The organism is Delftia sp. WY8 (assembly GCF_018437695.1).
GTDB lineage: Bacteria > Pseudomonadota > Gammaproteobacteria > Burkholderiales > Burkholderiaceae_C > Comamonas > Comamonas tsuruhatensis.
On sequence record NZ_CP049795.1, the window covers coordinates 2271831 to 2327382 of the forward strand.

Consider the following 55552-nt stretch of genomic DNA (forward strand, 5'->3'; position numbering starts at 1 on the left):
CCCGCCCTGGTCGCCCCGTCGGCCACGGACAAGGCGCTGCTCCAGGCAATCGACAGCGTGCAGGTGATGGCCGCATCCGTCGCCGATCTGTCCGCCGCAGTGCTGTCGCTCAGTGGCCAGCGCCAGCAGCGAAACCCGCAACATGCGCCCTCTTCCCCTCAGCCGGTGCTGCTGTGAAGAACGCACTTCAATCAGTGGTGCGCGCCATTTATCGCCGGCCACCAGACCGGGGCAAAGTTGCCTCAGAAAAAGGCGAAGCCCGACCAGCGCCAACCGGTCAGGCTTCTGTGAGAACCAGCAGCGCCAACCGCTGGAACTCGATGAAAAACCCCGCAGCTACCAACCGTGAGGACATTTCACATGTCGAATGATGCCACGTTAGCACCCGCTCGCAAAACCGCGACCACGCGAGCGACTCAAAAGCCGGCGCCAGCACGCCACTCGGATGTTGCCGCTACTGAGGCCGATGCCCTGGCCAAAAAGGCTGCCGCATCGCTGTTCTACATGGTGCTGAACACCACGTACTGCGGCGCCGTCGAGCGCTATCGGTGCCCGCATATGGACCGAGCCAGCGTGCTCCTTGGGCACCTGGAGCAGCCCGACGTCTATGAAGTGGACGACGAAGAAGGCCTGGACACCAGCAGCATGACGAGCATGCTCGGCTACATCAACAACGGTCTGGAGACCGCCCGGGAGCAGTTCAACCCCGACGCATGCACCTCGGCTGGAGAAGCCGCCTTCGTCTCGATGCTGATCGACCACGCAGAGGACTTTTCTGGGCGGCTGTGCGTGGCATACGCAAAAGCCAAGCATGACCTCGGTGAGTTGCGCGCCATGACGACCTATGCGGGCGCCAAGCCATTCCGCGACCGCCCGACTCCGCCCATTCGCAGGGAGCCAGAAGTGGCGCAGGAGGTGGGCGTCACGTTCTCGCGTGCGCAGCTGGCTGCTGTGCTGGAAGTCGTCGCGGGCAATATGGCCACGCTTGGCAGCATCCTTGCCATGGCCTTGACGAGCGATGGGGAGTGGGAGCGGAGCAACCTGATCAGCGCAGCTCAGTCCATCACCACAAGCATCGGCAGCGTGGCAGACCATGCAGTGGGCGACTCTGTGATCGGAGACATTGGCCGCTGGCACGGTGGCCCCAAATTCCACGACCTGGGAGCCGAAGCATGAACGCCGTTGCCGAAAAGCCCCAGGCCCGCCGCAAGGCCGGCGCGGTCGCATCCTCGTCCGCAGCAACACCTGCAGCCCATCAGTCCGCACCCACCTTCGAGGAATGCTGCGCGCTGTTCCGGATGGCCTCCCAAGCCCTGCATGAAGCGAGCAGGACAGATGAGCCCCATGAGTTCAGCGGCGAATCCGACCGCCTGCTCAGGATCGGGGCAGACATAGCGCTACAGGCCTCCAAGGCGAACAAGGAGGAGCACGAATCTGCAACCTATGACGTTGCGGCGTGCATCAATGCCGCGCGTCTTGTTCCGGGCGACACGGAATCAGCGGCTCGCACGGCATTCATAGCCACGGCAGCGGCCGCGCTCAGCCAGGTGACGGGAGACACACCTGAGCAGATCGTATTCACCGATTTGAAGCGACCAAAAAAGCGAGGGAGGCACAGCGTTACGCCGACGGAAAAGGAGATCGAGGACACGCATTTCGATGCGATGTGCTGGATGGGATGCGCAAAAGCTGTGCTGGAGTTTTATGCACAGCATGCGAACAGCGACCTGGTGTCCGGCCTCAGCGATTTGGTCGCCATGTACTACCAAAAATCCGAAGCAGAAGGCGATGCGATGGGGCCTGGCACAAGAGGCGACCTGATCGCTGGTCCGCTGCCTGATATGTCTGCCCGAATTGGCGCTGCACTTGAGGTTGTCTACAAAGCAAACGACGACGACATCATGCTGCACTCGGCCACCTACCTGCTGGAGCGCGCGATGCTTATAGCAGGCGGGGAACTGCTGGAGGCCTCGCGAGATGGCGATGCCTGAGCAAACCGAAGTCTTCCCCGGCGTGCTGCGCCATGTGGAGTACCGAATGGCCGTCTACGTGGGCCAGGCCCAGGCCCTGATCGCTGCCGGCCTGGTCATGCGCCAGCAGCTGCCGGGCCAGGCCGGCAACGGCAGAGGCATGTGCACCTACGACGCCGACGGCAGCAAGGTGCACCGCGGCTGCTCGCGTAGCGCCAGCGCCGGCCGCAAGTACATCGTGGCCAAGCGCTGCGCCGAGGGCCTGCAGATTGAGGTCCGCCTGGTGCTGAGCCCCGAGCGCCGGGAGGCCATCGAAGCCCAGCGCGCGAACACCTCGACCTGCTGGCCCTTCCCCGTGGTCGTCGGCCACATTCCCAACATCCCCACGCGCCCAGCACTGCTGCGCGCCCGATAGGAACACCATGACCAATACCGAAAAACAGACCGAGGCACAGCGTCTGGCCGACTGCCTGGAGCTCGACATCCGTCTGGAGTGGATGGAAATCGACCACAACACAGCCGCAGCCGCCGAGCTGCGCCGCCTGGACGCAGAGAACAAGGCCCTGCGCGCCTATGCGGAGCGGTATCGCTGGCTGCGGGAGCAAAACTGGCACGACTCCAGTCTGTGTGTGGTTCGCCGGCCAAGGCAGGCTATCAAGCCGGGATACGACTGCCCCAGTGGCGAGCGTCTGGACGAGTTCTGCGACGCGGGTCGCGCAGCCCAGGCGGCAGCCAAGGCAGGAGACGCAGCATGACCAACTCCGTGCGCAAGATGCTCGAATCGAAAGAGGCAAAGCGGGCAGATGCTGTGCATGTCCGGTACGAGAGCCTGCATGTCGAGCCAGGCTTCAACCTGCGCCAGCAAGACGACGAGCTCGAAGCGAGCATCGAGGCCCTGACCCTTCACATCATCAATGCCGGGAAGTATCCGCCCCTCGAAGTCCGGCCGCGCGATGATGGCGGCATGTGGATTGTGGACGGCCATCGCCGGCATGCGGCCATCGGCCGCGCCCTGGACCGTGGCGCCCCGCTGCGCAGCGAAAAGGATGGCGAGGCCTGGATCCATGTTGTGCTCTTCGAGGGCAACGAAGAGGACCGCATCGCCCGCATCATCACCAGCGCCGCCAACAAGCCGCTGACGCCGGCCGAGATCGCCGAGGGATACAAGCGCCTGAAGGCCTTCGGGTGGACGCCGGCCCAGATTGCAAAGAAGGTGGGCAAGTCCGCCCAGCATGTGCAGGACCTGCTGGCCCTGGGAAACGCGCCGAGCCCGGTGCGCGCCATGGTGAAGGCTGGCCAGGTGTCGGCCACCCGGGCCGCCAAAGCCGCACGCAAGCACGGCGACAAGGCCACGGCCGTGCTGGGCGAGCAGCTGCAGCAGGCCCAGGCTCAGGGCAAGAAGCGGATCACGGCGGCCACCACGGACAAGCCGAAGCCCAGCGCCAGCGAGTTGCAGCAGGAGCGAGCCCGCCTGGACTGGGTGATCGAGCATCGCGGAATCGTCTTCCACCTTGGCGGCGAGTATTGCGTCACCTTCCCATTCGATCCTGACGCAGGCACCACGCCCTACCGTGATAGCCCCCGCGAGGCTATTGACACAGCAATGGCGCTTCAGAAAGGACGCGGCCAATGACATACCGCCCCAACCCCGAGAGCCTGGCCGCGCGCGTGATGGGCTACCTCGCGCTGCATCCCGGCGCCAGCCTGACGCTGGCCGAAGTGGCCGCAAAGTTCGTGGAACCCGAGGACGGGCGCAACATCCACACCCAGCTCATGATCGCGTGCGATCACGACATGCTGATCTACGACCCCGAGCACGACACCTACAGCAAGGGGCCCGTGGACCTGCCATCCGCTTTCGAGAAGACGGCCGACGACGAGCAGGCCTCGCTGCTCGTGAAGGCACTGGACGAGCAAGCCGCACCCGAATCGCCCAAGCCGGCGCCGAAGCGCAAGGCAGCCAGCGCGCCAGCCAAGCCTCGTCGCCAGGAGGCGGGAGAGCCCGGGAGCCTGGAGCGCATGGCCCGGCAGGCGGGCGTGTGGGTGCCGCCGTCGGGCTTCAAAAAGGAGACCGCCCTGCAGCGCCTGCAGGCCTTTGCGACGCTCATCGAACGCTCAGTGCTGGAGCGCCTGCAGGCTGAGCAACAACCCGCAGGAGGGCCAGCAGCATGACCAGGTGGGTGACCCTTGAAAGGGCTTCGGATCTCACGGGGCTGCCCGTGAGCTACTTCCATGAGCGGACGGGCGCCTCGGGCAAGTGGCCCGAGGGCCGGGTCTGGAAATGGTTCGAGGGACGCAAGATGATCGAAACGCAGGCCCTGGATGAGTTCATAGACGAACGCCCCAGTATGCCCAGCCAGCGAGGACGGCGCAAGCGTGCCGAAGACACATGCCCGGTGTGATCGTTCGCGACAAGTACCTGCAGATCGACCTCCGCGCCCACGGCTTCGGCCGTGAGCGCTTGGAGCTGCAGCCCACGCCAGCAAACGTCCGGCATGCCGAGCGCATGCGGGCCGAGATCCTGGGGAAGATCGAGCGCGGCACGTTCGTGCTGGCCGATTACTTCCCAGACAGCCCGCGCGCCCGCGCTGATGTGCCGAGCATGACGGTGGGTCAGTTGTTCGGGGAATGGCTGGATGTGAAGAAGCCAGAGCTGCAGCACAGCACCATCCACAGCTATCAGCAAACCATCGATAGCTATCACTTCGACGCCGTTCGCAAAGATCTGGTTGGGGACTTCAACTTCCGCGCGCTCAAGCGCCTGTTGGCCAGGCTGCCCGCGAACCCTAAGACGTTCAACAACGTGGCGAGCGTGCTGCGCCAGGTGCTGGAGTACGGGTACAAGGCCAAGATCCTGGCCGAGCCTCTGCATGAATCCATTGACATGCGCCGGCGCCAAAAGCCCGAGCCGGACCCCTTCACGCTTGATGAGGTCGAGGTGCTGCTGGGCAAGATGAAGGCAGATGCCGCCAGGAACTACTTCGAGTTCGCGTTCTTCAGCGGTCTTCGCCCGTCCGAACTGATCGCCCTCACCTGGTCAAAGGTGGATTTGCGATCAGACACTGTGATGGTCGATTCAGCGCTGACGCGCGGGCGAGTGAAGGGCACGAAGACGAGCGAGGTCCGGAAGGTAGAGCTGCCTGGCCGCGCCCGCGATGCGCTGGAGCGCCAGCGGAAGGTTTCGCAGTTGGCTGGCGGACGGGTGTTTCTCACCGTGGCAGGCGGAGATCTGGAGAACACCGATATGCCCTTGGATTCATGGTGGAAGCCCGCGATGAAGGTATCCGGAATCCGTCACAGGGACGCGCGCCAGACGCGCCACACCTACGCGACCATGATGCTGATGGCGGGCGTGACGCCGGCCTATGCAGCCCGGCAGATGGGCCACGGCATCGAGATGTTCTTGCGCACCTACTCGAAGTGGATCGACGGCGCGGACAAGGGCGCGGAGCAGCGAAAGCTGGACTCGTTCATCAGCGCCAGCAAGCCGAAAGCTGGGACACAGACTGGGACATGACCTGCGAGATAGCCAAAGTTCCACTTAATTCCTCAGAGGGAATACTGTATGCACATACAGCCAAATTAAGCAGAACTTTGGCTTTAATGGGTTCGATTCCTGTCGGAGGGACCATCAGATGGTTTTTGCATTAATCATTTGCGCGCACTGTAAATGGTCTGGTGACATACCGGGGACATGAACAGTGCAGAAACGACAAGAGCCCCTCGACACCGGATAGGGTGTTGAGGGGCTTTTTTGCATCGCACACCGTCATAGATCGCGATTCGCCCCGCTCCCGTTCGGGGCGATCGTCCAGAGCCAGTCCTATGTACGGAACCGATAGCACAGGCTGACGAGCTGCTGCAGCCTCGGCGCACCCATCAAGCACGCGGACTGAGTCGCTTGCGGTTTGGCATGAATTGGATGGAGCCTTTGCCCGACTGCCGCAGCATGGAGACTCAATGGCCGCAGGACCCTGCACCTGCAGCAAAAACACAACAACTGGGGGACTCTCTCCTACCCCAGCACCCTCTGATGACGCGCCTGGTAACGCGATCTGCTCAGACTTGCTCAGATTCAGAATGTTTCTTTTTGTTCTAATTTGTAGCAAAAGTCTCACTATGAGACCAAGGCCCAAACCTCCGGTCTAAGCAAGTCTTCTTTCCAGCCTCCCCAATCCTCAAGGCGTGCATTGCAAGCTTTCAGGGGTTTTCCTCAAAGGTGTCCACACATGATTCAGCGCCGTTCTTTGCAGCACGTCCTCGCCGCCGCTTCGCTCTCACTCATTGCCTGTGCCGTAAGCGCCGCCGATTACGCCTATATTCCCAATTCAAACAGCAGAACAATTTCGGTCATCAATACCGCGACTGGCGAACTTTCCACCACATTAAGTCCAGCAAGCATGGACGCAACGTTAAATGATTACATCTACACTCTTGCATTGCGACCAGGCGCCAGCAATGAGTCATGGTTCGGGCAATATCTATCAAACAACAAACTAGGCGTCATTGACACGACAAACAACACACTGAAGACAGTAATCAATGGTACTGGAGGCTCTGTAGCCATAACTTTTTCTTTAAATGGCGCAATAGCTTATGTCAGTGACCACTCCGGTCAAAAGCTGCATGTCATTGACGCCACCACAAAACAGATAACGAACAGCCTAAGTACCGGATGCCGGACCATCGCCTCTGCACTAAGCGCTGATGGCGCATCGCTTTACGTACGGTGCGATTCTGGGGTAATCCAAAAACTGGACACAGCAACTAACACGTTGTCCACGTTCCCAAATACCACCACTAATGGTTATGGGTTAGCTTATGACCCCACAGGCAGCGGAAAGCTTTACGCTTCCAGCAATTCAGCCCCAATTGTTTATCTGCTTAACTTATCGGATAATTCGGTTACTCAGATACCAATAACTGGACTTCAAGGAGCCGCTAGTAAAGTCGCAGTACGCAAAAATGGCAGCAAGCTGTATGTCGGAGGAGGAAATAATGTACTCCACATTGTTGACACTGCTAACACCTCAACGCAAACCTCGATCACACTGAACGGTCCAGCATCTACCATTACAGGGCTTGGTATCTCGGCAAACGATGCGGCGTTGTATGCCATTACATCGAATGGCACAGTCCATGTCATTGATGTCGCCACCGATACGGAAACCAAGACGATATCTGCCGCAGCCGGCGCCTATTCTTCCTGGATCTGGGGTGACTTCCTCGGCAATGTCGTCGCCAGTGCCACGCCGGGTGGACCCTCGGTGGCATCGATTGCCCCGCAGGGCACACCATCAGCCAGCGCCACAAGCATCAATTTCGCAGTGACCTTCAGCGAAGCGGTCAACGGAGTGGATGGCACCGATTTCGCGCTGACCACTACAGGCACCGCCACCGGCACGATGGGCACGCCATCCAGTGCCGACAACGGCATCACATGGACTGTACCCGTCACTGCCATCAGCGGCACGGGCAGCCTGCGCCTGGACCTCAACAGCAGCGGCACCGGCATCGAGAGCACCGCAGCAGCCAAGCCCATTGCAGGGGGCTTCGCGACAGGAACCGTGCACAACGTTGATGTACAGGTGCCAGTCGCTGGCGCTTGTGGCACGGCGGCGGGCCAAGCCACGGCACTGGCCCCTGCAGCGGGCCTGTGCAGCGCGGGCACGGCTACGGCGATCTCCAGCGCCAGTGGCAAATACACCTGGCAGTGCCAGGGCTTGAACGGCGGCAGCGCCAACAGCTGCGAAGCCCCCTGGTCCACCGCTGGAGGCAGCAAGGCAATGGTCGCACTGCAGACAGCCAACGGTTGGCAGGTGAGCAACGCCAGCTTCAGCACCACGCCACCCGCGACCGCTCCGCAAGGCGTGACTTTCCCCTCTGGACTGCTCTCGCTGAATCTCAGCAGCGGCAACCTGGGCAGCGATGCAACCGTCACCCTGAACTTCAGCACACCGGTGCCTGCAGGCGCGGTATACATGAAGTACGGCCCCAGCCCTGATGGTTTCAACTGCCAAGGCGCAGCATGTGCTCAACCACACTGGTACCAACTGCCTGCCAACCGTGCTGTGCTGGCATCGGACCGGCTGAGCGCCACGTTGACGCTGACCGACGGCGGGCTCGGCGACAACGACGGCATAGCCAACCAATCCATCCAGGATCCGGGAGGCTTTGCAGTGCTGGCAGCACCCGCCAGCACTGCGGCGATTCCCACCCTGTCTGAATGGGGCATCATCGCGCTGTCGTCCCTTCTGGCCATGTTCGGCATCGCAAGAATGCGCCGCCGCCAGGGCTGAAAACAAAAGCCACCTTCGGGTGGCTTTTTTCATTTCACCGGCCGCGAAGCAAACAACCGGGCTTACCGCTCTCTGCCGTCCCTCAATGCATTTCCTTGATAGCTCCATGGCAAGAACCCAGAACCCGGCTCCAACACAAAAAATCGTCACCGTCAGCTGACTCAATGCCTACCATGGGTCAATACTGGAAATCCTCAATTCAATCCCATTGAGATGATCGCAGTGTGAATGCGATCTCAATATCAATTGAAATGCCCTACCCGACACAATAAAACAAAACAATTCCTTGCAAAATAAAATCCGCCTTCATACACTCCAGTCTCCAACTTTCATGGAGGAGAACGCAATGACTGGAATTCGTCGTGATGTCAATCAAGGTGGAACTGTCTGGAATGAAACGCTGATCTGGTATTCCAAAGCCGTGGGGCACCTTTACTCTCTTCCCATTACGGACAGGACCAGCTGGAGATATCTTGCCGCCATTCATGGCATCAACAAGAGCGGCTGGATCAGTGCCGGCGTGCTTTCGGCCAAGGACCCCTTGCCACCCACCTCCGAAACCGAGGAGATGTGGGACCAATGCCAGCATGGCACCTGGTACTTTCTTCCCTGGCATCGCGGCTATCTCGCCGCATTCGAAGCCATTGTGGCGAAGACCGTCAAGGAGCTTGGCGGCCCTGCGGACTGGGCGCTTCCCTATTGGAACTACCTGAATTCCAGCAATCAGGCCGCACGCAACATACCCCAGGCTTTCCTGGAAGAGAAATTGCCGGATGGTTCTCCCAATTTCCTGGCCAAGGCCAGGCGCAATGGGTCAAAGCGCCTGGGACCAACGCCTGACATTCCCCGTGATATCACGCTGGGTTGCCAGGACTACCACCGCTTCACCAGCGCTCCCGGCACCTTGGAATACGGCGGTGGCATCACCGCCTTTTCCCATGACGGCAGCGACACTGGCGCCATTGAGTCCAATCCGCACAATCTGGTTCACATCATGGTCGGCGGACTGCAGGAGCCCTATGGATTCATGTCAGACCCCGACTATGCCGCCCTGGACCCGATTTTCTGGGTGCACCATTGCAATGTGGACCGGCTTTGGGCAGCCTGGCTGACCCAGCCCGGCAACATCCAGGACAACAGCGCCGCCTGGAGCAACGGCCCTGCCGGCCGCGGCTTCGTCATGCCGGACACCGAAGGAAAGCTGGCCTCCTATGATCCGGGTGAAACCCTGCCGGGCGGTGCGCTGGCCCCTGACTATGACAATCTGACCAGCGGCACGGGCGCCACCACGCTCACGGCCAGCACGGCAGGCCTCACACCGCAGGAGATCGACATGCCCGCAGAATTCTCGACGGTCCCGCCGCCCGCGCCGCGTGTACTGGGCTCCAATGCGGAGCGGGTCATCGTGGGCCGCACGCCGCGGCTGACCACCGTATCGATCGCGGACCCCGGTGCCGCAAAGGTCGAGTTGCTACAGGCAGGCGCCGCGCTGCCGCGGCCACAGCGCTACTTTCTTCACCTGGAAGGCATTCGCGGCAATGCGCCCAGCGGCGTGCTGACGGTCTCCATCGGCTCGCCCGGGGCGGCGGCACGGCATGCAGACACCGTCGCCCTGTTCGGATTGGCCAAGGCCTCGGCCAGCGACGGACCGCATGGAGGCAACGGACTGGGCGCCACCATCGACATCACCGATGCCACGCAGGCCATCCTGGACGCAGGCGGCAGTCTGGACCAGTTGAACGTGGCCATCGAACAGCCCGAAGCCGACCCCGGGCGCGAAATCACCGTGGACCGCGTGAGCGTGGTCGCACAGGACGCCACCCGCTAAGGCCCGCGTATGGACGCGCTGCTGAGAGACCTGCGGACCGCTCCCGCGCCAGCACTGATGGCCGTGTCGGGGGCAGGCTTCATCAGCCTGGCCATCAGCCCGCCTGCCACGCCCGGCCTGTCACTGTGCGGCTCGCTGTCCTCGGTCACGCTGGCCGACCTGTCGCCGCTGGTGCTGGACGGGCACACGCTCGGCATCCTCGGTGTGGCATGGCTGGCCATGGTCCTGGCCATGATGCCGCTGCTGGCACTGCGGCAGGTGCGCCACGCCATGCGATCGAGCGTGGCCCGCCGGCGCCTGCTGGCGGCGGGCCTGCTGCTTGCGGGCTATGCGCTGGTGTGGATGGCAGCCGGCCTGGTCATGGTGCCGCTTGCCGCCCTCTTGCACGCAGCCGCGCATCCCGCGCTCATTCTTGCCTGCATTGCCGTGGCGGTCCTGTGGAGTTCATCGCCCGCAGGAACGCGCGCCCACAATGCCTGCCACAGGCTGTACCCCGTGGCCGCCAGCGGCCCCACGGCCAACCGGGACAGCCTGCAGCACGGACTGCGAACCGGCGTGGCATGCGCCACGGCATGCTGGCCGTGGATGCTGGCGCCCTTCGCCTTTCCCGCGGCCTGGCACCTGCCGGCCATGGCTGTTGCAGCGGTTTTACTCTTTGTGGAGCGCACAGGCCCATCGCTGCGGCCCGCCTGGCGCCTGCCCTATGTCCTGCGGCGCCTTCTGCACGGCAAGCCGCGCACGTCGCTGGGCCGGGCGACAAGACACTGAACCTTGTGGAGGGTGAGCCTCACCCCCGCCCGGCCAGCTCCGCCACCCCTCGCACCAGCGCACGCCCAGCGTCCGTCGCCTTGCCGTAATGCGCCAGCAGTGCCTGTACATCGGCGTCGGGCGCATGGGAGCGCAGGGACAGCAGCACGTAGCCGATATCGACGCCGGCAAGGTGCAATTGCTGCAGTGCCGTGGCGTCGGGAACGAGGGCGCCGGACTCGAATTGCTGCAGGACCTGTTTGGCTTGGCCGGCCTTGCGGGCGAGTTCGGCTTCGCTAAGGTTCAGGCGCTGGCGCTCCTGCTGCAGGCGGGCCGCGAGGGTGGGTTCGGGGCGCTCGTGCTGGATGGCGTTCGGGTCAAACAAACGTTGACCTGTCAGCAGGTAGGCGACGTCCACTCCCTGCTCGGCGACAGCCATGAGGTAACCCGCATCAGGCTTTCTGACGCCCTTCTCATAGTTGAGTTGGGACATCTTTGACACTCCCGCGATAGCGCCAAACGCCTCTTGGCTCAGGCCCAGCCTATTTCTTTCCTCCGTCAGGCGCGCAGAGAAATCAAACATTTTTTATATAAACTGTTGACGATCAAATTTTCGTTTGATAGCCTATGGGGCGTTGTCACTACAAGCGCCAAATACTACCTGACCCCTCAGGCGGCTCCTTTGCTGCGCCTGTACGTTGCTCGAAGGAGGTCCATGAAGCATGCCGGCGCAAAACCATCGCGCAAGAAACTCGCCAAGGCGGACCGCGCGCTGTTCCTGCAGGCCGCTGAAGCACTCACGCAGGCCGCGATGACCGACGAGAAGCACCGGCACAGCGGGGAGTCCGACCGCCTGCTGCGCATCGCCAGCGATGTGGCACGCCACGCGGCGCAGCCCGGCTCGACGTGCGATCTGCATAACACGGCGTTTGACGTGGCCGCCTGCATCAATTCGGCGCGGCTGGTGCCCGGCGATGCGGAGTCAGGCCCACGCACCCGCCTGCTGGCAGTAGCGGCCCAGGCGCTGGCTCAGATATCAGAGACGCCGGTGGACGGGATCGTGTTTCCGCGCACCACGCTGTACGAATTGCAAGCGAGGCTGGACACCGGTGCAACGCCATCGCAGTGGCGCGAACTGGCCCGCGAGGCCAACTACGAGGTCCAGCAGTTGGCGCAGGTGCTGATGCAAATGGGCGACTACCAGAACACGGAGACCCATGTCGTGGCGCACGGCATGGCAGCACGCATCTCGCAGTTGTCGGAGATCGTTTACGTGGCGGCCGCCCTGCATGGCGAGCACCGTGATGAATGGGGTTCACAGACCTTTCGTGACGTGCGCGATGTCTTTGAAGGCGGCATGGGCCGCCTGGGATGAGCGGGGCGCGGCTCAGCTCTGGACGACGACGTTCTCCAGCCTCAGCACGGCTTCGCGCACCTCGCCCAGGCGCGTGTCCTGCGCCTGCGAGGCCTGGATGATGGTGTCCATGATGTCGCTGGCATTCACGGCAGCCGCGCGCATCTGCTTCATCATGTCGCCGGATTCATTCACACGCTCGAAGCCCAGCTGCACGCTGGCCGCAGACGCGCCGATGACGGATTTGACCTCCCTGGCCGCCTCGGCGCAGCGCTGGGCCAGGCTGCGCACTTCGCCGGCCACGACACCGAACCCGCGCCCCTGCTCGCCCGCACGCGCGGCTTCGACGGCGGCGTTGAGCGCCAGCAGATTGGTCTGGAAGGCAATGCCATCGATCAGGCCCACCATCTCGCCGATGCGCCGGGAGTTGCTGGAGATGCTGGACATGGCGTCGACCGCGCTGTCCAGGGCCACGTCGCCGCGCTGGGCAATGCGCGTCACGTCCCGCGCCTGGGCATGCGCGTCATGCGCCTGGGCCGCGCTGTCGCGCACCAATTGCTGCAGTTGCTCGAAAGCCGATTGCACCAGGCGCGTGGCCTCGTAGCGCTGCGTGATGTCGGTGGCGTACTTCACCACCTTGAAGGGCTGGCCGGACTGGTTGAGCACGGGGCTGTAGTTGGCCTCGATCCAGACATCGTTGCCCAGGCGCCCTATGCGCCGGAACTGGCCCCGGTAGTGCTTGCCCTGCGGCAGGTGCGCCCAGAAGGCCGCGTACTCGGCCGAGCTGCGCTCCTGCGGGGCCACGAACATGCTGTGGTGCCGGCCGACCAGCTCGTCTTCGGATGCATAGCCCATGGCCTGCAGAAAATTGCGGTTGCAGCGCAGGATGCTGCCGTCCAGACCGAACTCGATCACGGCCTGGGCCCTGCCTACCGCCGCCAGCTGGCTGCTGGCTTCGGCATCGCGCAGCACTTCGGCCGAGATATCCATGGCGTACTTGACGACCCGCAGCACCTGTCCACGGCTGTCGAGCACGGGGCTGTAGTTGGCCTGCAGCCAGACCTCCCGTCCCTGGCGGTCGATGCGCCGGCACCGGCCCACAAAGGCCTGCCCGCGCGCAAGCCGTGCCCAGAAGTCCCGATAGTCCCTGGCCTGCGCATCCGCCGGGTCCAGGAAGATGCGGTGGTGCTGCCCGCGCAGCTCGTCCAGCTCATAGCCCATGAGGTCCAGAAACTGCGCGTTGGCGAAGAGGATGTGGCCCTGGGGATCGAGCTCGAGGACGGCCTGGGTGCTGTACAAGGCCTTCAGTTGGGAGCTTGGGGAATCGGAACGCAGGCCGAGCCTGGACAGGATGGAGCGGATGCCGCGCATGGAAGCCCTTGTTATTCAGCGCTGAATGGGTGATTGGCGCCCGACAATGGGCTGGTCTGGCAACGATTGTATCTGTTTGCTATTTTCTGCACTCTTCGCATTGACGTGCACTTTCTGTCAGAAGATGCCTACAGAAATAAAAAAATTGGCCTTCAATTCACAATTGTTTGCATTTTCTCAAGGCATCCAATTCCCTTTTCCCACCCAAGTCTTTCAAGCAGCAAGAAACACATGTAACTAATTGATATAGAGTTCACAGCATTCCGTCGCCTGGCGGTGTCCTCTGTCTTGTGTGCTTGAAAAATGTCTTGTGGCGTTCGGGTGATCGATTTGACTTCCAGCCTGGGCGGCCGCGCCCTGGCCAAGCTGGGCGTGGCCTACGCCCCCGGTAAGCCGCGGGTTGCCGTGAGGCTGGCGGACTCGGAAAGCGCCCCTGTCATCGACTGGGGCGGACCTCCGGGGAGGGATGAGCCGCTGTGCGAGCCCTCGGCGCCGGGCGCCCTGGTACTACTGATCGGACCCGGCGCCGTGCATCAGGCCAGGGAATTGTTTCAGAGAGCATTGAATGAGGCCGTGCGTTGCGTACGCATTTTTATGATGCCAAGCGCCATCATGGAAGAAATAGCGCTCAAGCAAATGCGGATGCCGCACCATGAATCCATTCAGCTTTACCGATTACCCGACAGCAGTTCAGAAACACTTTGGTTTGTTCTGATCGAAGAGCTGCAAAAGCTCTCAGCCCGATTTTCATCCGGTGACAACACCGATTCCAGAAAAAGAGAAGTTTCAATGTCAAGCAATCTGTCCCAATCCATGCAATCCATTATTTCCATCGAAGGCGCCATGGCGGCGGCCCTTGTGGACCATCACAGCGGGATGTGCCTGGCCCAGGCGGGCAGCGGCGTGGATCTGGAGCTTGCTGCGGCAGGCAATACCCAGGTGGTGCGGGCCAAGCTCAAGACCATGGAGTCGCTGGGACTGCGCAAGGGCATTGAAGATATTCTGATCACCCTGGGCGACCAATACCATTTGATCCGCCTCATCCCCAACAGCCCCGGGCTGTTTCTCTACCTGGTGCTGGACAAGGCCCGTGGCAACCTCGCCTTGGCCCGCTACAAGCTGACGGATATCGAGCGGTCGCTGAAGGTGTGATCCTGGGACTGCGGGGTTTGGGCCGAGGCATGGCCGGCCCGGCCATCCGGCTGCCCACTCGGCTACCATCGGTGCCCCCATCCCCATGCAGTTTCCCTGGAAGGCCCTCATGCTGCTGTACGCCGATTCGCAATTCACCTCTCCCTATGCCCTGTCCGTGTTCGTGTCGCTGAAGGTCAAGGGGATTGACTTCGAGCTGCGCACGCTGGACCTTTCGGTGGGACAGAACACCGGGGCGGACTATGTGGCGGCATCGCTCACGGCACGGGTGCCCACGCTGGTGGACGGCGATTTCAGCCTGTCGGAGTCTTCGGCGATTTGCGAGTACCTGCAGGACCGCTTTGGCGGCGCACCGCTCTACCCCCAGGATGCGCAGGCGCGCGCCCGTGTGCGCCAGGTCCAGGCCTGGCTGCGCAGCGATCTGATGGCCTTGCGCTCGGAGCGCAGCACCGAGGTGGTGTTCTACCGCCCCACGCCCACGCCGCTGTCGGATGCGGGCCAGGCGGCGGCGCGCAAGCTGTTTTCGGTGGCCGGAGCCTTCATCCGCTCGGAGGGCGACCACATCGCCGGCCCGTGGTCGATTGCCGATGTGGACCTGGCGCTGATGCTCAACCGCCTGGTGCTCAACGGCGACGCCGTGCCTGCGCTGCTGGCCGCCTATGCGCGCCGGCAGTGGCAGCACCCCGCCGTCCAGCAGTGGCTGGCCCTGCCGCGCCCGCCGCTGGCAGGCTGAGCCCCCCGGGATATTGGCAAGCCATGGACAGTCTTCTCTACATGGGCGTGCGGATCACGCCAGCATCACTGCCCAGCGATGTCACGCCCGGCGCCTGGCTGCCCCGCGCCACGCTGCTGGAGGTGGCCAGCGGCAAGGCCCTGGGAGCAGTCACCGAAGACCAGGGCTGCGACACGCGGCAGGAGGCCGATGCCCGTGCGCTGCGGCTGGGCAAGCGCCATGTGATGAAGGTACTGCACCAGGGATAAAGCGCCGGGGCGAAGGCCGCAGGCCCGCCCCTGTCAATCCATTTTCACGGCCACCAGCTTCCATCCCATCAGGCCTTCGCGCCTGAAGACGAAGCCGCCCGGCTCGCCGCGCGGGTGCACGAAGACCTTGGACCAGCCCTGGTACTCCACGGAGTAGTCCTTGCGCGGCGGCCCGCCCTGGGTGTCCACGCCCACGCCTGCGGCGGCCACGTCCGCGGGTTTGCCGGGCTTGCCTTTTTCCAGCATGAGCATGACGCCGTCGGGCGAGACCAGCGCCTCGGTGAACTGGCTGACCAGGCCCTGGGCCAGTTGCTGGCCAAAGCCGGCCAGGGGGTTGGAGGCGCTGTCGCCCGAGCCGCCCATCTGGGATTGCAGCCTGGCCATCATCTGGCCCTTGATGCTTTCGCGCAGCGCAGGGAAGTCCACGTAGCCGGACAGGGCCTGGGCGTCGCGGCGCTCCACGGCCTTGCCGATCTGGTGCAGGGCGATATAGGGCGATGCATAGAGCAGTCCGGCCGCAGCCACGCAGAGGGCGGCCAGCGCACCGGCCAGTGTTTTGGGTTTCATAGATCTCTTTCGTGAAAGCGTGCCAGCGGCCACGCGCAAACGCGGATTCTAGGCGGGCCCGTCCGGCGCGCGGCGCCGGCCAGGGACGGTCAAGAGAACAGGCCGTCTCTTCCTGCCGCAGCAATGGGCAGAGAACCCCTATCAGGCCAGGGCGAATACCTGAAAAGCTGGTATTGCCTGCCCCATCCGATTCATACTATAGTTTGTAACAAATAGTTTACAAACCAATACAACATGGATCGCCATTGGCCACGCAGGCCATCGGCAAGCCAGCATCGCCGTTTCCGGATGTCTGTGAGCCTTTGTGCAGACCGGGCATTTACCGTGAATGAAATCTCATTTTCACGACCGAGTTCTTTTTGCGAGAGATGTGAGCCATCACGGGGCGGCCTGACAACGCGAGTACCCACCAACCATCCGCAATGCATGCAAAGGACGCAGTATGAATAATTTCAAGTTATCGACTCGCCTGACCGCCTTGATTGGTTTTCTCTCACTGCTCATGATCGTGATCGGCGCTTTCGGGCTTTATGGAATCAGCGAGTCCAACCGCCGATTCAAGGTGGTCTATGAAGAGCGCCTGGTCGCACTGGGCGATCTGCTGGAAGTGCAGCGCCTGCTGCTGCGCAACCGCAATGCGGTCTCGGGCGCCATTGCCGTGCACCTGCCCGAATACACGCAGCAAAAGCAGCAGGAGATACAGACCAACATCAACGACGTGAACAAGGCCTGGGCCTCGTTCCGCCAGACCCGGATGACAGAGGAAGAGGCGCAGCTGGCCGACCGCTTCGAGGCCGTGCGCGCGCTGTTCCTGCAGGGCTTTCTGAAGCCGGCCCAGCAGGCACTGCTGTCCGGTGACCTGGAGCTGGCCCGGCAGCTGCTGATCGACAAGGACGAGGCGCTGTACGCGCCGCTGCGTGATGTGATCGTGCAGCTGACCGCGCTGCAGACCCGCGTCGCCAAGGAGGAATACGAGGCCGCGCAATCGCTGTACCAGGTGATTTTTGCGGTGGCCGTGGGCTCCATCATCGGGGGCGTGCTGCTGGGAGTGCTGCTGGGCTGGTCCATCATCCGCAACATGGCGCGGTCGCTGCGACAGGCCATCCATACGGCCGATGCCGTGGCGGCAGGCGATTTGACGCGGCACATCGATGTGCGCGGCAAGGACGAGGTGTCCATGCTGCTGCGCGCGCTGCAGACCATGCAGGAGGGGCTGCGCGGCGTGGTGCGCCAGGTGCACCAGGGATCGGTCAGCGTGGCGGCGGCCAGCGGGCAGATCGCGCAGGCCAACCAGGACCTGTCCTCGCGCACCGAAAGCCAGGCCAGCGCGCTGCAGCAGACGGCAGCCTCCATGGAGCAGCTCAGCTCCACCGTGCGCCAGAACGCCGACAACGCGCAGATGGCCAACCAGCTGGCCCTGGGCGCCTCCACCGTGGCCGAGCAGGGCGGCGAAGTCGTGCGGCAGGTGGTCGATACCATGCGCGGCATCAGCGAATCGAGCCGGCAGATCGCCGACATCATCAACGTGATCGATGGCATTGCCTTCCAGACCAACATCCTGGCGTTGAACGCGGCCGTGGAAGCGGCACGCGCCGGCGAACAGGGCCGAGGCTTTGCCGTGGTGGCCACCGAGGTGCGCGGCCTGGCCAGCCGCAGCGCCGAGGCCGCCAAGCAGATCAAGCAGCTCATCACCGACAGCACCAGCCGCGTGCACAACGGCAGCGCGCTGGCCGACCAGGCCGGCACGACCATGGCCGAGGTGGTGGACGCCATACGCCGCGTGACGGATCTGATGGGCGAGATCAGCGCCGCCAGTTCCGAGCAAAGCTCGGGCGTGGCCCAGATCGGCCAGGCGGTCACGCAGATGGACCAGGCCACCCAGCAGAACTCGGCACTGGTGGAGGAGATGGCCGCCGCGGCCTCCAGCCTGCGCGGCCAGGCCGGCGATCTGGTGCGCACGGTGGGCGCCTTCAAGCTGGAGGCGGCAAGCGGCCATCAGCATGCCGCCGTGGAGCTGCAGCGCAGGCAGCCCATGCTGGCAGCAGGCTGAGACGGAAAGAAACAAGAGCGAAGAGCGCGCGCGAGAAGCCGCCAGACAGGCCAGAGCAAGGCAGCAACAGGCCCTGGCCGCCGGGCCAGTGCCTGCGGCTGGCTCAATGCAGCGCGGTGCCCCTGGCGCCGCGGCTGCGTGCCATCTTGACGCGGTACATGGCCGCATCGGCCTTTTGCAGCGCGTCGTCGGCGTCAATGGAGTCCGGCCGCAGGCAGACCACGCCCACGCTGGCGCCGCCGTAGTCCAGCGTCTTGCCATCGGGCAGCTCGACCTTCATGACCGAGGCCTCCGACAGGCGCTGCTGCAGGTCGCGCGATACGGCGTCGGCCTCGCTGCCGAACAGCGGGCCCACGCCGATGAAGACGAACTCGTCACCGCCGAAGCGCGCCAGCATGTCGGCGCTGCGCAGATGGGAGGACAGGCGCTCTCCCATGGCGCGCAGCAGTGCGTCGCCGGCCTCGTGGCCGTGCTCGTCGTTCACGTTCTTGAAGCGGTCCAGGTCGATGAAGCCCACCACCACGCATTCCTGGCTGCGTGCGCAGCGTGCAATGAGCCGGCCCAGTTCGTCGGTGAGGCAGCGCCGGTTGGGCAGACCGGTCAGCGGGTCCAGCAAGGCCAGTGCCGCCAGCTCCTGGTTGGCCTTGCTCAGGCTGGTGATGAGCTGCTCGCGCTCCACGCGCTCGGCGATGAGGTTGGCGAACAGGCGCAGCAGGCCCTGGGCCTCGGTGCTCAACGCCTGGGAGGTCTTGCTGGCCGCGCACAGCGTGCCGTAGAGCTGGCCGTCGGAAAAGCGTACCGGGGCGCTGGCGTAGGTGCGAATGCCCAGTTCACGCGCGGCCTCGGAGTCGCCCCAGCAGGCACCGACATCGGGCGTGTACATGCGGCCTTCGTCCAGGGCGCGCTTGCACAGCGTGTCGCCCCAGGGGACGACCAGGCCTTCGGGAATCTGCATCTCGCTCGCGTTGCGCGCGTACAGCACGCGCTGCTGGCCCTGTTCTTCGTTGATGGTGGTGAGATAGGTGGACTCCAGATGCGTACTCTCTTCGAGCATTTGCAGCAGGGGCCGCGTCAACTCTTCCAGAGAATGCGCCTGGGTCACGGACTGGGACAGGCGCTGGACAAGGGACTCCATGAAATACCTCTCGAAATGACGACGGAAGCAGACTGCCCGCGCGCCTGATGAGGGAATGGGAAGGCAGGCGGGCCGGCACCAATTTGGGGATTGTGACCCGGCCAGACGCAGGCGGGAAGCATCCCGGCCGCGCTGCAGGCCGACAAGCCTGCGCGCCACGCGCCGCTGTCAGCAGCCCGACACAGGCGGCCATATCACCTGCACGCGCAGGCCGCCCAGCGTGGGCGAGCGGTCGAGCAGCAGGCGTGCTCCATGCCGCTGGGCAATGGTCTGCACGATGGCCAGGCCCAGTCCGCTGCCCTGCGCCTGCTGGCCCGCAGAAGCCGCTGAAGGCCCGCGCACAAAGCGCCGCAGCACCAGTTCGCGCTCGCTTTCGGCAATGCCGGGGCCCGAGTCCTCGACCACCAGCGCGCGGCCCTGGGCATCGCTGCGCCAGCCCACATCGACGCGGCCGCCTTGCGGCACGTACTTGATGGCGTTGTCCAGCAGGTTGCGCACCAGCATCTGCAATGCCTGTGCGTCGCCCGCCACGGCAAAGGACTGCCGCAGATGCGGGGACTCGCTCAGGCCCATGTCCAGGCCGTGCTGCTGGGCCGCCACGGCCTGGTCCGCCAGGGCCTGCTCCACCACCTCGCGCAGGTCCACGTCCGCAGGTGCGGCCGTGGCAGCGCCGTGCGGCCCCTGCATGCCTTGCGGGCCTGGGGCCGTGCCTTGTACCGTGCCTTGGGCTTCCTGCCGCGCCAATGTCAACAATTGTTCGACGAGCCGTGTGGCCCGGTCTATGCCGGCCGAAAGACGCTGCACGGCCTCGTCATGCGCGGCCGCATCGGGCGCGCGCTGCAAGGCCACCAGTTGCAGCTTGAGCGCGGCCAGCGGAGAGCGCAGCTCGTGCGCGGCGTCCGCCACGAAGTGCTGCTGCGCCTCGAAGGCCTGGCCCACGCGCTGCAGCAGCGCGTTGAGCTCGGCCACCAGGGGCCGCACCTCGTCGGGCAGGCCCTCGGCCGGCACGGGGGCCAGGTCCTGCGGGCGGCGCGCGGCCAGCTCGCGGCGCACGCGCTGCACGGGCGCCAGCGAACTGCGCACCACCCACCACACGGCCAGCGCCAGCACGGGCGCCAGCAAGGCGATGGGCAGCAGGCTTTGCCAGGCGGCATCGCGCGCCAGCGTGCGGCGCACGCGCATGTCCTGCGCCACCTGGATCACCTGCGAGCGCGTCTGCAGCGAGAACACGCGGTAGACGGTGCCGCGCGCGGGCACATCGGCAAAGCCCAGCACGGCCATCTGCGGCAATGCCGCACCCAGCGCGGACTCGAAAATGCGCAGGCCCTCGTTGGTCCAGACCTGGACGATGAATTCGTGGTTCTCATCCTCGGGCGGCGTGCCCTGGGGCCTGCCGCGCGCATCCACCGGCAGGCCGGCGCGCAGCGCAAAGGCGGTCTGCTGCATCTGGTAGTCGAACAGGGTGTCGGTCTGCAGCAGCGCGTTGCGGTAGGCCAGCAGGCCCTGCAGCAGCGCCGTGAGCACGATGGCCGCGCCCAGGAACATGAGCAGCCGCGTGCCCAGTGCGCCGGGCAGGCGGCCGCGCAGCCGGGCGATGACAGAGGAAGCCGGCGCCGTCATGGCTTGGGCACCATGTAACCCACGCCGCGCACATTGAGGATCAGCCCCGCGCCCAGCTTCTTGCGCAGGCCGTGGATGTAGACCTCGATGGCGTTGCTGCTGACCTCGTCGCCCCAGCCGTAGAGCTTGTCCTCGATCTGCTGGCGCGACAGCGTGCTGCCCGGGCGCGCCAGCAGCGTCTCCAGCACCGCCCATTCGCGGCCCGAGAGCACCACGTCGCGCCCCTCGACACTGGCCTCGCGCGTGGCGGGATTGAGCCGCACGCCTTCGCGCTCGTACAGCGGATCCATTGCGCCCGACGCCCGGCGCGCCAGCGCACGCAGCCGCGCGAGCAGCTCGTCCAGGTCATAGGGTTTGACCACGTAGTCGTCGGCCCCCGCATCCAGCCCGGCAATGCGGTCGCGCACGGCATCGCGCGCCGTGGCCACCAGCACCGGCGTGCGGTCGCGGCGCCCGCGCAGGCGGCGCAGCACCTGCAAACCGTCCTGCCCCGGCAGGCCCAGGTCCAGCAGCACCATGTCATAGCCATGGCCGCCACCCGGGCCGGGGCACAGGGCCGCATCGGCCTGCAGGCCGTCACGGACCCAGTCCACCGCATGGCCCTCGCCGCGCAGCAGGGTCTGCACGGCCTCGCCGATCATGGCGTCATCTTCGACAAGCAGTAAGCGCATGGCAGAAGAATAGCTCCCTGCAAGGCTGGCTCAGTTCTGAGGCACATGCCGCCCGAAACTGGCGCGCTCAAACGTCAGGGACAGCGAGCAAGGGCCTAAGCCGGCCGCGCCGCCCCGCCGCGAGGCTGTCGTCCCCCTCCTTCGCGAAGCGATTAGAGAGGGGGAAGGCGCGCAGCGACTCAGGGGGTGAGCGGCGGTCACACCGCCGCTTCAATCTTCGGCATGGCCATGCGGGCCTTGGTCAGCGCCATGCCCAGGTTGGCCGTGCGCCGGCAGACGAAGACGGCCACGTAGTCGGGCATGAGCTTGCCGCGCAGGAAGACGTGGATGAGGTTGTCGCTGTTGACGATGAGTTCCTGGAAGTAGTGGTGGCCGTCGTCCTTGAGGCCGCGCGACTTCTTAAACAGGCTCTCGATCATCGAGACGTTGGGGCCGTTGAACAGGTCGGCCGTGGCAGCGGCCACGAGATCGATGACTTCGCGCGGATGCGAGTCCACCGTGCGGATGGCCAGCAGCATGCCGGAGGCGGCATCCACATAGCCGATGGCCAGACATTCGGGCACCGAACCGGCCACCTCGCTCAAAACGTTATCCAGGCTCATTGCAGCTTTCCTTTTTTGTGAATGGATGTGATCGGTCAGCCCATCTTCAGCAGCAGTGCCACTTCGTACGCATACAGCAGGTCCTCCTGGGCCTGGGACTGCACGTACTGGGCATCGATGAGGCGCACGCGGCGCAGCGCCTCGTCGGCGGTGAGGCCCTCGCGCACCAGCCATGCGGCCAGCACCGTGCCCGTGCGGCCCAGGCCGGCCAGGCAGTGCACGGCCAGCACCTCGCCCGCGCGCAGCATGGCCGACATGCGCGCCAGCAGCATCTGGATCTGGGCCACCGACGGTGATTCGTGGTCCCGCACCGGCAGGTGCAGGTTGCGCAGGCCATGGCGCTGCAGCGGCTCCTGCGGCAGGTCGTTTTCGGTCAGCGTGATCAGCACGGTGACGCCGCAGCCGCGCAGGGCCTTCAGGTCGAAGTCCATGGACTGCACCACGCCCGGTTGCGGCGCGCCCGCCAGCCGGCCCGGCACCAGCCAGGCAAAGCCGCTGGGGCCACGGCTGGCCGGCACGGCCTGCGGGTCGGCCACCAGCGGCTGCCAGTCCACCAGCACGGAGGGATTGACGGCGCGCGGCCGGGCTGCGGCAGCGGGTGCCGGTGCGGGCGCTGGTGCTGGTACCGGCGCAGGCACGGGCTCAGGTGCAGGCATGGGCTCGGATGCAGGCTCGGCGGCCACTGCGTCCGACAGGAATTCGGAGATCGCGGCCACGGCCGCTGCAGGCAGCGGAGGAGGCAGGGGCACGCCCTCCTCCAGGTCTTCGGCCCGCGCATCGGGCGAGGCCACGGCACAGCTGCCGGTGCGCAGGAACTGCTGGCCCGCCAGCGACAGCGGCGCACGCTGGAAGGCTTCCATGGATTGCGCCTCGGCAATGCGGCCGCCGGCCAGCAGCAGCATGTCCTGCGCCACGGCCTGTGCGTGCTGCTGGTGGTGCGTGCTCATCAGCACGGCCGTGCGCTGGGCCACCTGGCGCAGCAGCTCCAGCAGCACGAAGGCCTCGTAGCCCTCAAGCTCTGCCGTGGGCTCGTCCACCATCAGCAGGGCCGGCTCGGCCAGCGCCTCGCGCAGGATGGCCACGGCACGCTGCTGCACGGGGGACAGCTGCAGCGCCGGCTGGTCGAACATCAGCGCAAGCTCGGGAAAGCCGAAGGCCTGCACCTGCGCGCGGCACCAGTCGCGCAGCGCATGCGGCACCAGCTTGAGGCGGGGCCGGGCCAGCTCGACGATGGCGTCGAAGGTGCTGGCCATCATCAGCCGGGCCTGCTGCTGCACCAGGCGCGGCGCCTGCATGGCGCCGGTCCATTCCTGGCCCGCGTAGCGCACGCTGCCCCAGCGGCGAAAGCGCGGATTGGCGGCATTGAGATCGGCCAGCGTGCGCAGCAGCGTGGACTTGCCCGAGCCGCTGGGGCCCAGCAGGGCCGTGATGCCGTGGGTGGGCAGCGTGAAGTCCACCTCAGCCAGGATGACGCGCGCGCCGAACGATGCGCCCAAACCCGCCGCCTGCAAGCTGTAGTCCTGCTTCAAAGCATGCCCTTCCTGTTTTGCCATGGGCCCTTGCGGGCGCTTCTTCCTGAAACCAGAACGGTGCACGCCCGCCTGGATGGGCCGGCAGTCTAAGCGTATTCGCTCTATCTCAAATCGTCACAATTTGAAACACCGCTAACGCAAAAGGACGCGAATTCACAGAATACAACCATCACATTGCCGCACGAATGCAGGAATCGCCAGCCACTGGCCGGTTGAATTCCCCATGCAATAAGCCCCGGCACATTCGTGCCGGGGCTGTGCGATCAATTCAGTGTGCAGGTGCTTTTCAGTCCCTTACCTCCTTTCGCTTACCCGAGACGTACGGGAACAAATATCCTGTTGCCATCGCGCCAAATCAGCACGGCCACGGTCTTGCCGGCCTTGGCCATGGCGGCGCGCACGGCCTCGATATCTCCGGCAGGCGAGCCATTGATGGACAGCAGCACATCGCCCTGCGTGATGCCGGCCTCGGCCGCCGGGCCTGCGGCGTCGGCAACGACCAGGCCGTCCTTCACGCCGATCTGCTGCTTTTCCTCGGGCTGCAGCGGGCGCAGGGCCAGGCCCAGCTTGCCCTTGCCGGCGTCGGGCTTGTCCTTGGCCACCTTGGCGGCCTTGTCGCTGGCATCGCCCAGCACGGCGCTGAGCGTGCGGGCCTCGCCGTTGCGCCATATCTCCAGCGTGACCTTCTGGCCCGGCAGCGCCTGGCCCACAAAGGCCGGCAGATCACCCGAGCCCACGATGGGCTGGCCATCGATCTTGCGCACCACGTCGCCGGGCTCCAGTCCCGCCTTGGCGGCAGGGCCGTTCTTATCCACGCTGGACACCAGGGCGCCTTCGGGACGGTCGAGCTTGAAGGAATCGGCAAAGGCCTGGTTCACCTCCTGCACGGCCACGCCCAGCCGCGCATGCTGCACCTTGCCCGTGGCCACGATCTGCTGCTGCACGCGCGTGGCCACCTCGATGGGAATGGCGAAGGACACGCCCTGGTAGCCGCCCGAACGCGAGTAGATCTGGCTGTTGATGCCCACCACCTCGCCGCGCGCATTGAACAGCGGGCCGCCCGAGTTGCCGGGGTTGATGGCCACGTCCGTCTGCAGGAAAGGCACGAAGCTGTCGTCCGGCAGGGTGCGGCCCTTGGCGCTGACCACACCGGCCGTCACGCTGCTCTCGAAGCCGAAGGGCGAGCCGATGGCCAGCACCCAGTCGCCCACGCGCAGATCGGCCGTCTTGCCCAGCGACACCGTGGGCAGGTTCTTCGCCTCGATGCGCAGCACGGCCACGTCGGTCTTGGGATCGGCGCCCAGCACCTTGGCGCTGAACTCGCGCCGGTCGGTCAGCTTGACGGTCACTTCCTTGGCGCCGCGCACCACGTGGGCGTTGGTCAGGATCAGGCCGTCGCTGGAGACGATGAAGCCCGAGCCTTCGCCGCGCGTGGGCACGTCGCGCTGGGGCTGGCCCTGGCCCATGCCCGGCATGCCGGGCACGCCGAAGCGGCGGAAGAATTCAAAGAACGGATCGTTGGGGTCCATGCCCGGCACGCCCTGCTGCCCCTGGCGCGCTGCGGCCTCGTCGCCGTCCTCGCCCATGGCACGCGAGCTGCCGACCACGCTGATGTTGACCACGGCCGCGCCATTGCGCGCCGTGATGTCGGCAAAGTTGGGCGCCGCCACGGCGCCGGCGGGAGAAGCAGGAGAAGCGGCAGAAGCAGGCTGTGCCGCAGGCGCAAACAGCGACGTGGCGGCACGCGCATCGCCATGCACCACACCAACCAGACCGGCGCCCGTGGCGCCCAGGGCGCCGATGGCACCTGCGGCCACCAGGGCCAGCACCAGACGACGGGGAGTCGACAGAATCTTGTTCATGGCAGACCTTTCCTCAAAAGCAGCGTTCCTTGCTGCGTTGGGGAGAAGTCTGAAGGGGCAGACTTAGGCGAGGCTTAGAAGCCTCGCCGTGCATCTCAGATCAGCGCCAGCACCTTCTCCGGCGGGCGGCACAGCGCCGCGCCCTTGGGCGTGACGACGATGGGGCGGTTGAGCAGCACCGGGTGCTCGGCCACGGCGGCGATCAACTGCGCATCGCTGGCCAATGCATCGCCCAGGCCCAGCTCGGCGAAGACGGCTTCCTTGCTGCGCAGCAGCTCGCGCACGGGCATGCCCAGCTGCCGGACCAGGGCCTGCAGTTGCTCAGCGTCCAGGGGCTGGGCGATGTAGTCGACGATGGTCGGCTCTATGCCGTTGTCGCGCAGCAGGGCCAGCGCGCCGCGCGAGTTGCTGCAGCGGTTGTTGTGGTAGATGGTGATGTCGGTGCGGGGGGCGGTGGTGTTCATGGGCCGCAGTGTAGGCCCATGAAAATGCGCCTCAGGCCACGGCTTCCTCGGGATGGGCATCGACCTCGCGGCCGGGCAGCAGCAGGTTCAGCCCCACCGCGACCAGGGCGCCGACGGTAATGCCCGAACCGAAGACTTCGCGCACGAAGGTAGGCATGCGGGCCAGCAGGTCCGGGCGCACCGTGACCGCCAGGCCGCAGCTCAGCGAGACCGCGATGATCAGGCTGGCGCGCCGCGAGTGCTCGGCGCCGCTGAGCATGCGGATGCCGGCAGAAATGATCATGGCAAACATCATCAGCCCCGCGCCGCCGAGCACGGGCTGCGGAATCGTCACCACCAGTGCGCCCAGCACAGGAAAGAGGCCGGCCAGCAGCAGCATGACGCCCGTCAGCATGACCACATGGCGGCTGGCCACGCCGGTCAGCGAGACCACGCCCACGTTCTGGGCGAAGGTGGACAGCGGAGGGCTGGACATCACGGCCGCGAAGGCCGAGCCCACGCCGTCGCACAGCATGCCGCTGGACAGGCGCTTGCCGTCGATGCGCGTCTGCGTGGCCGCGCCCAGGGCCATGAAGGTGCCCGTGGTCTCGACGATGGTCACCAGAAAAGCGATGGACATGGCGACGATGCCGGCCACCGGGAACGTCATGCCGAAGGTCAGCGGCTGCGGGATGGCGAAGACCGCGGCCTCGCTCACCTGGGTGAAGTCGATCAGGCCCAGCGCCAGGCACAGCACATAGCCGCAGGCGATGCCCAGCACCACGGCCGAGGCAGAGACGATGCCCCTGCCCCACTGCACGAAGCCGATCACCAGCACCAGCACGAAGCCGGCGATGGCCAGGTGGCCGATCGCGCCGTAGTCGCTGCGGCCCATGCCGCCCGCAGCCCAGTCCACGGCGACGGGGGTCAGCGACAGGCCGATCATGGTCACGACCACGCTGGTCACGGTGTGCGGGAAGAAGCGGCGGATCACGGGCATGAAGTAGCTGCCCACGATCATCACCAGCGACCCTACCAGCGAGGAGCCCAGGATGCCGGCCACGCCATGCTCCAGCCCCACGCTGATGCCCGCGCCCACGAAGGCGAAGCTGGTGCCCATGACGCAGGGCAGCCGTATGCCCAAGGGCCCCACCCCCCTGCACTGGACGATGGTGACCACGCCCGAGCCCAGCAGCGCTGCATTCACCAGCGCCACGATCTGGTCGGCCGGCAGCTTGAGCGCCCCGCCGAAGACCAGGGGCACGGCGATGATGCCGCCCAGCGCCGCCAGCAGGTGCTGCAGCGACAGAAGCACCGTGGTGATGAGCATTGGCGGACGGTCTTCCACCTTGTAAAGCAGTTGTTCCATTGTCTTGTCTCCTTGTGTCCTGGCCGTTGGCCTCTTCAGAGGCGCTTGTATGTATGTCGGGGCAGTGGTGCCGGAAAAGGGTGGGGTCCTGAAAGTGCTGTCCGGGTCTTCGAGCCTCCTGGAGATGCTTCGGGGGAATGGCGCAGCGCGGCAGGTCGGCACCCGCGATGGCCTGGGTGCCGGCCTGCCGCGCTGCAGGGAGAAATTAGCGGCCTGCTGCGCGCTCGAACAGCGTGCGGGCCAGCTCGCGGTGGCGGGTCAGCACGCGCGGCAGGTCGGCGGTGAGCAGCAGCCCGTCGCGGACCACGACACGGCCGTTGATGACGCTGGTGGACACGTCGGTGGGCGTGCAGAACACCAGCGCGGCCACGGGGTCATGGCCTGCGCCCGCGTAGCCCACGCCCGCCATGTCGAAGGCCACGAAGTCGGCCGACATGCCCGGCGCCAGCGCGCCGATGTCGTCGCGCCCCAGCACGCGCGCGCCGCCCAGCGTGGCGATCTCCAGCGCCTCGCGCGCGCCCATGGCGGCAGGGCCGTGGCCCACGCGCTGCAGCAGCAGGGCCTGGCGCGCCTCGCCCAGCATGTGGGCGCCGTCGTTGGAGGCGCTGCCGTCCACGCCCAGGCCCACGGGCACGCCCGCATCGCGCATGGTGCGCACGGGTGCGATGCCCGAGGCCAGGCGCATGTTGGAGCACGGGCAATGCGCCACGCCCGTGCCCGTGCGCGCGAACAGCGCAATGCCCTCGGCATCGAGCTTGACGCAGTGGGCATGCCAGACATCGGGGCCGACCCAGCCCAGGCTTTCGGCGTACTGCGCGGGGGTGAGGCCGAATTTCTCGCGCGAGAAGGCGACGTCGTTGTCGTTCTCGGCCAGGTGGGTGTGCAGCGACACGCCGTGCGCACGCGCCAGCACGGCGGACTCGCGCATCAGCTCGCGCGTCACCGAGAACGGCGAGCATGGCGCCAGCACCACGCGCAGCATGGAGTGGCGTGCGCTGTCGTGGTACTGCTGGATCAGGCGCAGGCTGTCGCGCAGGATGGCTTCCTCTTCCTCCACCACCGCGTCGGGCGGCAGGCCGCCCTTGCTGCGGCCCAGGCTCATGGAGCCGCGCGCCGCATGAAAGCGCATGCCCATCTGCTGCGCCGCGGCGATGGAGTCGTCCAGCCGAGCGCCATTCGGATACAGGTACAGGTGGTCGCTGGTGGTGGTGCAGCCCGACAGCATCAGCTCGGCCATGGCGGTCTGGGTGGAGACGTGGATCATCTCCGGCGTGAGGTGCGACCACAGCATGTACAGGTTGGTGAGCCACGAGAACAGCTCCGCATCCTGCGCGGCAGGCACGGCGCGCGTGAGGCTCTGGTACATGTGGTGGTGCGTGTTGACCAGGCCCGGCATCACCACGCGGCCGCGCATGTCCAGCACCTGAGCCGTGCCGTCGTCCACCATGCGGCGGTACTGCGGCGGCAGATCGGCCGTGGCGCCCACCCATTGCACGGCCGGGCCGTCGGCCACCAGGGCGCCGTCGCGGATCTCGCGGCGCTGCGCATCCATGGTGACGAGTACATCGGCGTTCAGTGCGATCAAGGTCATGGCGTTCTCTTCTTCGAAATGGAAAAGCCGCCAGTCTAGGAAGGACACGCCATTGCCGATAGCGCTGAATTCCGCCCGATGTGTCCACAAAAAGTGGACAAGTGCCTAAGACTCACCGCCCCCCGGCAAACAGCCTTGCCAGCGCCTGGCCGATGGACTGGGCCATCAGCTCGCCCGCCGCGCTCAACTGCCCCCTGGCCCGGCCGGTCAGCACCAGCGTCTGCCGCCGCAGATGCGCATCGCGCAAAGGCACGAAGACCAGGGCATTGCGGCTGCGCTCCTCCATCACGTCCAGCGGGTTGAGCAGGGCAATGCCCTCGCCCAGCATGACCAGGCGCTGGATCAGCGCCATGGAGGTGGATTCGGCCACGGGCGTGACCTCGATGGCGTTGCGCGCAAAGGCTTCGTCCAGCAGGCTGCGGATGGACAGCGGCGGCGCGGGCAGGATGAGCGGATGGCCTATGCACTCGCTGAGCAGCACGGACGATTGGCGTGCCAGCGCATGCCGGGGCGGCACGATGGCGCCGATCTGCCATTCGCTGGTGGCCAGCGCGCGCAGCGCGGGGCGTTCGGACAGGTCGTAGGCCAGGCCAAGGTCGGCGTCGCCGCCTTCCACGGCGGCCGCGATGTCGCTCAGGGGCAGGTCGATGATGCGCACCACGATGCCCGGGTGGCGCTGGCGGAATTCATGCACCAGCGAGGGCAGCAGCGAGCCGGCCAGCCCCGTGGTCGCGGCCACGGTGATCTCGCCGCTGCGCGCGCCCTGCAGTTCGGCAATGCGCTCGCGCAGCGCCGCATGCTCGCGCAGCGTGGCGCGCACATGGGCCAGCACCATCTCGCCCGTCGGGGTGAGGCGCAGGCGCTTGTGGATGCGCTCGAACAGGGGCGTGCCCAGCTCGGCCTCCAGGTCGAGGATCTGGCGGTTGACGGCCGTGGGGGCCACGTGCAGATGTTCGGCCGCCTTGCGGATGGAACCGCGGCGGACCACTTCGTCGAGATAGCGCAGGACTCTGGCATGCATGGCGCGAGCGTAGCCGGGTTTGCCGGGCCGCGCTTGGCAGTGCCCGACGGCGCAGGCTCAGCGGGCCGTGCCCGGGCGCTCGGCGCGCAGCGTGCAGCTGAGCATGATCACGGGGATCAGGCCCACCAGCACCAGGGCCAGCGACGGCAGGGCGGCCTCGCCCAGGCGTTCGTCGCGCGCGAGCTGGTAGGCCACGACGGCCAGGGTGTCGCTGTTGAAGGGGCGCAGCACCATGGTGGCGGGCAGCTCCTTCATCACATCGACGAAGACCAGCAGCGCCGCCGCTGCCGTGGAGCGCCTGAGCAGCGGCCAGTGCACGCGCGACAGCACGCCCCAGGCGCCCGTGCCCAGCATGCGGGCCGAGTCGTCCAGGCTGGGCGCGATGCGCGCATAGCCGCTTTGCATGGACTGCAGGGCCACGGCGCAAAAGCGCACCAGGTAGGCCCAGACAATGCCCACGGCGGTGGCCGTGACCAGGCCGGCAAAGCCCCATTCGGGCCGCACCTGCTGCACCCAGCCCACGGGCAGCAGCAGGCCGACGACGACCACGGCGCCCGGCACCGCATAGCCCAGGCTGGCCAGTTGCACCACGCCGCGCGTGACGGCCGACTCCTTGTGGCGGCGCACGGCAAACGCCAGGGCCACGGCGATGATGACGGCCAGCACCGAGGTGATGGCGCCCAGGCGCACGCTGTTGAGCGCCCAGTCGAGGAAGCGGTCCCAGGGCAGCACCGACCAGTCGGCCGCCAGCGGGCGCAGCATGAAGAACACGGGCGCCACAAAGCCCATGAGCACGGGCAGCAGGCACACCAGCCAGGCCAGCGCGCAGCGCCAGCCGCGCAGGCGCAGCGGCTGCGCCTCGGCCGAGCCGGCACGGCCCGCGCCGCCGGTGACGAAGCGCATGCGCCGCTGCGCGCGCAGCTCCAGCTGCAGCAGCAGCACCACCAGCACCAGCAGGAAGGTGGCCAGCTGCGCAGCGGCAATGCGGTTGTCCATGGACAGCCAGGCCTTGTAGATGCCCGTGGTGAAGGTCTGTATGCCGAAATAGCTGACCACGCCGAAGTCGGCCAGCGTCTCCATCACCACCAGGGCCACGCCAGCGGCCACGGCCGGGCGCGCCAGCGGCAGCGCCACCGACCAGATGCGCCGCGACAGCGGCGCACCCATCAGGCGCGCGGCCTCCATCAGGTGCGCGGCGCGTTCGCCCAGCGCGGTGCGCGCCAGCAGGTAGACATACGGGTAGAGCGAGAAGATGAAGACCCAGACCGCGCCGCCGAGGCTGCGCACCTCGGGCAGGAGCCGGCCTTCCAGGCCATAGGTGTCGCGCAGCCAGGTCTGCAGCGGGCCGCTGAACTGCAGGAAGTCGGTATAGGCATAGGCCGTGACATAGGCCGGCATGGCCAGCGGCAGCAGCAGCAGCCATTCCAGTTGGCGCCGGCCGCGGAAGTCGAACAGCGTCACGGCCGCCGCCGTGCCCGTGCCCACGATGGCCGCGCCCAGCGCCACCAGCAGGCCCAGCCAGACCGTGGTCCACAGATAGCCGGGCAGCACGGTGGCGGCCATCTCGCGCAGGATGGAGCCGGCCAGGGCATCGCCCTGCCCCAGAGGCAGCCAGGAGCCGAGCACGGCCAGCACGGGCAGCATCAGCACCAGGGCCAGCAGGAGCAGGGGAAGGGAGCGGAGTACGGACGACAGACGGCGCAAAGCGGAGGTCTCGGCTAGAGGATGAGGGGGAGGATCTGGCTGCCGGGCTATGGAACGGGCCGGGATCCGCGGCAGCCACCGGCCTGTGGGCCGAGGTGCCGCCGAGACCGGACGTGCCTGCGGGCTGCTGGAGTCGGCGGGCTCCGGGCATGCCCCTGGCCCGCCAATGCAAATGCGAATTCTATTCATTTGCGCGGTTCTACAATCGCCGCATGTTTTTGACCGTCTCCCAACTCGAGGTGCGCTACCCGGGCCGCGACAGGCCTGCCGTGCAGGGCGTCACGCTGAATCTGGCCGCTGGCGACATCGGCGTGCTCATCGGCCCCTCGGGCTGCGGCAAGACCACGCTGCTGCGTGCCGTGGCGGGCCTGGAGCCCGTGAGCGGCGGCGAGATCCGCATCGACGGCCAGCTCGTGGGCAGCGCGGATTTCTCGCTCCCTCCCGAGCAGCGGCGCATAGGCATGGTGTTCCAGGACTATGCGCTGTTCCCCCATCTGAACGTGGGCCGCAACGTGGCCTTCGGCATCCACCATCTGCCCAAGGCGCGCCAGGCCGAGCGCGTGGCCGAGGTGCTGGAGCTGGTGGGCCTGGCCGGCAGTGCAGGAAGGTTTCCGCACGAGCTGTCAGGCGGCCAGCAACAGCGCGTGGCGCTGGCCCGCGCGCTGGCGCCCAGCCCGCAGCTGATGCTGCTGGACGAGCCGTTTTCCAACCTCGACGTGGACCTGCGCGAGCGCCTGGCGCATGAGGTGCGCGGCATCCTCAAGGCCGCAGGCGCCACGGCCCTGTTCGTCACGCACGACCAGCTGGAGGCATTTGCCATCGGCGACATGATCGGCGTGGTCCACCAGGGGCAGCTGCAGCAGTGGGACGACGCCTATTCGCTGTACCACCGGCCAGCCACGCGCTTCGTGGCGGACTTCATCGGCCACGGCGTCTTCGTGCCGGCCACGCTGGCGCCCAGCGGTGCCGGCGGCGTGGTGGCGCGCACGGCGCTGGGCGATCTGGTCGATCCGGCCACCTGCCCGCTGCCTGCGCAGTTTGCGGACGGCGAGTGCGATGTGCTGCTGCGCGCCGACGATGTGGTGCACGACGATGCCTCGCCCGTGCAGGCGCGCATCCTGCGCAAGGCGTTTCGCGGCTCGGAGTTCCTCTACACGCTGGAGCTGGCCAGCGGCCACAGCGTGCTGGCCCATGTGCCCAGCCACCACGACCATGCGGTGGGCGAGTGGGTGGGCATACGGCTGGACATGAATCACGTGGTCGCCTTCCCGCGCGAGAGACAGGGCACTGCGCAGACCGCAGCGGCCTGAGCAGGCGGCCGCCGCCGCGCCGTCCAGGCCTTTGTCATCCGACGGTCATGGGTGAAACCCAGAATCTGCCACATCTTGTGACAATTCAAGGCCACCCATGTTTGCTCTGGACCCCTCCTCCACGCAGCACGCTGCATCTGCTCCGACACCGGTTCCGGCGCTTGCCCCTGCGCCCGCCGCGCCACGCCTGCTGGCCCGCGCAGGCCAGCTCAGCCAGCCCACGGCGCCGATTCCCCCCGACACCAGCAACGAGGACGTGCACCGGCTGTTCAGCGAGCAGCCCCTGCTCGAAACCCTGGCCGTGGTGGCCGACGACCGGCCGCTGGGCCTGATCAACCGCCAGCGCTTCATGGAGCAGTACGCGCGGCCCTTTGCGCGCGACGTGTTCGGCCGCCGCAGCTGCCTGGTATTCACCGACACCGCGCCCATGGTGGTGGCGGCCGGCCTGCCCATCGACCAGCTGGTGCAGCAGGCGCTGGCCAGCGGCAGCCGCGTGCTCAAGGACGGCTTCATCACCGTCGAGGAAGGCCGCTATGCAGGCATAGGCACGGGCCACGCGCTGATGGCCGCCATGTCCGACATCGAGGCCGACAAGACGCGCCAGCTCATGGCCAGCATCGACTACGCCAGCCTGATCCAGCGCTCGCACCTGGTCGAGTCCGACCGCGTGCTGGCCAGCCAGCTGGCCGACCACGGCCTGCTGTGGGAGCCGCGCGACGTGGTGGGCGGCGATGCGTATTTCTTCCGTGCCACACCGCAGGGCCTGCTGGGCTGCATGTTCGACTGCACGGGCCACGGCGTGCCGGGCGCCTTCATGACGCTGATTGCGCTGTCCTTCCTCGAACAGGCCGTGGCGCCTGCAGGTCTCGGCACTGGCACTGGCACTGGCACTGGCACCGGCACCAGCACCGGCGCCGCCATCGACCCCGGCGCCCTGCTGGGCCAGATGAACCGCTACATCAAGCGCGTGCTGCAGCAGCGCACCCGCGACGCCCAGCCGGCCTGGGGCGCACCAGCGGCCCCCGCCGACGGCCTGCCGGCGGAGAAGACCTCCAGCGACGGCCTGGACGCCGCGCTGTTCCTGCAGTCGCCCTGCGGCACGCAACTGCGCTTTGCATCGGCCCGGCTGGACCTGCTGGTGGCGCCGCCCGGCGTGCAGGAGGCGGCCCAGGTCCAGATCCATGCCGGCGACAAGCTGGGCATAGGCTATGCGACCACGCCCGACGACGCGGCCTGGAGCACGCAGGTGCTGGAGGTCGCGCCCGGCTCGCTGCTGATGGTGGCCACCGATGGCGTCATCGACCAATTGGGCGGCCCGCGCCAGATCGCCCATGGCAGAAAGCGCCTGGCGCGCTTCCTGCACGAGCAGCAGGACCGCCCCGCCGCCCAGGCCTGCGCCGAGTTCCGGCAGGCCTTCGCCCAGTGGCAGGGCACGCAGCGCCGGCGCGACGATGTGTCTCTGCTGGTCTGGCGCAACCAGGCCCTGCAGCCCGCCACCTGCGTGCAAGGCCAGCCATGAGCCCGGCCGAATTCGCTCAGCTGCGCGCCCAGGCCGAGCACAACGGCCTGCTGCTGTACTACGCGGGCACCTTCAACCCCAATGTGATCCAGGCGGCGGCCGACACGCTCAAGAGCCGCCTGGCCAACGAGGACGGATCGAGCAGCGCCAAGCGCAAGCTGTTTTCCACCTTCATCGAGATGGCGCAGAACGTGCTGCACTACGCAGCGCCCCTGCCTGCGGCCGACACCGGCCCCCGCCAGGCGCTCAGCGCGCCCGTGCCACAGGGCGCCATCGGCGTGGGCCGCATCGATGCGCTGGCCTGCGCCCAGGAGGCGGGCGCCGAGCCGGCGCCGGCCCGCTTCTGGATCGCCTGCAGCAATGCCGTGCGCAGCGAGCATGTGCCGCGCCTGGCCGCCAAGCTGGATGCCGTGCGCGCCATGAGCCACCCCGAGATCAAGGCCGCCTACAAGGCCCAACTGCACAACACGGACCACGGCACCAGCGACGACATCAGCCGGGGCGCGGGCCTGGGCTGGCTGACCATTGCGCGCGATGCCTCGGCACCGCTGCAGTACCACATCGCCACGGGAGAGGACGCCGCCGAGACCGCGCCCCATGCCGTATTCCACGTCAAGGCGCTGATCTGAACGCCGGGCGTCCTTCAACGAACCGACCTGCCGCCATGCAAGCATTGAAATCCGAACGCACCTCCGTCACGCCCGAAGTGGTCTTCTCGCCGGCCGAGCAGCTTCTGCGCATCGAAGGCGAGTGCTATCCCGAAAACCCCCTGCCCTTCTTCAACCCCATCCTGTCCATGCTGGGCCGGTATTTCGAGGCCAGCCAGCCTCCTCGCTTCGTGGCCGAGATGAAGCTGCAGTACATCAACAGCGCCTCCACCATGGGCCTGCGCTCGCTGTTCGCGCTGCTGGACCAGGCCGGGCAAAAGGGCACGGACATCCGCGTGGTCTGGGCCTTTGACGAGGAGGACGACGCCATCGAGGAACTGGGCGCCGACCTGGTGGAGGACTTCGCCAACCTGGTGCTGGAGCGACAGCCCTACAGCAACTGAGGGCAGGCCTGCTCCGCCCTGGCCTTCAGGCCAGCGGCTTGCCCATGAGCACCGTGGTCAGGCCGCAGTCCCATTCCTCGTCGGGATAGGTGTCCAGCGTGGCATATCCCTGCGCCGTGTAAAAGCCCAGGGCCTGGGTGTTGAAGCTGTCGGTCTCCAGCCGCACCTGGGCGTGGCCGTCGGCGCGCATGGCCTGCTCCGCGTGGGCCAGCAGCGCACGGCCCACGCCGCGCCCCTGCCAGGCCGGCAGCACATGCAGGGCGCCGATGAAGTCATCCACGCGGTCCACGAAGCCGGCCACCACGCCATCGCACTCGGCCACCCAGAACAGGTGGCCGCGCGACTGCACGTACTGCGCGGTGCGGCCCGAGGCGCGGAACCGTGCATCCTTGTCCGCCGTCAGTTGCGGCTTCCAGGTGCTGTCGTAGGTGGCCCAGAGCACGGCGTTCAGGGCGGGAAGGTCATCAGGCCGCGAGGGCCGAAGCGAGAAGGTGTCTGTCATGTCGCTGGCAAGGTTCAGGCCTGGCGCAGCCGGTCCACCTCGGCATGCAGGTCCTGGGCCCAGACGCGGCGGTCGCGGCCATCGGCCGTCTGCGGCTGGCCATAGTGGACGGCGGCGACCAGATCGTCGGCACACAGCGTGCGCCAGATGGAGCCCAGCAGGGTTTCATCGCCCTCGTAGCTGGGCGCGTGGCTGATCTGCCCGGTGGCGCCGTCGATGAAGCGCAGGCCCACGGGCAGCACGGGCGCACCGATCTGCACGGCCGCCTGCAGCAAATTGGCATGGAAGGGCAGCAGCTTGCGGCCGTCGCCCGTCGTACCTTCGGGGAAGATAGCCAGGATCTCGCGGCGCTGCAGGGATTCCTCCATGCTCTGCACCATGCGCCGGGCATCGCGGCGCGAGGTGCGCTCGATGTACAGCGTGCCCGCCGCCGTGGCCAGCGTGCCGATCAGCGGCCAGCCCTTGACGTCGGACTTGGAGATGAAGCGGCAATGCCGCGCCGCATGCAGCACGGGAATGTCGAGCCAGGAAATATGGTTGCTGACCATGAGCATGGGGCCCTGGCTCGGCGGCTCGCCCTGGATCTCCAGGCGCACGCCCGCATGGGCCAGCAACTGCAGGGCCCAGGCCTGCACATGGGCGTGCTGGCGCTCCTCGGGCAGCTGCGGAAAGCGCAGGGCCACGATCCACAGCCCCTTGCACACATGGCCGAACAGGCGCGCTGCGCGCAGCGTGGCGCGCCCTCCCCTGCGCAGACGGCTCATGTTCAGCGGCGTTCGTAAGCGATATGGCCGTCGACCAGCGTGCAGCGCACGCGGGCCGGCAGTTCGTAGCCGCCGAAGGGCGTGCTCTTGCCCTGGCTGGCCAGCTCCTGGGGCTTCACGGTCCAGGCCGCCTGCGGATCGACGATGCACAGGTCGGCCACGCCGCCCTCGGCCAGCCGGCCCAGCTGCCCCTGCAGCTCGCCCAGAGACGAGCCCAGCACCTGCACGGGCGATGCCGTGATGGCGGCCAGGGCACGGTTCAAAGGCACGCCACCGTCCTGCGACCACTTGACGGCCAGCGACAGCAGCAGCTCAACGCCCGTGGCGCCGGGCTCGGCCTCGGCAAAGGGCAGGACCTTGGCATCCTCATCGACGGGCGTGTGGTCGGAGACCAGGGCGTCGATGGTGCCATCGGCCAGCGCGGCAGACAGCGCATCGCGGTCGCGCTGCTGGCGCAGCGGCGGCGTGACGCGGGCGCTGCTGTCGAAGTAGCCGATATCGGTATCGGTCAGGTGCAGCGAGTTGATGGACACGTCGGCCGTGACCTGCAGGCCTTCGGCCTTGGCACGGCGCACCAGTTCCACGCCTGCGGCGCTGGACAGGCGGCACAGGTGCACGCGCGCCTGGGTGCCGCGCATCAGCTCGAAGATGGTGTGCAGGGCAATCGTCTCGGCCGCCACGGGCACGCCGGACAGGCCCATGCGCGTGGCCAGCGGGCCGCTGGCGGCCACGCCCTTGCCCAGGTACAGCTCCTGCGGGCGCAGCCACACGGTGTAGCCGTAGGTGGCCGCATACGCCAGGGCGCGCTGCAGGGTCTGGGTGCTGGTCATGGGCACCTCGGCCTGGCCGAAGCCGATGCAGCCGGACTCGGTCAGCTCGGCCATTTCGGTCAGCACCTCGCCCTTGAGGCCCAGCGTCAGCGCGCCCAGTGGGAACAGGCGCGACTGGTGCAGCTTCTCGGCGCGGAACTTGAGCATCTCCACCAGGCCCTGCTCGTCGAGCACGGGATCGGTGTCGGGCGGGCAGACCAGGCTGGTCACGCCACCGGCCACCGATGCAGCCATCTCGGACTGCAGCATGCCTTCGTGCTCGTGGCCGGGCTCGCGCAGGCGCACGGCCAGATCGACCAGGCCCGGCAGCACCCAGCAGCCGGCGGCATCGATCTCGCGTTCTGCGGCAAATCCCTCGGGCGCCTTGCCGATGGCCAGCACCTTGCCGCCATCGATGGCCACGTCGGCCTGCTGGTCCAGGCCCCGTGCCGGGTCCATCACTCGGCCGTTGCGGATGAGTATCTTCATGGTTTGCTACCCCGTAGACCGCAGGCGGCGCATGGGCTGCGGCCTGCGGCGATCAAAAACATTTGCATTCACAAAAAGCGCCTGGACTCAGTCCAGGACACCGGGCATGGAAAAAGCATGGCCCATCTCAGGGACGCCGAGCAAAGGCCGCCCTGCAGCGAGGGCGTCGCCGGCTGCCCGTACGCCCCCCTCCCGCGTAGCGAGAGAGGGGGAAGCGACGCAGTCGCTCAGGGGGTGCTTCATTTCAAGCCTCGTTGCCGGCGACGATGGACATGACGGCCATGCGGACCGCGATGCCGAAGGACACCTGCGACAGGATCACGGCCTGCGGGCCATCGACCACTTCGGAGTCGATCTCCACGCCGCGGTTGATGGGTCCCGGGTGCATGACGATGGCGTCCGGCTTGGCCAGGCGCAGCTTCTCGGCCGTGAGGCCGAAGCTCTTGAAGTATTCCTGGCTGGACGGCAGCAGGGCGCCGCTCATGCGCTCGTTCTGCAGGCGCAGCATGATGATCACGTCGCAGTCCCGGATGCCCTCTTCCAGCGTGTGGAAGACGCGCACGCCCATCTGCGCCAGGTCCGGCGGCACCAGGGTGCGCGGGCCGACAACGCGCACTTCGGCCGCGCCCAGCGTGGTCAGCGCATGGATGTCGGAGCGCGCCACGCGCGAATGCAGCACATCGCCCACGATGGCCACGCGCAGGTTGGCGAAGTCCTTCTTGTAGTGGCGGATGGTGTACATGTCCAGCAGCCCCTGCGTGGGGTGGGCGTGGCGGCCGTCGCCAGCATTGACCACGTGGACATGGGGCGCCACATGCTGGGCGATGAGGTAGGGCGCACCCGACTCGCTGTGGCGCACGACGAAGATGTCGGCGGCCATGGCCGAGAGGTTGGCGATGGTGTCCAGCAGCGACTCGCCCTTGCTGGCCGAGCTGCGCGCGATGTCCAGGTTGAACACGTCGGCCGACAGGCGCTTGGCCGCGATCTCGAACGTGGTGCGCGTGCGCGTGCTGTTCTCGAAGAACAGGTTGAACACGCTCTTGCCGCGCAGCAGCGGCACCTTCTTGACCTCGCGGTCATTGACGCTGACGAAGTTGGCCGCCGTGTCCAGGATGTGGGTGAGGATGTCCTTGGACAGTCCTTCGGTGGACAGCAGGTGGATCAGTTCGCCGTTCTTGTTGAGCTGGGGATTGCGCTTGTACAGCACGGTCAGGCCTCTTGGATGCGGAATTGGAAGACGCCGGCGTCATCGCGCGCCAGCGACAGCAGGCGGTCGGCCGGCAGCGCGATGCGCGCGGCGGCAAAGTCGGCCTGGAAGGGCAACTCGCGCCCGCCCCGGTCCACCAGCACCGCCAGGCGCACGCAGGCCGGGCGGCCGTAGTCATAGAGTTCGTTGAGCACGGCGCGCACGGTGCGGCCGGTGTAGAGCACGTCGTCCAGCACCAGGATGTCGGCGCCGTTGACGTCAAAGTCGATCTGCGTCTGGGCGCTGGTGGCCATGCCGCGCTGCGCGAAGTCGTCGCGGTGCAGGGCCGAGGACAGCACGCTGGGGTTGCCGGGCAGGTTCAGGTCCTTGTGCAGCCGCTCCACCAGCCAGGCGCCGCCCGAGGTGATGCCGGCCAGGCGGGTTTCAGGCCCCATGAGGCTGCGCACGCCGCGCAGCAGTTCGCGGTACAGGGCCTCGGCGTCCAGCACCAGGCTGCCGGCTCCCGCAATGGATTCACTCATGGAAGACTCCTCAAAAACTGTTCAAGAATGATGCAGGCCGAGGCCGCATCGGCATCCCTTGCGCCACCGGCCAGGGCCTCGGTGGTGCTGTAGCGCTCGTCCACCTCGTAGACAGGCAGGCCGAAGCGGCTCTTGAGCTGGCGGCCGAATTTCTTCGCCCGCGCCGTGTTCTCGTGCGCATTGCCGTCGGGGTGGTAGGGCACGCCGATGACCAGCGCATCGGGCTGCCACTCCTTGATGCGCTCGCCGGCCTGGGCCAGGCGGGCCTCGCCGGCCTCGGCGCGGATGGTGGGCAGCGGGTTGGCCGAGCGCAGCAGGCGCGTGCCCACGGCGCAGCCCGTGCGCTTGGCCCCGAAATCGAAGGCCACGAAACTCTGGAAATGGGAGGGAACGGTGGGCGGCACGGCCGTGCCGGCTGCCGCTGCTGCCTGGGACTCGGGAGCGGGCAGGCTCATGCGCGCCCCGCTTCGGGCGAGATCATCCAGCGCTGCAGGCCCAGCAGGCCCAGGGCGCGGTCATAGCGGTCGTCGACCGGGGTATCGAAGATGACGTTGGCGTCGGCGCCCACCGTGAGCCAGGCGTTTTCGGCCAGCTCCGACTCCAGCTGGCCCTCGCCCCAGGACGCGTAGCCCAGGGTGACCAGCAGGCGCTTGGGGCCTGCGCCGTCGGACAGGGCTTCGAGCACGTCCTTGGAGGTGGTCATCTCCAGGCCGCCGGGGATGGTCATGGTCGAGGCGTAGGCGGACTCGTCGTCGGGCGCGCCTTCGATGACCATGGGGTCGTGCAGCACGAAGCCGCGATCGGTCTGTACGGGCCCGCCGTTGAAAACGCGGTTGCCGCGAAGGTCCTCGCGGCCCAGGGCCAGATCCACCTTTTCCAGCAGGCCTTCCAGCGTAAGCTGCGAGGGCTTGTTGATAATCAGACCGAGCGCACCGCGCTCGCTGTGTTCGCACAGGTAGATCACACTGCGCGAGAACGCTTCGTCTTCCAGGCCAGGCATGGCAATCAGGAAGTGGTGCGTCAGATTGATAGGCGCAGTTTCAGCAGACATAACGACGGATTTTACCGGCGATCCATGCCACCTTCTTACCCTGTGGGCTTGGTCTGGCTGCGGCGCGACCTGCGCCTGTCCGACCATGCCGCCCTCTACCATGCGCTGCGCCAGTGCCGGCAGGTGCATTGCGTGTTCATCTTCGACGACGACATCCTCGCCCCCCTGCCCCGTGCCGACCGGCGCGTGGAGTTCATCTGCCAGAGCCTGGCGGGCCTGGACGATGCGCTGCGCGAGGCCTCGGGCCGCGCCGACACCGGCCTCATCGTGCGCCGCGGCCGGCCCGCTGAGCAGATCCCGGCCCTGGCCCGGCAGCTCGGCGCCCAGGCCGTGTTCTGCAACTGGGACGACGAGCCCGACGCACTGGCCCGCGACGCCCGCGTGCGCCAGGCCCTGGCCGCCGAGGGCGTGGCCCTGCACAGCTTCAAGGACCACATGGTCTTTGCGCGCGACGAGGTGCTGACCCAGGCCGGCGCGCCGTTCTCGGTGTTCACCCCGTACAAGAACGCCTGGCTGCGCCAGATCACGCCCTTCTTCCTGTCCGCCTATCCCAGCGAGCGCGACCTGCCCGAGCGCCTGGCCCCGCGCCCCGAAGGCGAGCGCCGCCCCGTGCCCACCGCAGCCGACCTGGGCTTTGAGGCCGGCACGCTGGACGGCCTGCGCCTGCCCACGGGCTGCGCTGGCGCCGAGGAACTGCTGGCCGACTTCCTGCCGCGCCTGCCGCGCTACAGGCAGGCGCGCGACTTTCCTGCCGTCAAGGGCCCCAGCTACCTGAGCGTGCACCTGCGCTTCGGCACGGTCTCCATCCGCCGCCTGGCAAGGCTGGCCTGGGAGCAGACGCAGAGCCAGCCCCATGATGCCGAGGGCGCCGCCACCTGGCTGTCCGAGCTGGTCTGGCGCGACTTCTATTTCCAGATCCTGGCCCACCATCCGCATGTGGTGCACGCCAGCTTCAAGCCCGTCTACGACGCCATCGTGTGGGACACCGGCCCCGAGGCCGATGCGCTGTACGCCGCCTGGTGCGAGGGCCGCACCGGCTATCCGCTGGTCGATGCCGCCATGCGCCAGCTCAACACCACGGGCTACATGCACAACCGGCTGCGTATGGTGGCGGCCAGCTTCCTGGTCAAGGATCTGGGCATAGACTGGCGCCGGGGCGAAGCCTGGTTTGCGCGCCAGCTCAACGACTTCGACCTGGCGGCCAACAACGGCGGCTGGCAGTGGGCGGCCTCCACGGGCTGCGACGCCCAGCCCTGGTTCCGCATCTTCAACCCGATCACGCAAAGCCAGAAGTTCGATGCCGACGCGCGCTTCATCGAGCGCTACGTGCCCGAGCTGGCCCGCCTGCCCGCCGCGCTGCGCCACGCGCCCTGGCAGGCCCGGCCGCTGGAGCTGGCCGAGGCCGGCGTGGTGCTGGGCACGGACTATCCCCATCCCGTGGTGGACCACGCAGCCGCGCGCGAGCGCACGCTGGCCCGCTACGGCGTGGTCAAGCAGGCGGGCTGAAGGAAGCCGGTGCAAAGACACCGGAGCCAAGAAAAAAGGAGCAGCGCTGGCTGCTCCTTTTTTGCGGGGCGAGGGCTGGCCGCCGAGGCTCAGGCCTCTTCGCCCAGCACCTGCGTCTCCGTCTGCAGTGACAGCGGCGCAGGCTGGGTGCTGTTCCCTTGCAGGGAATAGTGCTGGATCAGGCCCAGCAGCTCCTCGTCCGAGTAGGGCTTGCCCAGGTAGTGGTTGGCGCCCAGCTGGCGCGCCATCTCGCGGTGCTTCTGGGCGATGCGCGAGGTGATCATGACCACGGGCAGGTCGCGCAGGGCCTCGTCGGCGCGGATGTTGCGCAGCAGGTCGAAGCCGTCCATGCGCGGCATCTCGATGTCGGACAGCACCAGGGTCGGGCGCTCCTCGGCCAGGCGTTCCATGGCCTGCAGGCCGTCGGCCGCCAGGGCCACGCGGTAGCCTTCGCGCTGCAGCAGGCGCTGGGTGACGCGGCGCACGGTGATGGAGTCGTCCACCACCAGCACCAGCGGCACCGAGACCGGTCCCGCGCTGGCCGGCACGGCTTCGCCGTCGCCCTGGCCGGCGGCACGCTCGGCCTCTTCGGTCCGGGCGCGCACCTCGTCGCCATAGACGTTGGCCAGCGCCACAGGGTTGTAGATCTGGACCACGGCGCCCGAGGCCAGCACCGACATGCCGGTCAGGCCGGGCAGGCGGGCCAGTTGGGGGCCGAGGTTCTTGATCACCACTTCCTGGTTGCCCAGCACTTCGTCCACGTGCAGCGCAATGCGCTGCGACGCGCTGCGCAGGATGACCACGGGCCGGGTGCGGCCCACGGTTTCCTCGCTGCGCAGGGAGGACTGCCACAGCGCGCCCGCCCAGTAGAAAGGCAGGGTCTCGCCGCCATCTTCAAAGCCGTGGCTGGCATAGGCCTGCTGCAGCAGATCCAAGGGCGCACGGCGCACGATTTCCACCAGGCTGGCCGGCACGCCGACCAGCAGCCGGCCCGCGCGCAGCATGACCACCTGGGTGACGGCCGTGGTCAGCGGCAGCACGAGGCGGAAGGCACTGCCCCGGCCCGCTTCGCTGTGGGTCTCGATGCGGCCGCCCAGCGCGTTGACCTCGGAGCGCACCACGTCCATGCCGATGCCCCGGCCGGCCACGCCGGTCACCTCGGTGGCGGTGGTGAAGCCGGGCTCGAAGATCAGGCGGCCGGCGTCCTGCTCCGTCAGCGTCTGGTCCTCGGGCCACAGGCCCTGGGCCACGGCCTTGTCGCGGATGCGCTGCAGGTTCAGGCCGGCGCCATCGTCCTCCACCGAAAGCGCCACGTCGTTGCGCTCCTGGCTCAGGATGATTTCGATGGTGCCCATGGCCGGCTTGCCGGCAGCGGTGCGCTGCTCGGGCGGCTCGATGCCGTGGGCCACGCAGTTGCGCAGCAGGTGCTCGAAGGCCGGCATCATGCGGTCCAGCATGCCCCGGTCCATTTCAATGGTGCCGCCGAGGATGTTCAGCCGCACCTGCTTGCCCATTTCCTTGGAGGTCTGGCGGACCACGGCATACAGGCGCTCGGCCAGGGAGTCGAACTCCACCATGCGCGTGCGCAGCAGGTCGCGCTGCAGCTCGCGCGCCTGGCGGCCCTGGGCGACCAGGTCGTCCTCGGCGCCCGCCATGTCGCGCTGCAGGTTGCGCTGCACGGTGGCCACGTCGTTGACCGACTCGGCCATCATGCGCGTGAGTTCCTGCACCCGCGTGAAGCGGTCGAACTCCAGCGGGTCGAAGCCGGCCGCCGAGTCCTTGGACAGGGCCAGGCGCGACTGCATCTGGCTCTCGGCCTGGACCTCGATGTCGCGCAGCTGCATGCGCAGGCGCTCCAGGTTGCCGGCCAGCTCGTCCAGCGAGCCACGGGCCTGGGCCAGGCGCGCATCGACACGCGAGCGCGCAATCAGCACCTCGCCGGCCTGGCTGATCAGGCGGTCCAGCAACTGGGCGCGCACGCGCACCGTCTGGTGGGCGCCCGCACGCAGCGGCGCGGTGACAGGAGCCGGCTGTGCGTCGGCTGGCGCCGGGGATGCGCCAGCGCCCGAGGCGTCGGAGGCCGTGGCGTCAGAAGACACCGCAGAGGCGGCAGGCTCGGCCTGGTCCGGCCCATCGGCCAGGCCCAGCGGCCCATCCTGCACCTGTTCGCCCGCAACGCGCAGCACGTCGAAGCCGGCCTGCAATGCGTCGAAGTTGCCCAGCAAGGGCTCGATCTGCTCGGCCGTGGGAGATTCGCTGTCGACCCGCTCGACGGCGGATTCCAGCCGGTGGGCCATTTCGCCCAGGCGCATGGCGCCAGCCAGCCGGGCACTGCCCTTGAGGGTGTGCAGGGCGCGCAGCGTTTCGTGGCGCGCCTCGTCCAGGGAAGGCCGGCCATGCCAGCGACGCAGCGCAGCGCCCAGGCGGGGCAGCAGCTCGATGGCCTCTTCCTCGAAGATGGGGAACAGGTCGGGGTCCACTTCGTCCAGGGCGTCGATGTCGTCGTCCAGATCGTTGCCCACGGCCACCGCATGGGCGATGGCCTCATCGATGCGGCGCTGCAGCTCGGCTTCCTGGCGTGCGTCGTTGACCAGGGGGCGCATGGAATAGGCCAGCGGCGCCACGTCCTGTGCCTGGGCCTGCGCATGGGCGCCGGCGTCGAGCACGGCATCCGTGCCAGGCTGCGGCAACGGCTCCGGCAGCAGCGCATCGAGCCGGCTGTCCGGAGCGTCCGCGACTTCGATATCCAGCGCCAGCAGTGCCTGCAGGGCTTCTTCCACGCCCGGCTGGGGTGTCTTGAGGAAGCCGGCCGCGAACTGGTGCAGCAGGCGCTGCACCTCGTCGGAGGCCGCAATGCAGGCGGCGACCTGCTCAGGCGTGCCGCAGCGCTGCGGCTGCAGATGGGCCAGCGCATGCTCCAGCAGGCGCGCCAGGTCCGACAAGGCCTTGAAGCCCACGGTGGCCGAGCTGCCGGCCAGCGAATGCGCGAAGGCGATGGCGTCATCGGGCACGGGCTCGCCGGGCTCGGTCGCCCATTGCTGCAGCGACAGGTCCAGGCGGCGCGACCATTCGTCGGCCTCGTTGAGATAGACGTTGTACAGCGGCGCGCTGATGCGCAGGCCGTCCACGACCTTGAAGCCATCGGCATCGACGCCGGACGGCTCCTGTGCGCCGGACTCCTCAGCCACCGCAGGCGCCTCATCGGCCACGGATTCGGTATGCAGCTCCTGCGGGGTTTCCGCCTCGGAAGCTTCTACGGCTTCGATGGCCTCGGCAGGTGCGGCTGCCGGAGTCAGGTCCAGATCCAGCCCCTCGAAAGGCGCCAGCGGCACGGCGGCGTGCGGAGCCTGCTCTTCGGCTTCAACTTCGGCTTCGGCTTCGACTTCGACTTCGCCTACAGCTTCTGCGCCTGCTTCTGCTTCTGCTTGCAGCTCGGGCAGCGCGTCGGCATGTGCCTCGGGCACGGTCTCTGTGCCGGGCAGCGCGGGCTGGTCGCCCGAGACAACGGCCAGGGCTTCCTGCTCGCTGTCGCGCATGGCCGCCTCGAAGGCGGCGAAGTCCAGCTCCTCCACCGCGTCGGTGGCCAGCGCGGCGGGTGCCTCGGCGGTCTCCGGCTGCGTTGAACCCTGCGACTGTTCGGGCACGGCCGCCGCAGGCTGGGGGTCCAGGTCCAGCAGACCGAAGTCCAGCGCAATGTCCAGGTCACCGGCGGGCCCGGCGGTCTCGGCGGGCACGGCCGGCTCGGGGGCTTCCCGCTGCTCGGCCTGCAGCTGCTGCTCCACTGCGGCGAAGGGCTCCACCGGCGCCTCGACCGCGGCAGGCTCGGCCTGCGTGCGGCGGTCGGCGCGCGGCACCAGGGCCACGTCGGCACGCACGCCTTCCAGGCGCATGGCATCGGCTGCGGCGCGGAAGGGCGTGGCCAGCCAGGCATCGGCCTGCTGGCGCTCGATGGCCGAAGCCCAGGCGCCAAAGGCGCGCAGCGCGTCGCTGGCCAGCTCCTGCATGGGCTGGGGCATGGGCTTTTGCTCGGCCAGCCAGGCATTGAGCATTTGCTCCATGGCCCAGCCGGCTTCGCCGAATTCATCCAGGCCGACCATGCGCGAGCTGCCCTTGAGCGTATGGAAGGCGCGGCGCAGCGTGGTCTGCTCGCTGAGGTTGCCGGGCTCATCGGCCAGGGTGCGCAGCGCCTGCAGGCCGTTGTCCACGACCTCGCGGGCCTCTTCCAGGAAGATGCTCAGGATTTCGTCGTCGGAATCATCTTCCGAGACGGTCAGACCGGCCAGCGGGGGAACGGGTTCAGGCAGGGGTTCGGGCTGAGCCGTGGCGGAAGCGGCAGCAGGGCCGGGCACCGGTTCGGCCGCTTCAGCCACGTCAGCTGCTTGGGCCGCTTCGGCGGGTATCTCGAGCGCCTTGGCGAATTGCGCCAGTTCGGCATCGTCGGCCAGCGCTTGCTGCCCGGCAGCAGTCGCCTGCGGCAGGGGCTCGGGCACAAGGTCCACGGAGGGTGGCGGCGGCGCCGGCACCGACGGTGCTGCCGCAGCGGGTTCGGCAGGCAGGTCCTGCGCAGTCTCGGCGGGCTGGATCTGGGGCACGGGCAGCGGCTGGGCCACGGCAACGGCTTCGCGCTGCGGCGGCACGGCGGCGGTGTCCAGGGCCGGCAGCTGCTCGGGCGCCTTGCCCGCGTCGTCGGCGCGGTGGCCACGGCGGCCCATCAGGATGCGCAGGCCGCCTTCGGCCTCGTCATAGACAAAGAGCTTGCGCGCCATGCTGCGCTGGTAGCTCAGCATGTCGATCAGGAAACCCATGGCGCCCAGGCTGTTGCCCAGCTTGTCGAAGACCTGGGCACGTTCTGACTCGGCGATCTCGCCCAATACCAGCCGCTCCACGGTTTCGCGCATGCGCTGCATGGCCTGGGTGGCCTGGTCCAGGCCCAGCACGGACAGCACGCCGCGCATCTGCGCCATCTGGCCAGACACCGGCGCCAGCACGGTGGCATCGGCGGGGTTGCGGAAATACTGGTCCAGGTGCCGCTCGGCCTCGGCCAGCGTGGCACGCAATTCGCCCACGACCGAGCCCATGGTCTGGTGGTCGCTGGCCTGGCGGTACAGCTCCTCCATCCACGGCTCCAGCGGCCGGGCGGGCGCGCCCTGCAGGGATTCCTCCAGGCGCTGTACCAGGTTGGCGGATTGCTCGGCCAGTTCCTCGTCGCCCATGTCCATGGTGGCAAAGGCCGCCTGCAGATAGAGCACGGAGGTGGCCACTTCCATGGCCAGTTCCGCCGGCGGCGGCTCGCCGATGCGGGCCACGGTTTCGGCCACCTTGATCAGCATGCGCGCCAGGCCATGGCTGGCCGGGTGCAGCTTGACCAGGGATTCGGCCACCTGGGCGAACTGGTCCACCACGATCTTGGTGCGCGCACGGTCGCCGCCTGCCAGGGCGGACCAGGTCTCCGCCGCCGTGGTGATGCGCTTGCGCGCCTGCACCAGCACGGCCGGGTCGTAGCGGCCAAAGCGGGTCTGCTGGTAGTCCACCTGCGGCTGGGCCTGCATGCCGTAGGCCTGGCGCACGGCCTGCAGGGCAGCGCCGGCCTGCTCGGCCGGGCGCGCCTGGGCGCAGAAGAACAGCAGGTCCTGCAGCAGGCGCGCAGGCGGCGTGCGGTCGCCCTTGGCCATGGCAGCGTACTGCAGCAGCACGCGCGAGGCCATGCGTTTCACATAGAGGTCGACAACGATCAGGCCGCGCGACTGCGCGTCGAAGAAGCCAGCGGCCACCTTCCAGAAGCTGCGTGCGGTGACATCCTCGGTCTGGGCCACGGCAAAGCGCAGGCACAGGTCACGCATCTGGGCGGCGGCCTCGCGGTCATCGCTCTTGACCATGCGCAGCACCACGCCGTCGAGCAGGGCCCGGGCATCGGGCCCGTAGGCCAGCGGCTCGGCCTGGCGCGCCCATTCGGGCTCGCGCGCGCGGCGCTCGGCAGGCCACAGGTCGGCCGGATGCACCTTGTCGTTGCCGGCCAGCGCCTGGGTGTCGCGGTATTGGGGAAACAGGGCCACGGCCGAGACGGTCTTGCCGGCCAGCACGGTTTCCAGGTATTCGATCAGGGCAAAGCTGGCGCGCTCCAGCGTGGCGGCGGCCTGGTCGGTGCACAGCTCGGGGCGCTGCACGAAGCGCTGCACGGCGCTTTCCATGCCGCGCAGCACCAGGGCCGGAGAGCCCAGGCCCACCATTTCGAGGGCGCCGCAGGCCTGGTGCAGCTGCTGGCGGGCGATGCGCAGGGCCGAGGTGTCAAGCTCCTCAAGGTCCGAGGCGCGCGCCGCATCGGCATCGCGCACGAAACGCGCCACGGCCTTGCTCGCGCCTTCCAGCGACTTGCGCAGCTCATCGAGCACCCAGGCCAGCGGGCCCAGGTCCTGTTCGGTGTGCGCGGCCTGCGCCGCGCCCGTTTGCGATTCGTCAACCACTGACATGGACAGTTCCCCAAGCCCCTAGGGCCTGTGCATAGCTATGTTGGACCGGGTCAGGCAATCTTGAAACGCGCCACCGACTGGCGCAGTTCCTCGGCCATGTGCGAGAGTTCGCGCACCTGCTGCGCCGTGGTGCGCGTGCCTTCGCCCGTCTGCTCCGTCACCGCGAAAATGTGCTGGATGTTCTCGGCCACGTCGTTGGCCAGGACGGCCTCGCGCGAGGTGGACGAGGAGATCAGCTCGATCAGCTCGGCCAGGTGGCGCGACACGGTATCGATCTCGGTCAGCGCGGTACCTGCGGAGTCGGACAGTCGCGCCCCCTCGACCACACCCTGGGTGGAGCGCTCCATGGCGGCCACGGCATCCTGGGTGTCGGTCTGAATCGCCTTCACCAGCGCCGCGATCTGGCGCGTCGCATCTGCCGAGCGCTCAGCCAGGCGCTGCACTTCTTCGGCCACCACCGAGAAGCCGCGACCGGCTTCACCGGCCGATGCGGCCTGGATGGCGGCGTTCAGCGCCAGCACGTTGGTCTGCTCGGTAATGTCGGAAATCAGCTCGGTGATTTCACCGATCTCCTGCGAGGATTCGCCCAGCCGCTTGATGCGCTTGGAGGTTTCCTGGATCTGATCGCGGATGGAGTTCATGCCGCCGATGGCGTTCTGCACGGCCTTCAGGCCCAGGTCCGCAGCTTCCAGCGACTGGCGCGCCACCTGGGCAGATTCCTGCGCCTGGGTCGAGACCTCGTTGATGCGGCCTGCCATGTCCAGCACGGAGCGGCCGGTTTCGCGGATCTCGCGAAGCTGTTCGGTCGACGCGGCCAGCAGTTCGGTCGAGTTGGCATCCACCTCGGCCGTGGTCTGTGCCACGCGCGTTGCCGTGTTCTGCACGCTGCCCACCAGGGCGCGCAGCTCTTCCACCGTGTAGTTCACCGAGTCGGCGATGGCGCCGGTGATGTCCTCGGTCACGGTCGCTTCCTGCGTCAGATCGCCTTCGGCCACCGATTGCAGTTCGTTCATCAAGCGCAAAATCGCGGCCTGGTTGGCATCGTTGATGCGCTTGGCTTCATGCTCCTGCACGCGGGACTCTTCCTGGCGGCGTTCGGCCGCTTCCTGGCGCAGACGGCTGTCGAGCAGCTGCACGCGGGACAGGCCCACGCCGCACAGCAGCACCAGCACGGTGGCCAGCGCCAGCAGGCCCATGGGCAGCGAGCCGATGCCGGCGCCGCTTTGCAGCTTGTTCTGCAGGTCTTCCAGATGGCGGCGCAGCGGTTCGCTGTCGGCGTTGATGGCGGTCTGGGCTTCGCGGGCGGACACCAGGCCCTGCAGGTTGCCCAAAATGGCGCTGGCCTCGCTGCGGGTCTCTTCGTAGAGCTTGATCAGCGCCTCGATCTGCTCGCGGGTCTGGGCATCGCGCGTGGGGGGCAGGCGCAGTTCGCTGCTGCCGCTCAGCAGGCTTTCGGAGATTTCCTTGAACGAGTTCAAGTCCTTGCCCAGCAGGAACACGGCCTCGGGGCTCACGCCTTCGGCGGTCTGGAATTCGTTGGCCGACTTGCCGATACGCTGGGTCAGCATCACGAGCTGGCCGGCAGCGGAGATTTCCGCCGGGCTGGCGCCCTGCTGCAGCTTCAGCGAGGAGATGGTTTCGGCGATCTCCAGCAGGTCCGAGGACTGCCGGTTGATGGTGCGCAGCGCGTCGCCGACCTGGGTCAGGATCTGCTTTTGGTCCATCACCACCTTGGCGCTTTGCTCGGCGCGCTCCATCAGCGGCGTGATCTGGGCCAGTTCATCGGCATAGGCGCCGCCCAGCGGGCGCACGCCCATGGAGTCGTCGCCCGAGGCAATGGCGCGCACGTTGCGCGCCAGCACGCCGGAGCTGTCCTGCACGTCCACAAAGGAGGATGCCGCGCCCGTCAGCGCCTGCGAGACCGACTTGGCCAGACGCTGCGACTGCATCAGCGCCTGGCCGGTGGCGGCCAGCTGCTGCGCCGAGCCGTCGGCCTGGCGCAGGGCCCAGGCCGCCGCCAGCACCAGGGCCAGCACCGACACACCCAGCAAGGTGGACAGCGTGCGCTGGTGGCGCGCGGCAGGCGCGCGGCCCAGCAGCGGCAGGGCCACCATGTCGTGGTCAACGGCTGCGCCGCCGTCGCGGCCCGGCATGGCGTCGGGGGCGCCCTGCACGGTCAGTGACGCATCGAGTGCGTACATATCCTGGGAGACGGTGTCTCCGAGCATGCTGTTGTCCGCACCGGAGCCGGCGTCGGCCGGCTTGCGTTGGAAGCGATTTGCAAGACGTTGCAAGAATGACATGGGACGACCTTCAGAAACTCAGGCGCGAATGCTCAGAAACTCGGAGGTTTGGGACAGGCGCTGCAGTTGCAGCTCCTGCCAGCGGTGGCCCGCTTCATCGATATGCACGGGGCCGAAAAAGGCGGGAGAGTGCTCGGGCGCAGGCTCGGTGCGCACGAATGCGTCGGCGCTGCGCAGGCCCTGCAGGCGGTCCACGAGCAGGGCCGCATTCACTTCCAGCGCGGCATTGAACGCCAGCAGGCTGGACTCGGCCAGCGCCGGTTCGCTGCGTGTCACGCCGTGGCCCAGCAGGCTGGCCAGGTCGATCACGCCGGCCAGGGTGCCGCGCAGGTTGGCAATGCCCAGGAACCAGGGCTTTGTATAGGGCACAGGCTGCACGCCGGCCCAGGGAAAGATCTCGCCGGACTGGCCCAGCGGCATCAGGTAGTTGCGCCCGCCGGCCTGGACGGCCAGCCAGGCCGCCACCTTGACGCCTTCGCTGCGTGCGGCCTGAAGGCGGCCAGCCAGACGGGACTGCAGATCGCGCAGTGCTTCACGGTTCGCCATGGGCAGCGCACCAGATCAGTTCAGCGCCGCGATCTTGGCCTGCAGCTCGTCTGCATCCACAGGCTTGGTGATGTAGTCCCGCGCACCCTGGCGCATGCCCCAGACCCGGTCGGTCTCCTGGTTCTTGCTGGTGCACATGATGATGGGCAGGTCGGCGTACAGCGGGTCGCGCGTGATGGCACGCGTCAGTTGAAAGCCGTTCTGTCCGGGCATGACCACGTCCATCAGGATCAGGTCGGGACGGTCTTCGGCCAGGCTGCGCATGGCCTCTTCGCCATTCTCGGCCGTGCGTACCTGCAGGCCCTGCTTTTGCAGCATGTCGGACAGAAACATCAGTTCGGTCTTGGAGTCGTCCACGACCAGGACTTTGCGGATGGGCATCAAAGTGCTCCTATGGTTTGCTTGCCGAACTGCTCCACAGCCTGCAGCAGCTGGTCTTTGGTGAAGGGTTTCGTGAGGTAGTCCTGGCAGCCCACCATGCGCCCGCGCGCCTTGTCGAATACGCCGTCCTTGGACGAGAGCATGACCACAGGCGTGTCAGCAAAGCGCGCGTTGCGCTTGATGATGGCGCAGGTCTGGTAGCCGTCCAGCTTGGGCATGAGGATGTCGCAGAAGATCAGCTGGGGCTGGTAGTCGTTGACCTTGGACAGTGCGTCGAAGCCGTCGTCGGCCAGGAGCACTTCGTGCCCGCCCTGCTTGAGGAAGATTTCTGCGCTGCGGCGGATGGTATTGCTGTCATCCACCACGAGTACGCGCAAGGGTGCGCCCGATGTCGTCACTGAGAAACCTCCCGGAAATGTATGAGTCGGCGCGGGTGGTCCCGCGCTCAGATTTCGACCATCTCAAAGTCTTCTTTACGTGCTCCGCACTCGGGACAGGTCCAGTTCATGGGCACGTCTTCCCAACGCGTCTGGGGTGCGATGCCATGCTCGGGGCAGCCTTGCGCCTCGTCATAGATCCACCCGCAGATCAAGCACATCCAAGTTTTGGGGTCGGTCACAGCTTAAAGGGCCTTCACATAGAATGCAACGATTGTATCTAGTCACAACCACCCGCCACGGCCTTCGCTGGCGGGGCGCACACTGGGCTGAGCCATGGCATTGAACCCCTCCAACTCCCCCAGTCCCGACACCGAGCCGATGGACGAAACCGCGCCCGTCTGCGTGCTGGTCTTCAACGCCAGCGACCCCAGCGGGGCGGGCGGCCTGTCGGCCGATATAGCCACCATCGCCTCGGTCGGCGGCCATCCGCTGCCCGTGGTCACGGGTGCCTACGCACGCGATTCGGCCAAGATCTTCGAGCATTTTCCCTTTGACGACGAGGCCGTGGCCGAGCAGGCGCGCGCCGTGCTGGAGGACATTCCCGTGTCCGCCATCAAGGTCGGTTTCGTGGGCAGCCCGGGCAACCTGGCAGCGATTGCCGAGATCGCCTCCGACTACCCCGACATCCCCATCGTCTGTTACATGCCCGACCTGTCGTGGTGGGAGGAAGACCCGCTCGACCAGTACATGGACGCCCTCAAGGAACTTGTTCTTCCGCAAACGTCTGTGTTGGTTGGAAGCCACAGTACGCTGTCGCGCTGGCTGCTGCCCGACTGGACCAACAGCCGCAGCCCCACGGCGCGCGACATCGCCATGGCGGCCGAGGCCCTGGAAGTGCCCTACGTGCTGGTCACCGGCATTCCCCTGCCCGACCAGTTCGTGGACAACGTGCTGGCCACGGCGCAGTCGGTGCTGGGCAACAGCAAGTACGAGATGTTCGACGCCACCTTCACCGGCTCGGGCGACACCCTGTCGGCCGCGCTGACGGCCCTGGTGGCCAGCGGCAACGACCTGGGGCTGGCCACGCAGGAGGCGCTGGAGTACCTGGACCGCAGCCTGGACAGCGGCTTTCGCCCCGGCATGGGCCACTACATCCCGGACCGCATGTTCTGGGCCCAGCCCGAGCCCGAGGATGAAGATGCCGAGGCCGCCGCCGAGCCCCTCGCCGAACTGGACCCCGACACCCAGGCCATCGAAGGCTTCGTGATGCCCCCTCATGACACCAAGCATTGAGGCAGGCCACCGCCTGAGCGGCTGCGCGGCCGGCACAGGCCCTTGGCTTGGCACCTCTGGCTTGTCCCCCGCACATGGCAGACTCCTGCACTATGACCACTGACCTGAATATTCCCCTGTTCGAACGCGCCAAGGCCGTGATCCCCGGCGGCGTGAATTCGCCCGTGCGCGCCTTCAACGCCGTGGGCGGCACGCCGCGCTTCGTGCGCCGTGCCCAGGGCGCGCATTTCTGGGACGAGAACGCCCAGCAGTTCACCGACTACATCGGCTCCTGGGGTCCGATGATCCTGGGCCATGGCCACCCCGAGGTGATGGCCGCCGTGCAGGCCGCCGCGCTGGAAGGCTTCTCCTTCGGCGCCCCCACGGAGCGCGAGGTCGTGCTGGCCGAGAAGATCCTCTCGCTCATGCCCTCCATGGACATGGTGCGCATGGTCAGCTCGGGCACCGAGGCCGGCATGAGCGCGCTGCGCCTGGCGCGCGGCTTCACGGGCCGCAACAAGATCATCAAGTTCAACGGCTGCTACCACGGCCATGCCGACGCCCTGCTGGTCAAGGCCGGCTCGGGCCTGGCGACCTTTGGCGCCTCCTCCTCGGCCGGCGTGCCGCAGGACGTGGTCAAGGACACCGTGGTGCTGGAATACAACGACGTGGGCCAGCTCGAGGAGGCCTTCGCCCAGTTCGGCGATCAGATCGCCTGCGTGATCATGGAGCCCATTGCCGGCAACATGAACTTCGTGCGCGCCAGCGTGCCCTTCACGCGCCGCATCCGCGAACTCACGCGCGAGCATGGCGCGCTGATGGTCTACGACGAGGTGATGACCGGCTTTCGCGTGGCCCTGGGCAGCGCCCAGAGCCTGTACGCCCAGCAGATCGAAGGCTTTGCGCCCGACATCACCGTGCTGGGCAAGGTCATCGGCGGCGGCATGCCCATGGCGGCCTTCGGCGCGCGCCGCGAGATCATGGAAAAGCTCTCGCCCCTGGGCCCGGTCTACCAGGCAGGCACCCTGTCGGGCAACCCCATTGCCACGGCCTGCGGCCTCAAGACGCTGGAGCTGATCAGCGAGCCGGGCTTCCACGACGCCCTGCACGCGAAGACCGGCCGCCTGATGGCCGGCTTCAAGGCCGAGGCCGACGCCGCCGGCGTGCCCTTCAGCGTGGACCACCAGGGCGGCCTGTTCGGCTTCTACCTGCTGCCCGAGCTGCCCAGCACCTGGACCGAGGTCATGAAGACCGATGGCGCACGCTTCAACCGCTTCTTCCACGGCATGCTGGAGCGCGGCCACTACTTCGCACCCGCCCTGTACGAGGCCGGCTTCGTGAGCGCCGCGCACACGGACGAGGACATCGACAAGACCATCGAAGCCGCACGCGAAGTGTTCAAGACGCTCTGACGCTGGCCCGTACCTGCCGATCGAGCCCGCCCTTGCGGGCTCTTTTCACGTCAGGGCCGAAGAAAAGCCTGGCGCGCCTGTTCGGCCTCATCGCGCACGGCACAGCCCTGCGCATGGTCGTTGACCAGGCCCATGGCCTGCATGAACGAGTAGACAGTCGTAGGCCCCACGAACTTCCAACCGAGCTTCTTCA

At 67.2% G+C, this 55552-nt stretch carries 52 protein-coding genes (2 of these 52 only partly in view); 24 read left to right on the forward strand and 28 right to left on the reverse strand.

The window, feature by feature from the left end; translation table 11 throughout:
- The 12 genes from G4D77_RS10530 to G4D77_RS10585 all read left to right on the forward strand — a co-directional run.
- Positions 1–177, forward strand: the 3' portion of a protein-coding gene (locus G4D77_RS10530) for an antA/AntB antirepressor family protein (RefSeq protein ID WP_154835542.1). Its footprint begins 576 nt before the window's first position; 177 of the gene's 753 nt are visible here — the last part of the coding sequence; the start codon falls outside the window, past its left edge; its stop codon occupies positions 175–177.
- 183 nt (positions 178–360) lie between these two features.
- Positions 361–1176, forward strand: coding sequence for a hypothetical protein (locus tag G4D77_RS10535; RefSeq protein ID WP_154835544.1), 816 nt, complete (start codon positions 361–363; stop codon positions 1174–1176).
- Positions 1173–1991 (forward strand): hypothetical protein, encoded by an 819-nt coding sequence (locus G4D77_RS10540; protein WP_154835546.1) that lies wholly within the window; start codon positions 1173–1175, stop codon positions 1989–1991. Before G4D77_RS10535 ends, G4D77_RS10540 begins: the two co-directional genes overlap by 4 nt.
- Entirely contained in the window at positions 1984–2385 is a 402-nt protein-coding gene (locus tag G4D77_RS10545; RefSeq protein ID WP_227740838.1) for a hypothetical protein, read from the forward strand. The genes G4D77_RS10540 and G4D77_RS10545 overlap by 8 nt, the downstream gene beginning before the upstream one ends.
- A gap of 7 nt (positions 2386–2392) precedes the next feature.
- Entirely contained in the window at positions 2393–2725 is a 333-nt protein-coding gene (locus G4D77_RS10550; RefSeq protein ID WP_046986096.1) for a hypothetical protein, read from the forward strand.
- Positions 2722–3603, forward strand: a complete 882-nt coding sequence (locus tag G4D77_RS10555; RefSeq protein ID WP_154835550.1) for a ParB/RepB/Spo0J family partition protein — start codon at positions 2722–2724, stop codon at positions 3601–3603. Before G4D77_RS10550 ends, G4D77_RS10555 begins: the two co-directional genes overlap by 4 nt.
- Positions 3600–4142 (forward strand): hypothetical protein, encoded by a 543-nt coding sequence (locus tag G4D77_RS10560; RefSeq protein WP_154835552.1) that lies wholly within the window; start codon positions 3600–3602, stop codon positions 4140–4142. The genes G4D77_RS10555 and G4D77_RS10560 overlap by 4 nt, the downstream gene beginning before the upstream one ends.
- Positions 4139–4372 (forward strand): hypothetical protein, encoded by a 234-nt coding sequence (locus G4D77_RS10565; protein WP_154835554.1) that lies wholly within the window; start codon positions 4139–4141, stop codon positions 4370–4372. The genes G4D77_RS10560 and G4D77_RS10565 overlap by 4 nt, the downstream gene beginning before the upstream one ends.
- The gene (locus G4D77_RS10570; RefSeq protein WP_154835556.1) at positions 4360–5487 is read left to right on the forward strand and encodes a site-specific integrase; all 1128 of its coding nucleotides are present in this window, start codon (positions 4360–4362) and stop codon (positions 5485–5487) included. The genes G4D77_RS10565 and G4D77_RS10570 overlap by 13 nt, the downstream gene beginning before the upstream one ends.
- Before the next feature lie 712 nt (positions 5488–6199).
- Complete coding sequence (locus tag G4D77_RS10575; protein WP_227740839.1) at positions 6200–8269, forward strand: IPTL-CTERM sorting domain-containing protein; 2070 nt, start codon at positions 6200–6202, stop codon at positions 8267–8269.
- A gap of 331 nt (positions 8270–8600) precedes the next feature.
- On the forward strand, positions 8601–10097 hold the full coding sequence (locus G4D77_RS10580) for a tyrosinase family protein (protein ID WP_227468446.1): 1497 nt from the start codon (positions 8601–8603) through the stop codon (positions 10095–10097).
- A gap of 9 nt (positions 10098–10106) precedes the next feature.
- Positions 10107–10865, forward strand: coding sequence for a copper chaperone (locus G4D77_RS10585; protein WP_016447904.1), 759 nt, complete (start codon positions 10107–10109; stop codon positions 10863–10865).
- Between the two features lie 19 nt (positions 10866–10884).
- On the opposite strand, the gene G4D77_RS10590 is transcribed toward G4D77_RS10585, so the two are convergent.
- Positions 10885–11337 carry a helix-turn-helix domain-containing protein gene (locus tag G4D77_RS10590; protein WP_223275114.1) on the reverse strand — a complete coding sequence of 151 codons (453 nt, stop codon included), beginning with the start codon at positions 11335–11337 and terminating at the stop codon, positions 10885–10887.
- Between the two features lie 222 nt (positions 11338–11559).
- Here G4D77_RS10590 and G4D77_RS10595 point away from each other — a divergent pair, with 222 nt between their 5' ends.
- Complete coding sequence (locus G4D77_RS10595; protein ID WP_154835559.1) at positions 11560–12219, forward strand: hypothetical protein; 660 nt, start codon at positions 11560–11562, stop codon at positions 12217–12219.
- Between the two features lie 12 nt (positions 12220–12231).
- Here G4D77_RS10595 and G4D77_RS10600 read toward each other — a convergent pair whose 3' ends face one another.
- On the reverse strand, positions 12232–13569 hold the full coding sequence (locus tag G4D77_RS10600; protein ID WP_154835561.1) for a methyl-accepting chemotaxis protein: 1338 nt from the start codon (positions 13567–13569) through the stop codon (positions 12232–12234).
- 813 nt (positions 13570–14382) lie between these two features.
- On the opposite strand from G4D77_RS10600, the gene G4D77_RS10605 reads away from it, so the two are divergent.
- From G4D77_RS10605 to G4D77_RS10615, 3 genes are all read left to right on the forward strand, one after another.
- Positions 14383–14721: a hypothetical protein gene (locus G4D77_RS10605; RefSeq protein ID WP_154836423.1), complete on the forward strand. Its 339-nt coding sequence runs from the start codon at positions 14383–14385 to the stop codon at positions 14719–14721.
- A 109-nt stretch (positions 14722–14830) separates the two neighbouring features.
- A complete protein-coding gene (gene yfcF, locus G4D77_RS10610; protein ID WP_154836424.1) occupies positions 14831–15454 on the forward strand; it encodes a glutathione transferase in 624 nt (207 codons plus the stop codon).
- A 23-nt stretch (positions 15455–15477) separates the two neighbouring features.
- Positions 15478–15702, forward strand: a complete 225-nt coding sequence (locus tag G4D77_RS10615; RefSeq protein ID WP_026062392.1) for a hypothetical protein — start codon at positions 15478–15480, stop codon at positions 15700–15702.
- Positions 15703–15735: 33 nt separating this feature from the next.
- On the opposite strand, the gene G4D77_RS10620 is transcribed toward G4D77_RS10615, so the two are convergent.
- On the reverse strand, positions 15736–16269 hold the full coding sequence (locus G4D77_RS10620; protein WP_154835563.1) for a DUF2939 domain-containing protein: 534 nt from the start codon (positions 16267–16269) through the stop codon (positions 15736–15738).
- Between the two features lie 442 nt (positions 16270–16711).
- Between G4D77_RS10620 and G4D77_RS10625 the strand changes: the two genes are divergently transcribed.
- The gene (locus G4D77_RS10625) at positions 16712–18319 is read left to right on the forward strand and encodes a methyl-accepting chemotaxis protein (protein ID WP_016447912.1); all 1608 of its coding nucleotides are present in this window, start codon (positions 16712–16714) and stop codon (positions 18317–18319) included.
- Positions 18320–18422: 103 nt separating this feature from the next.
- On the opposite strand, the gene G4D77_RS10630 is transcribed toward G4D77_RS10625, so the two are convergent.
- The 11 genes from G4D77_RS10630 to G4D77_RS10680 form a co-directional block, all read right to left on the reverse strand.
- A complete protein-coding gene (locus G4D77_RS10630; protein ID WP_016453209.1) occupies positions 18423–19454 on the reverse strand; it encodes a sensor domain-containing diguanylate cyclase in 1032 nt (343 codons plus the stop codon).
- 168 nt (positions 19455–19622) lie between these two features.
- Entirely contained in the window at positions 19623–21074 is a 1452-nt protein-coding gene (locus tag G4D77_RS10635) for an ATP-binding protein (protein ID WP_154835565.1), read from the reverse strand.
- Positions 21071–21745 (reverse strand): response regulator, encoded by a 675-nt coding sequence (locus G4D77_RS10640; RefSeq protein WP_017405435.1) that lies wholly within the window; start codon positions 21743–21745, stop codon positions 21071–21073. The genes G4D77_RS10635 and G4D77_RS10640 overlap by 4 nt, the downstream gene beginning before the upstream one ends.
- Positions 21746–21942: 197 nt before the next feature.
- A complete protein-coding gene (locus G4D77_RS10645; protein WP_012203525.1) occupies positions 21943–22347 on the reverse strand; it encodes a hypothetical protein in 405 nt (134 codons plus the stop codon).
- A gap of 35 nt (positions 22348–22382) precedes the next feature.
- On the reverse strand, positions 22383–23900 hold the full coding sequence (locus G4D77_RS10650) for a phosphatase domain-containing putative toxin (RefSeq protein WP_227740840.1): 1518 nt from the start codon (positions 23898–23900) through the stop codon (positions 22383–22385).
- A gap of 287 nt (positions 23901–24187) precedes the next feature.
- Positions 24188–25741: a Do family serine endopeptidase gene (locus tag G4D77_RS10655; RefSeq protein WP_016447917.1), complete on the reverse strand. Its 1554-nt coding sequence runs from the start codon at positions 25739–25741 to the stop codon at positions 24188–24190.
- A gap of 95 nt (positions 25742–25836) precedes the next feature.
- Positions 25837–26205 (reverse strand): arsenate reductase (glutaredoxin), encoded by a 369-nt coding sequence (arsC, locus tag G4D77_RS10660; RefSeq protein WP_047217492.1) that lies wholly within the window; start codon positions 26203–26205, stop codon positions 25837–25839.
- Between the two features lie 31 nt (positions 26206–26236).
- The gene (locus G4D77_RS10665; protein ID WP_154835567.1) at positions 26237–27553 is read right to left on the reverse strand and encodes a uracil-xanthine permease family protein; all 1317 of its coding nucleotides are present in this window, start codon (positions 27551–27553) and stop codon (positions 26237–26239) included.
- A gap of 205 nt (positions 27554–27758) precedes the next feature.
- The gene (locus G4D77_RS10670) at positions 27759–29144 is read right to left on the reverse strand and encodes an 8-oxoguanine deaminase (RefSeq protein ID WP_154835569.1); all 1386 of its coding nucleotides are present in this window, start codon (positions 29142–29144) and stop codon (positions 27759–27761) included.
- Between the two features lie 112 nt (positions 29145–29256).
- Positions 29257–30165 (reverse strand): LysR family transcriptional regulator, encoded by a 909-nt coding sequence (locus G4D77_RS10675; RefSeq protein WP_012203519.1) that lies wholly within the window; start codon positions 30163–30165, stop codon positions 29257–29259.
- A 57-nt stretch (positions 30166–30222) separates the two neighbouring features.
- On the reverse strand, positions 30223–31869 hold the full coding sequence (locus G4D77_RS10680) for an ABC transporter permease (protein WP_154835571.1): 1647 nt from the start codon (positions 31867–31869) through the stop codon (positions 30223–30225).
- A gap of 212 nt (positions 31870–32081) precedes the next feature.
- On the opposite strand from G4D77_RS10680, the gene G4D77_RS10685 reads away from it, so the two are divergent.
- The 4 genes from G4D77_RS10685 to G4D77_RS10700 all read left to right on the forward strand — a co-directional run bounded on the left by G4D77_RS10685 (position 32082) and on the right by G4D77_RS10700 (position 35749).
- On the forward strand, positions 32082–33179 hold the full coding sequence (locus G4D77_RS10685; RefSeq protein WP_061288097.1) for an ABC transporter ATP-binding protein: 1098 nt from the start codon (positions 32082–32084) through the stop codon (positions 33177–33179).
- A 97-nt stretch (positions 33180–33276) separates the two neighbouring features.
- Positions 33277–34698 (forward strand): SpoIIE family protein phosphatase, encoded by a 1422-nt coding sequence (locus G4D77_RS10690; protein WP_154835573.1) that lies wholly within the window; start codon positions 33277–33279, stop codon positions 34696–34698.
- Positions 34695–35327 (forward strand): DUF6272 family protein, encoded by a 633-nt coding sequence (locus G4D77_RS10695; protein WP_154835575.1) that lies wholly within the window; start codon positions 34695–34697, stop codon positions 35325–35327. Before G4D77_RS10690 ends, G4D77_RS10695 begins: the two co-directional genes overlap by 4 nt.
- Positions 35328–35362: 35 nt before the next feature.
- The gene (locus G4D77_RS10700; RefSeq protein ID WP_016447926.1) at positions 35363–35749 is read left to right on the forward strand and encodes a DUF1987 domain-containing protein; all 387 of its coding nucleotides are present in this window, start codon (positions 35363–35365) and stop codon (positions 35747–35749) included.
- Between the two features lie 25 nt (positions 35750–35774).
- On the opposite strand, the gene G4D77_RS10705 is transcribed toward G4D77_RS10700, so the two are convergent.
- The 7 genes from G4D77_RS10705 to G4D77_RS10735 form a co-directional block, all read right to left on the reverse strand.
- On the reverse strand, positions 35775–36251 hold the full coding sequence (locus G4D77_RS10705) for a GNAT family N-acetyltransferase (protein ID WP_016447927.1): 477 nt from the start codon (positions 36249–36251) through the stop codon (positions 35775–35777).
- A 14-nt stretch (positions 36252–36265) separates the two neighbouring features.
- Entirely contained in the window at positions 36266–37015 is a 750-nt protein-coding gene (locus tag G4D77_RS10710) for a lysophospholipid acyltransferase family protein (protein WP_016447928.1), read from the reverse strand.
- A 2-nt stretch (positions 37016–37017) separates the two neighbouring features.
- A complete protein-coding gene (locus G4D77_RS10715; RefSeq protein WP_016447929.1) occupies positions 37018–38313 on the reverse strand; it encodes a dihydroorotase in 1296 nt (431 codons plus the stop codon).
- Between the two features lie 244 nt (positions 38314–38557).
- Positions 38558–39520 (reverse strand): aspartate carbamoyltransferase catalytic subunit, encoded by a 963-nt coding sequence (locus G4D77_RS10720; protein ID WP_012203510.1) that lies wholly within the window; start codon positions 39518–39520, stop codon positions 38558–38560.
- Positions 39521–39522: 2 nt separating this feature from the next.
- Complete coding sequence (gene pyrR / locus G4D77_RS10725; RefSeq protein ID WP_013804027.1) at positions 39523–40041, reverse strand: bifunctional pyr operon transcriptional regulator/uracil phosphoribosyltransferase PyrR; 519 nt, start codon at positions 40039–40041, stop codon at positions 39523–39525.
- On the reverse strand, positions 40038–40496 hold the full coding sequence (gene ruvX / locus G4D77_RS10730; RefSeq protein WP_016447930.1) for a Holliday junction resolvase RuvX: 459 nt from the start codon (positions 40494–40496) through the stop codon (positions 40038–40040). The genes pyrR and ruvX overlap by 4 nt, the downstream gene beginning before the upstream one ends.
- Entirely contained in the window at positions 40493–41092 is a 600-nt protein-coding gene (locus tag G4D77_RS10735; RefSeq protein ID WP_012203507.1) for a YqgE/AlgH family protein, read from the reverse strand. Before G4D77_RS10735 ends, ruvX begins: the two co-directional genes overlap by 4 nt.
- Positions 41093–41116: 24 nt before the next feature.
- Between G4D77_RS10735 and G4D77_RS10740 the strand changes: the two genes are divergently transcribed.
- A complete protein-coding gene (locus G4D77_RS10740; RefSeq protein WP_154835577.1) occupies positions 41117–42598 on the forward strand; it encodes a cryptochrome/photolyase family protein in 1482 nt (493 codons plus the stop codon).
- An 89-nt stretch (positions 42599–42687) separates the two neighbouring features.
- Here the strand turns inward: G4D77_RS10740 and G4D77_RS10745 are convergent, their stop codons facing one another.
- Genes G4D77_RS10745 through G4D77_RS10770 form a run of 6 tightly spaced genes read right to left on the reverse strand, consistent with a single transcriptional unit; the run spans position 42688 to position 52893 of the window.
- A complete protein-coding gene (locus G4D77_RS10745) occupies positions 42688–49065 on the reverse strand; it encodes an Hpt domain-containing protein (protein WP_154835579.1) in 6378 nt (2125 codons plus the stop codon).
- Between the two features lie 50 nt (positions 49066–49115).
- Positions 49116–51368, reverse strand: coding sequence for a methyl-accepting chemotaxis protein (locus tag G4D77_RS10750; protein ID WP_016447934.1), 2253 nt, complete (start codon positions 51366–51368; stop codon positions 49116–49118).
- A gap of 18 nt (positions 51369–51386) precedes the next feature.
- Positions 51387–51914 carry a chemotaxis protein CheW gene (locus G4D77_RS10755; protein ID WP_016447935.1) on the reverse strand — a complete coding sequence of 176 codons (528 nt, stop codon included), beginning with the start codon at positions 51912–51914 and terminating at the stop codon, positions 51387–51389.
- 15 nt (positions 51915–51929) lie between these two features.
- Entirely contained in the window at positions 51930–52295 is a 366-nt protein-coding gene (locus G4D77_RS10760; RefSeq protein WP_016447936.1) for a response regulator, read from the reverse strand.
- Positions 52295–52693 (reverse strand): response regulator, encoded by a 399-nt coding sequence (locus G4D77_RS10765; RefSeq protein WP_016447937.1) that lies wholly within the window; start codon positions 52691–52693, stop codon positions 52295–52297. Before G4D77_RS10765 ends, G4D77_RS10760 begins: the two co-directional genes overlap by 1 nt.
- Before the next feature lie 47 nt (positions 52694–52740).
- The gene (locus tag G4D77_RS10770; RefSeq protein ID WP_017406135.1) at positions 52741–52893 is read right to left on the reverse strand and encodes a rubredoxin; all 153 of its coding nucleotides are present in this window, start codon (positions 52891–52893) and stop codon (positions 52741–52743) included.
- Between the two features lie 115 nt (positions 52894–53008).
- Between G4D77_RS10770 and thiD the strand changes: the two genes are divergently transcribed.
- Both thiD and hemL read left to right on the forward strand, forming a co-directional pair.
- Positions 53009–53968 (forward strand): bifunctional hydroxymethylpyrimidine kinase/phosphomethylpyrimidine kinase, encoded by a 960-nt coding sequence (gene thiD / locus G4D77_RS10775; protein WP_016453190.1) that lies wholly within the window; start codon positions 53009–53011, stop codon positions 53966–53968.
- Between the two features lie 74 nt (positions 53969–54042).
- Positions 54043–55359, forward strand: coding sequence for a glutamate-1-semialdehyde 2,1-aminomutase (hemL, locus tag G4D77_RS10780; RefSeq protein ID WP_370690594.1), 1317 nt, complete (start codon positions 54043–54045; stop codon positions 55357–55359).
- A gap of 50 nt (positions 55360–55409) precedes the next feature.
- Here hemL and G4D77_RS10785 read toward each other — a convergent pair whose 3' ends face one another.
- Positions 55410–55552 carry the end of a DNA-3-methyladenine glycosylase I gene (locus G4D77_RS10785; RefSeq protein WP_074922779.1) on the reverse strand. 457 nt of this gene lie beyond the right edge of the window, so the window shows 143 of its 600 coding nt (coding positions 458–600); its start codon lies off the right edge, out of view; the stop codon is at positions 55410–55412.

What these genes read in the sequence shown, in the direction of transcription:
- G4D77_RS10595 (WP_154835559.1), top strand. Translation starts at nt 11,560, where the DNA reads ATGAAGCATGCCGGCGCAAAACCATCGCGCAAGAAACTCGCCAAGGCG.
- G4D77_RS10630 (WP_016453209.1), bottom strand. Translation starts at nt 19,454, where the DNA reads ATGGAGTCCCTTGTCCAGCGCCTGTCCCAGTCCGTGACCCAGGCGCAT.
- G4D77_RS10590 (WP_223275114.1), bottom strand. Translation starts at nt 11,337, where the DNA reads ATGTCCCAACTCAACTATGAGAAGGGCGTCAGAAAGCCTGATGCGGGT.
- G4D77_RS10700 (WP_016447926.1), top strand. Translation starts at nt 35,363, where the DNA reads ATGCAAGCATTGAAATCCGAACGCACCTCCGTCACGCCCGAAGTGGTC.
- G4D77_RS10625 (WP_016447912.1), top strand. Translation starts at nt 16,712, where the DNA reads ATGAATAATTTCAAGTTATCGACTCGCCTGACCGCCTTGATTGGTTTT.
- G4D77_RS10690 (WP_154835573.1), top strand. Translation starts at nt 33,277, where the DNA reads ATGTTTGCTCTGGACCCCTCCTCCACGCAGCACGCTGCATCTGCTCCG.
- G4D77_RS10735 (WP_012203507.1), bottom strand. Translation starts at nt 41,092, where the DNA reads ATGTCTGCTGAAACTGCGCCTATCAATCTGACGCACCACTTCCTGATT.
- G4D77_RS10750 (WP_016447934.1), bottom strand. Translation starts at nt 51,368, where the DNA reads ATGTCATTCTTGCAACGTCTTGCAAATCGCTTCCAACGCAAGCCGGCC.
- G4D77_RS10620 (WP_154835563.1), bottom strand. Translation starts at nt 16,269, where the DNA reads ATGAAACCCAAAACACTGGCCGGTGCGCTGGCCGCCCTCTGCGTGGCT.
- G4D77_RS10685 (WP_061288097.1), top strand. Translation starts at nt 32,082, where the DNA reads ATGTTTTTGACCGTCTCCCAACTCGAGGTGCGCTACCCGGGCCGCGAC.
- G4D77_RS10545 (WP_227740838.1), top strand. Translation starts at nt 1,984, where the DNA reads ATGCCTGAGCAAACCGAAGTCTTCCCCGGCGTGCTGCGCCATGTGGAG.
- ruvX (WP_016447930.1), bottom strand. Translation starts at nt 40,496, where the DNA reads ATGAGCCTGCCCGCTCCCGAGTCCCAGGCAGCAGCGGCAGCCGGCACG.
- G4D77_RS10580 (WP_227468446.1), top strand. Translation starts at nt 8,601, where the DNA reads ATGGAGGAGAACGCAATGACTGGAATTCGTCGTGATGTCAATCAAGGT.
- G4D77_RS10670 (WP_154835569.1), bottom strand. Translation starts at nt 29,144, where the DNA reads ATGACCTTGATCGCACTGAACGCCGATGTACTCGTCACCATGGATGCG.
- G4D77_RS10645 (WP_012203525.1), bottom strand. Translation starts at nt 22,347, where the DNA reads ATGAGCCTGGATAACGTTTTGAGCGAGGTGGCCGGTTCGGTGCCCGAA.
- G4D77_RS10615 (WP_026062392.1), top strand. Translation starts at nt 15,478, where the DNA reads ATGGACAGTCTTCTCTACATGGGCGTGCGGATCACGCCAGCATCACTG.
- G4D77_RS10565 (WP_154835554.1), top strand. Translation starts at nt 4,139, where the DNA reads ATGACCAGGTGGGTGACCCTTGAAAGGGCTTCGGATCTCACGGGGCTG.
- G4D77_RS10570 (WP_154835556.1), top strand. Translation starts at nt 4,360, where the DNA reads ATGCCCGGTGTGATCGTTCGCGACAAGTACCTGCAGATCGACCTCCGC.
- G4D77_RS10550 (WP_046986096.1), top strand. Translation starts at nt 2,393, where the DNA reads ATGACCAATACCGAAAAACAGACCGAGGCACAGCGTCTGGCCGACTGC.
- G4D77_RS10760 (WP_016447936.1), bottom strand. Translation starts at nt 52,295, where the DNA reads ATGCCCATCCGCAAAGTCCTGGTCGTGGACGACTCCAAGACCGAACTG.
- G4D77_RS10770 (WP_017406135.1), bottom strand. Translation starts at nt 52,893, where the DNA reads ATGTGCTTGATCTGCGGGTGGATCTATGACGAGGCGCAAGGCTGCCCC.
- G4D77_RS10650 (WP_227740840.1), bottom strand. Translation starts at nt 23,900, where the DNA reads ATGGCAAAACAGGAAGGGCATGCTTTGAAGCAGGACTACAGCTTGCAG.
- thiD (WP_016453190.1), top strand. Translation starts at nt 53,009, where the DNA reads ATGGCATTGAACCCCTCCAACTCCCCCAGTCCCGACACCGAGCCGATG.
- G4D77_RS10605 (WP_154836423.1), top strand. Translation starts at nt 14,383, where the DNA reads ATGCAATCCATTATTTCCATCGAAGGCGCCATGGCGGCGGCCCTTGTG.
- G4D77_RS10575 (WP_227740839.1), top strand. Translation starts at nt 6,200, where the DNA reads ATGATTCAGCGCCGTTCTTTGCAGCACGTCCTCGCCGCCGCTTCGCTC.
- G4D77_RS10740 (WP_154835577.1), top strand. Translation starts at nt 41,117, where the DNA reads ATGCCACCTTCTTACCCTGTGGGCTTGGTCTGGCTGCGGCGCGACCTG.
- G4D77_RS10655 (WP_016447917.1), bottom strand. Translation starts at nt 25,741, where the DNA reads ATGAACAAGATTCTGTCGACTCCCCGTCGTCTGGTGCTGGCCCTGGTG.
- G4D77_RS10705 (WP_016447927.1), bottom strand. Translation starts at nt 36,251, where the DNA reads ATGACAGACACCTTCTCGCTTCGGCCCTCGCGGCCTGATGACCTTCCC.
- arsC (WP_047217492.1), bottom strand. Translation starts at nt 26,205, where the DNA reads ATGAACACCACCGCCCCCCGCACCGACATCACCATCTACCACAACAAC.
- G4D77_RS10585 (WP_016447904.1), top strand. Translation starts at nt 10,107, where the DNA reads ATGGACGCGCTGCTGAGAGACCTGCGGACCGCTCCCGCGCCAGCACTG.
- yfcF (WP_154836424.1), top strand. Translation starts at nt 14,831, where the DNA reads ATGCTGCTGTACGCCGATTCGCAATTCACCTCTCCCTATGCCCTGTCC.
- G4D77_RS10695 (WP_154835575.1), top strand. Translation starts at nt 34,695, where the DNA reads ATGAGCCCGGCCGAATTCGCTCAGCTGCGCGCCCAGGCCGAGCACAAC.
- G4D77_RS10745 (WP_154835579.1), bottom strand. Translation starts at nt 49,065, where the DNA reads ATGTCAGTGGTTGACGAATCGCAAACGGGCGCGGCGCAGGCCGCGCAC.
- G4D77_RS10675 (WP_012203519.1), bottom strand. Translation starts at nt 30,165, where the DNA reads ATGCATGCCAGAGTCCTGCGCTATCTCGACGAAGTGGTCCGCCGCGGT.
- G4D77_RS10555 (WP_154835550.1), top strand. Translation starts at nt 2,722, where the DNA reads ATGACCAACTCCGTGCGCAAGATGCTCGAATCGAAAGAGGCAAAGCGG.
- G4D77_RS10755 (WP_016447935.1), bottom strand. Translation starts at nt 51,914, where the DNA reads ATGGCGAACCGTGAAGCACTGCGCGATCTGCAGTCCCGTCTGGCTGGC.
- G4D77_RS10665 (WP_154835567.1), bottom strand. Translation starts at nt 27,553, where the DNA reads ATGGAACAACTGCTTTACAAGGTGGAAGACCGTCCGCCAATGCTCATC.
- G4D77_RS10715 (WP_016447929.1), bottom strand. Translation starts at nt 38,313, where the DNA reads ATGAAGATACTCATCCGCAACGGCCGAGTGATGGACCCGGCACGGGGC.
- G4D77_RS10710 (WP_016447928.1), bottom strand. Translation starts at nt 37,015, where the DNA reads ATGAGCCGTCTGCGCAGGGGAGGGCGCGCCACGCTGCGCGCAGCGCGC.
- G4D77_RS10600 (WP_154835561.1), bottom strand. Translation starts at nt 13,569, where the DNA reads ATGCGCGGCATCCGCTCCATCCTGTCCAGGCTCGGCCTGCGTTCCGAT.
- G4D77_RS10640 (WP_017405435.1), bottom strand. Translation starts at nt 21,745, where the DNA reads ATGCGCTTACTGCTTGTCGAAGATGACGCCATGATCGGCGAGGCCGTG.
- pyrR (WP_013804027.1), bottom strand. Translation starts at nt 40,041, where the DNA reads ATGAGTGAATCCATTGCGGGAGCCGGCAGCCTGGTGCTGGACGCCGAG.
- G4D77_RS10635 (WP_154835565.1), bottom strand. Translation starts at nt 21,074, where the DNA reads ATGACGGCGCCGGCTTCCTCTGTCATCGCCCGGCTGCGCGGCCGCCTG.
- G4D77_RS10540 (WP_154835546.1), top strand. Translation starts at nt 1,173, where the DNA reads ATGAACGCCGTTGCCGAAAAGCCCCAGGCCCGCCGCAAGGCCGGCGCG.
- G4D77_RS10560 (WP_154835552.1), top strand. Translation starts at nt 3,600, where the DNA reads ATGACATACCGCCCCAACCCCGAGAGCCTGGCCGCGCGCGTGATGGGC.
- hemL (WP_370690594.1), top strand. Translation starts at nt 54,043, where the DNA reads ATGGCAGACTCCTGCACTATGACCACTGACCTGAATATTCCCCTGTTC.
- G4D77_RS10535 (WP_154835544.1), top strand. Translation starts at nt 361, where the DNA reads ATGTCGAATGATGCCACGTTAGCACCCGCTCGCAAAACCGCGACCACG.